General features: G+C 72.1%; 50 protein-coding genes, 1 other RNA gene and 3 pseudogenes (2 of these 54 running past the window's edge). 27 read left to right on the top strand and 27 right to left on the bottom strand.

All coding sequences use genetic code 11. The features are described 5' to 3' along the window. A protein-coding gene (locus ACFF45_RS07495; protein WP_381343599.1) for a sialidase family protein crosses the window boundary here: on the bottom strand, positions 1–228 show its beginning. 873 nt of this gene lie to the left of the window's left edge; the window shows 228 of its 1,101 coding nt (coding positions 1–228); it begins with the start codon at positions 226–228; the stop codon falls past the left edge of the window. Positions 229–371: 143 nt separating this feature from the next. Between ACFF45_RS07495 and ACFF45_RS07500 the strand changes: the two genes are divergently transcribed. Next, the gene (locus ACFF45_RS07500) at positions 372–974 is read left to right on the top strand and encodes a hypothetical protein (RefSeq protein WP_381343602.1); all 603 of its coding nucleotides are present in this window, start codon (positions 372–374) and stop codon (positions 972–974) included. A 147-nt stretch (positions 975–1,121) separates the two neighbouring features. Here ACFF45_RS07500 and ACFF45_RS07505 read toward each other — a convergent pair whose 3' ends face one another. Then, the gene (locus ACFF45_RS07505; protein WP_381343604.1) at positions 1,122–1,355 is read right to left on the bottom strand and encodes a hypothetical protein; all 234 of its coding nucleotides are present in this window, start codon (positions 1,353–1,355) and stop codon (positions 1,122–1,124) included. 59 nt (positions 1,356–1,414) lie between these two features. Here ACFF45_RS07505 and map point away from each other — a divergent pair, with 59 nt between their 5' ends. Further along, the gene (gene map / locus ACFF45_RS07510; RefSeq protein WP_381343607.1) at positions 1,415–2,272 is read left to right on the top strand and encodes a type I methionyl aminopeptidase; all 858 of its coding nucleotides are present in this window, start codon (positions 1,415–1,417) and stop codon (positions 2,270–2,272) included. A 161-nt stretch (positions 2,273–2,433) separates the two neighbouring features. Then, the gene (locus ACFF45_RS07515) at positions 2,434–3,081 is read left to right on the top strand and encodes a biliverdin-producing heme oxygenase (protein ID WP_381343610.1); all 648 of its coding nucleotides are present in this window, start codon (positions 2,434–2,436) and stop codon (positions 3,079–3,081) included. An 84-nt stretch (positions 3,082–3,165) separates the two neighbouring features. On the opposite strand, the gene ACFF45_RS07520 is transcribed toward ACFF45_RS07515, so the two are convergent. Further along, on the bottom strand, positions 3,166–3,372 hold the full coding sequence (locus tag ACFF45_RS07520) for a hypothetical protein (RefSeq protein WP_381343613.1): 207 nt from the start codon (positions 3,370–3,372) through the stop codon (positions 3,166–3,168). Positions 3,373–3,467: 95 nt separating this feature from the next. Beyond that, positions 3,468–4,136: a PhzF family protein gene (locus tag ACFF45_RS07525; RefSeq protein ID WP_381343616.1), complete on the bottom strand. Its 669-nt coding sequence runs from the start codon at positions 4,134–4,136 to the stop codon at positions 3,468–3,470. Positions 4,137–4,306: 170 nt separating this feature from the next. Between ACFF45_RS07525 and ACFF45_RS07530 the strand changes: the two are divergent. Together ACFF45_RS07530 and ACFF45_RS07535 are read left to right on the top strand one after the other, a co-directional pair. Then, positions 4,307–4,444: pseudogene (locus ACFF45_RS07530) on the top strand (iron transporter); the annotation flags it as partial. Continuing rightward, positions 4,407–5,408 carry an SCO2278 family lipoprotein gene (locus ACFF45_RS07535; protein WP_381343619.1) on the top strand — a complete coding sequence of 334 codons (1,002 nt, stop codon included), beginning with the start codon at positions 4,407–4,409 and terminating at the stop codon, positions 5,406–5,408. The pseudogene ACFF45_RS07530 and the gene ACFF45_RS07535, both read left to right, overlap by 38 nt. Positions 5,409–5,475: 67 nt before the next feature. Here ACFF45_RS07535 and ACFF45_RS07540 read toward each other — a convergent pair whose 3' ends face one another. Both ACFF45_RS07540 and ACFF45_RS07545 read right to left on the bottom strand, forming a co-directional pair. Continuing rightward, positions 5,476–6,213, bottom strand: coding sequence for a bifunctional DNA primase/polymerase (locus ACFF45_RS07540; protein ID WP_381343622.1), 738 nt, complete (start codon positions 6,211–6,213; stop codon positions 5,476–5,478). 149 nt (positions 6,214–6,362) lie between these two features. Beyond that, positions 6,363–6,995, bottom strand: a complete 633-nt coding sequence (locus ACFF45_RS07545; RefSeq protein ID WP_381343625.1) for a TetR/AcrR family transcriptional regulator — start codon at positions 6,993–6,995, stop codon at positions 6,363–6,365. A gap of 119 nt (positions 6,996–7,114) precedes the next feature. On the opposite strand from ACFF45_RS07545, the gene ACFF45_RS07550 reads away from it, so the two are divergent. Then, positions 7,115–7,321: a DUF6243 family protein gene (locus ACFF45_RS07550; protein WP_381343628.1), complete on the top strand. Its 207-nt coding sequence runs from the start codon at positions 7,115–7,117 to the stop codon at positions 7,319–7,321. A gap of 22 nt (positions 7,322–7,343) precedes the next feature. On the opposite strand, the gene ACFF45_RS07555 is transcribed toward ACFF45_RS07550, so the two are convergent. Genes ACFF45_RS07555 through ACFF45_RS07565 form a run of 3 tightly spaced genes read right to left on the bottom strand, consistent with a single transcriptional unit; the run spans position 7,344 to position 10,806 of the window. Then, complete coding sequence (locus tag ACFF45_RS07555; protein ID WP_381343630.1) at positions 7,344–8,324, bottom strand: small ribosomal subunit Rsm22 family protein; 981 nt, start codon at positions 8,322–8,324, stop codon at positions 7,344–7,346. A gap of 29 nt (positions 8,325–8,353) precedes the next feature. Further along, positions 8,354–9,469 (bottom strand): serine hydrolase domain-containing protein, encoded by a 1,116-nt coding sequence (locus tag ACFF45_RS07560; protein ID WP_381343774.1) that lies wholly within the window; start codon positions 9,467–9,469, stop codon positions 8,354–8,356. Positions 9,470–9,477: 8 nt separating this feature from the next. Further along, complete coding sequence (locus ACFF45_RS07565) at positions 9,478–10,806, bottom strand: multidrug effflux MFS transporter (RefSeq protein WP_381343632.1); 1,329 nt, start codon at positions 10,804–10,806, stop codon at positions 9,478–9,480. Positions 10,807–10,917: 111 nt separating this feature from the next. Between ACFF45_RS07565 and ACFF45_RS07570 the strand changes: the two genes are divergently transcribed. Then, entirely contained in the window at positions 10,918–11,955 is a 1,038-nt protein-coding gene (locus tag ACFF45_RS07570; protein WP_381343777.1) for a Gfo/Idh/MocA family protein, read from the top strand. Here the strand turns inward: ACFF45_RS07570 and ACFF45_RS07575 are convergent. Next, positions 11,942–13,582 carry an alkaline phosphatase D family protein gene (locus ACFF45_RS07575; RefSeq protein WP_381343634.1) on the bottom strand — a complete coding sequence of 547 codons (1,641 nt, stop codon included), beginning with the start codon at positions 13,580–13,582 and terminating at the stop codon, positions 11,942–11,944. The two genes, ACFF45_RS07570 and ACFF45_RS07575, sit on opposite strands and share 14 nt — an antisense overlap. Positions 13,583–13,747: 165 nt before the next feature. On the opposite strand from ACFF45_RS07575, the gene ACFF45_RS07580 reads away from it, so the two are divergent. Then, entirely contained in the window at positions 13,748–14,521 is a 774-nt protein-coding gene (locus ACFF45_RS07580; protein ID WP_381343636.1) for an SDR family oxidoreductase, read from the top strand. 9 nt (positions 14,522–14,530) lie between these two features. On the opposite strand, the pseudogene ACFF45_RS07585 reads toward ACFF45_RS07580, so the two are convergent. Further along, positions 14,531–14,710 (bottom strand): annotated as a pseudogene (locus ACFF45_RS07585) (nuclear transport factor 2 family protein); the annotation flags it as partial. Between the two features lie 117 nt (positions 14,711–14,827). Between ACFF45_RS07585 and ACFF45_RS07590 the strand changes: the two are divergent. Then, complete coding sequence (locus ACFF45_RS07590; protein WP_381343638.1) at positions 14,828–15,385, top strand: DoxX family membrane protein; 558 nt, start codon at positions 14,828–14,830, stop codon at positions 15,383–15,385. 401 nt (positions 15,386–15,786) lie between these two features. Next, entirely contained in the window at positions 15,787–16,209 is a 423-nt protein-coding gene (locus tag ACFF45_RS07595) for an Asp23/Gls24 family envelope stress response protein (protein WP_381343641.1), read from the top strand. Positions 16,210–16,273: 64 nt separating this feature from the next. Here the strand turns inward: ACFF45_RS07595 and ACFF45_RS07600 are convergent, their stop codons facing one another. Together ACFF45_RS07600 and ACFF45_RS07605 are read right to left on the bottom strand one after the other, a co-directional pair. Beyond that, positions 16,274–16,621: a hypothetical protein gene (locus ACFF45_RS07600; protein WP_381343644.1), complete on the bottom strand. Its 348-nt coding sequence runs from the start codon at positions 16,619–16,621 to the stop codon at positions 16,274–16,276. Positions 16,622–16,699: 78 nt separating this feature from the next. Next, entirely contained in the window at positions 16,700–18,391 is a 1,692-nt protein-coding gene (locus ACFF45_RS07605) for a RecQ family ATP-dependent DNA helicase (RefSeq protein WP_381343647.1), read from the bottom strand. A 318-nt stretch (positions 18,392–18,709) separates the two neighbouring features. On the opposite strand from ACFF45_RS07605, the gene ACFF45_RS07610 reads away from it, so the two are divergent. Then, entirely contained in the window at positions 18,710–19,750 is a 1,041-nt protein-coding gene (locus ACFF45_RS07610; protein WP_381343650.1) for a DNA topoisomerase IB, read from the top strand. 31 nt (positions 19,751–19,781) lie between these two features. Here the strand turns inward: ACFF45_RS07610 and ACFF45_RS07615 are convergent, their stop codons facing one another. The 4 genes from ACFF45_RS07615 to ACFF45_RS07630 all read right to left on the bottom strand — a co-directional run bounded on the left by ACFF45_RS07615 (position 19,782) and on the right by ACFF45_RS07630 (position 29,604). After that, complete coding sequence (locus ACFF45_RS07615; protein ID WP_381343652.1) at positions 19,782–20,090, bottom strand: hypothetical protein; 309 nt, start codon at positions 20,088–20,090, stop codon at positions 19,782–19,784. A 14-nt stretch (positions 20,091–20,104) separates the two neighbouring features. After that, a complete protein-coding gene (locus ACFF45_RS07620; protein ID WP_381343655.1) occupies positions 20,105–20,518 on the bottom strand; it encodes an SRPBCC family protein in 414 nt (137 codons plus the stop codon). Positions 20,519–20,684: 166 nt separating this feature from the next. Further along, a complete protein-coding gene (locus ACFF45_RS07625; RefSeq protein ID WP_381343658.1) occupies positions 20,685–20,966 on the bottom strand; it encodes a DUF6881 domain-containing protein in 282 nt (93 codons plus the stop codon). A gap of 433 nt (positions 20,967–21,399) precedes the next feature. Then, a complete protein-coding gene (locus tag ACFF45_RS07630; protein ID WP_381343780.1) occupies positions 21,400–29,604 on the bottom strand; it encodes an RHS repeat-associated core domain-containing protein in 8,205 nt (2,734 codons plus the stop codon). 815 nt (positions 29,605–30,419) lie between these two features. Between ACFF45_RS07630 and ACFF45_RS07635 the strand changes: the two genes are divergently transcribed. Continuing rightward, entirely contained in the window at positions 30,420–33,356 is a 2,937-nt protein-coding gene (locus tag ACFF45_RS07635; RefSeq protein ID WP_381343661.1) for a DNRLRE domain-containing protein, read from the top strand. Between the two features lie 506 nt (positions 33,357–33,862). Then, on the top strand, positions 33,863–34,243 hold the full coding sequence (locus ACFF45_RS07640) for a hypothetical protein (RefSeq protein WP_381343664.1): 381 nt from the start codon (positions 33,863–33,865) through the stop codon (positions 34,241–34,243). Positions 34,244–34,292: 49 nt separating this feature from the next. Here ACFF45_RS07640 and ACFF45_RS07645 read toward each other — a convergent pair whose 3' ends face one another. Both ACFF45_RS07645 and ACFF45_RS07650 read right to left on the bottom strand, forming a co-directional pair. Further along, positions 34,293–34,478: a DUF397 domain-containing protein gene (locus ACFF45_RS07645; protein ID WP_381343666.1), complete on the bottom strand. Its 186-nt coding sequence runs from the start codon at positions 34,476–34,478 to the stop codon at positions 34,293–34,295. Then, a complete protein-coding gene (locus ACFF45_RS07650) occupies positions 34,475–35,119 on the bottom strand; it encodes a DUF5753 domain-containing protein (RefSeq protein WP_381343668.1) in 645 nt (214 codons plus the stop codon). The genes ACFF45_RS07645 and ACFF45_RS07650 overlap by 4 nt, the downstream gene beginning before the upstream one ends. Before the next feature lie 1,728 nt (positions 35,120–36,847). Here ACFF45_RS07650 and ACFF45_RS07655 point away from each other — a divergent pair. Continuing rightward, a complete protein-coding gene (locus ACFF45_RS07655) occupies positions 36,848–38,164 on the top strand; it encodes an MFS transporter (protein WP_381343670.1) in 1,317 nt (438 codons plus the stop codon). Positions 38,165–38,599: 435 nt separating this feature from the next. Here the strand turns inward: ACFF45_RS07655 and ACFF45_RS07660 are convergent, their stop codons facing one another. Next, positions 38,600–38,791, bottom strand: a complete 192-nt coding sequence (locus ACFF45_RS07660) for a DUF397 domain-containing protein (RefSeq protein WP_381343672.1) — start codon at positions 38,789–38,791, stop codon at positions 38,600–38,602. Beyond that, the gene (locus ACFF45_RS07665; RefSeq protein ID WP_381343675.1) at positions 38,788–39,681 is read right to left on the bottom strand and encodes a helix-turn-helix domain-containing protein; all 894 of its coding nucleotides are present in this window, start codon (positions 39,679–39,681) and stop codon (positions 38,788–38,790) included. Before ACFF45_RS07665 ends, ACFF45_RS07660 begins: the two co-directional genes overlap by 4 nt. Before the next feature lie 214 nt (positions 39,682–39,895). Here ACFF45_RS07665 and ACFF45_RS07670 point away from each other — a divergent pair, with 214 nt between their 5' ends. From ACFF45_RS07670 to metX, 5 genes are all read left to right on the top strand, one after another. Further along, a complete protein-coding gene (locus ACFF45_RS07670; protein ID WP_381343783.1) occupies positions 39,896–40,117 on the top strand; it encodes a DUF397 domain-containing protein in 222 nt (73 codons plus the stop codon). A gap of 85 nt (positions 40,118–40,202) precedes the next feature. Then, the gene (locus ACFF45_RS07675; protein ID WP_381343677.1) at positions 40,203–40,670 is read left to right on the top strand and encodes a hypothetical protein; all 468 of its coding nucleotides are present in this window, start codon (positions 40,203–40,205) and stop codon (positions 40,668–40,670) included. 101 nt (positions 40,671–40,771) lie between these two features. Further along, positions 40,772–41,230, top strand: coding sequence for an ATP-binding protein (locus tag ACFF45_RS07680; RefSeq protein WP_381343680.1), 459 nt, complete (start codon positions 40,772–40,774; stop codon positions 41,228–41,230). Positions 41,231–41,630: 400 nt separating this feature from the next. Next, complete coding sequence (locus ACFF45_RS07685) at positions 41,631–42,992, top strand: bifunctional o-acetylhomoserine/o-acetylserine sulfhydrylase (protein WP_381343683.1); 1,362 nt, start codon at positions 41,631–41,633, stop codon at positions 42,990–42,992. A gap of 5 nt (positions 42,993–42,997) precedes the next feature. Further along, positions 42,998–44,140 (top strand): homoserine O-acetyltransferase MetX, encoded by a 1,143-nt coding sequence (gene metX / locus ACFF45_RS07690; protein ID WP_381343686.1) that lies wholly within the window; start codon positions 42,998–43,000, stop codon positions 44,138–44,140. Positions 44,141–44,351: 211 nt separating this feature from the next. On the opposite strand, the gene ACFF45_RS07695 is transcribed toward metX, so the two are convergent. Together ACFF45_RS07695 and ACFF45_RS07700 are read right to left on the bottom strand one after the other, a co-directional pair. Beyond that, positions 44,352–45,215, bottom strand: a complete 864-nt coding sequence (locus ACFF45_RS07695) for a glutathione S-transferase C-terminal domain-containing protein (RefSeq protein WP_381343689.1) — start codon at positions 45,213–45,215, stop codon at positions 44,352–44,354. Positions 45,216–45,343: 128 nt separating this feature from the next. After that, entirely contained in the window at positions 45,344–45,454 is a 111-nt protein-coding gene (locus ACFF45_RS07700; RefSeq protein ID WP_381343691.1) for a putative leader peptide, read from the bottom strand. Between the two features lie 148 nt (positions 45,455–45,602). Between ACFF45_RS07700 and ACFF45_RS07705 the strand changes: the two genes are divergently transcribed. The 6 genes from ACFF45_RS07705 to ACFF45_RS07730 all read left to right on the top strand — a co-directional run bounded on the left by ACFF45_RS07705 (position 45,603) and on the right by ACFF45_RS07730 (position 51,254). After that, a complete protein-coding gene (locus tag ACFF45_RS07705) occupies positions 45,603–45,968 on the top strand; it encodes an LLM class oxidoreductase (RefSeq protein ID WP_381343694.1) in 366 nt (121 codons plus the stop codon). A 91-nt stretch (positions 45,969–46,059) separates the two neighbouring features. Then, entirely contained in the window at positions 46,060–46,983 is a 924-nt protein-coding gene (locus tag ACFF45_RS07710) for an LLM class F420-dependent oxidoreductase (RefSeq protein ID WP_381343697.1), read from the top strand. Between the two features lie 71 nt (positions 46,984–47,054). Further along, a complete protein-coding gene (locus tag ACFF45_RS07715) occupies positions 47,055–47,879 on the top strand; it encodes a DUF1684 domain-containing protein (protein WP_381343700.1) in 825 nt (274 codons plus the stop codon). A 239-nt stretch (positions 47,880–48,118) separates the two neighbouring features. Continuing rightward, positions 48,119–48,241 carry a DUF6507 family protein gene (locus tag ACFF45_RS35725; RefSeq protein WP_465269406.1) on the top strand — a complete coding sequence of 41 codons (123 nt, stop codon included), beginning with the start codon at positions 48,119–48,121 and terminating at the stop codon, positions 48,239–48,241. After that, on the top strand, positions 48,238–50,883 hold the full coding sequence (locus ACFF45_RS07725; protein ID WP_381343703.1) for a hypothetical protein: 2,646 nt from the start codon (positions 48,238–48,240) through the stop codon (positions 50,881–50,883). Before ACFF45_RS35725 ends, ACFF45_RS07725 begins: the two co-directional genes overlap by 4 nt. Beyond that, the gene (locus tag ACFF45_RS07730; RefSeq protein ID WP_381343706.1) at positions 50,883–51,254 is read left to right on the top strand and encodes a toxin-antitoxin system YwqK family antitoxin; all 372 of its coding nucleotides are present in this window, start codon (positions 50,883–50,885) and stop codon (positions 51,252–51,254) included. The genes ACFF45_RS07725 and ACFF45_RS07730 overlap by 1 nt, the downstream gene beginning before the upstream one ends. Before the next feature lie 510 nt (positions 51,255–51,764). On the opposite strand, the gene ACFF45_RS07735 is transcribed toward ACFF45_RS07730, so the two are convergent. The 3 genes and pseudogenes from ACFF45_RS07735 to ACFF45_RS07745 all read right to left on the bottom strand — a co-directional run. Next, positions 51,765–51,968 carry a hypothetical protein gene (locus ACFF45_RS07735; protein WP_381343709.1) on the bottom strand — a complete coding sequence of 68 codons (204 nt, stop codon included), beginning with the start codon at positions 51,966–51,968 and terminating at the stop codon, positions 51,765–51,767. A gap of 470 nt (positions 51,969–52,438) precedes the next feature. Further along, positions 52,439–52,841: RNase P RNA component class A (rnpB, locus tag ACFF45_RS07740), an RNA gene on the bottom strand. 39 nt (positions 52,842–52,880) lie between these two features. Then, positions 52,881–53,105: pseudogene (locus tag ACFF45_RS07745) on the bottom strand (Uma2 family endonuclease); the annotation flags it as partial. A gap of 107 nt (positions 53,106–53,212) precedes the next feature. Between ACFF45_RS07745 and yaaA the strand changes: the two are divergent. Next, complete coding sequence (gene yaaA / locus ACFF45_RS07750) at positions 53,213–53,995, top strand: peroxide stress protein YaaA (protein ID WP_381343712.1); 783 nt, start codon at positions 53,213–53,215, stop codon at positions 53,993–53,995. A 90-nt stretch (positions 53,996–54,085) separates the two neighbouring features. Beyond that, positions 54,086–54,721: a bifunctional 4-hydroxy-2-oxoglutarate aldolase/2-dehydro-3-deoxy-phosphogluconate aldolase gene (eda, locus tag ACFF45_RS07755; protein WP_381343715.1), complete on the top strand. Its 636-nt coding sequence runs from the start codon at positions 54,086–54,088 to the stop codon at positions 54,719–54,721. Here eda and ACFF45_RS07760 read toward each other — a convergent pair. Beyond that, a protein-coding gene (locus tag ACFF45_RS07760) for a bifunctional RNase H/acid phosphatase (protein ID WP_381343718.1) crosses the window boundary here: on the bottom strand, positions 54,696–56,476 show its 3' portion. 67 nt of this gene lie beyond the right edge of the window; 1,781 of the gene's 1,848 nt are visible here — the last part of the coding sequence; its start codon lies beyond the right edge, outside the window — the gene reads right to left on this strand; the stop codon is at positions 54,696–54,698. The genes eda and ACFF45_RS07760 overlap by 26 nt on opposite strands.

Raw genomic sequence — 56,476 nt, forward strand, 5'->3', positions numbered from 1 at the left:
GGCCAGGCCGGCGCCGTGGCGGGCGGCGACCTGCAACGGGCCCCAGGTCCGGCCGCCGTCCGGGGAGCGCTTCAGCACGATGTCGATGCGGCCCCAGTCCTTCGCCGAGTCGGCCCTGCCCTCGCAGAAGGCGAGCAGGGTGCCGTCGTGGGCGCGCACGACGGCCGGGATCCGGTAACTGGCGTATCCCTCACGGCCGGCGCGGAAGGGGACGGTGGCTGCGGACATGGGCGGCTCCTTGTGCCTGGCCGGTGCGTTCGCCCCGCGTCGGTGGCCGGCCGGCCGGGGATCCGGCCGGCCCGTGCCCCTCCTGGGCGAATGTGCGGTGAACTCGGGGTCACGAGTGATTCGTTGCGGCAGGATGCGGGGGCATGGACGCCGTACGGGTCGCGTTGCTGCGCGAAGTGCTCGCCGGGACGGAGTGGTTGGGGGCCACACGGAGGTTCGCCGGGACGCTGCGCGGGTCGGTGGTGGCGCACGGCGGGGGGCTGCTGCTGGTCGGCACGCCGGAGTACGAGCCGTGGCACCTGGCGGCGCACCTGGTGGACGAGGCGGCCTGGTCCGGTACGCCGGAGCTGGCACCGACCCTGGTGCGCCACGGCGCGCGCCCCTCGGACCCGGCCCACCTGGCGGTCGGGCTGGGGCGGATCGAGGCGGCGCGGCGGGGCGAGACGCTGCTGGTGGTGTCGCCGCAGGGGCCCGGCGACACGCTGCTGGAGCGGGTGCACGACGCGCGGCGGGCCGGGGCGACGGTGCTGGCGCTGGGCGCCGCCGAGGGGGACCTCACGACGATGGCGCACGACGCGCTGGCCGTCGGGGCGGAGTCGGAGCTGGACCTGGACACCGTGCAGCACCTGGTGAGCGCGGCGGCCGGCGAGAACCCGCTGCCGTCGCCACGGGGCCGGCGGCGCCTGCGGGACCGCCTCTCCCGCCTCGCGGACCGGCTGACGGCCCCGCCGCCGCCGCGCTGGTAGCCGCCGGGGCGGGCACGGCGGCGCGGCCGAGGCGGAGGCCGCGGGCCCCGGCCGCCGTGGCGGCCCCGGTCCGGGGCTCGGGGTGCGGCACTGCGGCGTCACGGCGTCACGGCTCGCGGTGCGTGGGCGTCCGGTTCCGGCGTGGCCTCAGTCCTCCTCGCGCTCCCCCCGCCCCACCCTGTCGTGCCACCGGGGGTCGTTCTCCCACTCCAGGTTGCGCTCGCGGGCCGTCTCCATCGCGTGCTCGGCCTCGGCCCGGCTCGCGTACGGGCCGAAGCGGTCCTTGGCCGGGCACTCCGGGCCCTCCTCGACCTTCCTGTGCTCCAGGCAGTAGTACCACTCGCCCGGCTTCCCGACCGCGCGCTTCTTGAACAGGGCCATGACCGGCTCCTTTCGCCAGGGGACATGGTCTCGTATGCCCGCTGGTTAGACTCGCTGACATGTCTGGCCAGTCACTGCTCGTACCAGGGGAGCTGTCTCCCACCCGTTCCGTGCCCGGAAACATCCGCCGGCCCGAGTACGTCGGCAGGCCCGCGCCGGCTCCGTACACCGGCCCCGAGGTGCAGACCCCGGAGACGGTCGAGGCGATGCGGGTCGCGGGGCGGATCGCCGCGCAGGCGATGGCGGAGGCCGCGCGGGCCATCGCGCCGGGCGTGACCACGGACGAGCTGGACCGGATCGCCCACGAGTTCCTGTGCGACCACGGCGCCTACCCCTCCACGCTCGGCTACCGGGGCTTCCCGAAGTCCCTGTGCACCTCGGTCAACGAGGTCATCTGCCACGGCATCCCCGACTCGACGGTCCTGCGGGACGGCGACATCGTCAACCTGGACGTGACGGCGTACATCGGCGGGGTGCACGGCGACAACAACGCCACGTACCTGGTGGGGGACGTCGACGAGGAGAGCCGGCTGCTGGTGGAGCGCACGCGGGAGTCGCTCAACCGGGCGATCAAGGCGGTCCGGCCGGGCCGGCAGATCAACGTCATCGGGCGGGTCATCGAGTCGTACGCCAAGCGCTTCGGCTACGGCGTGGTCCGCGACTTCACCGGCCACGGCATCAACGCGTCGTTCCACTCGGGCCTGATCGTCCCGCACTACGACGCCCCGCACGCGACCACCGTGATGCAGCCCGGCATGACCTTCACCATCGAGCCGATGCTGACGCTGGGGACGTACGAGTACGACATGTGGGACGACGGCTGGACGGTCGTCACCAAGGACCGCAGGCGGACGGCGCAGTTCGAGCACACGCTGGTGGTGACGGACACCGGCGCGGAGATCCTGACCCTGCCGTGACCGCCCGCACCCGCACCGCACAGCGAAAGGCCCGCCCTCGGAGGGCGGGCCTTTCGCTGTGCGGTGCGGGTGCGGCGCGGGGGAAAGGAGGGTACACAGATACCGACAGGACGTCGGAAACCTGTTGACTTAGGTGAGCCTAACCATAGAAAACTGAGCCCATGGACTCCTTCTCGACCCTCATCCGCACGGCCACCCACGAGCAGCACGTGGAGGCGGAGACCTCGACCTTCATGAGCGGTCTGCTCGGCGGCCGGCTGGGGGTGGACGCGTACGCGCGCTACACCGAGCAGCTGTGGTTCGTGTACGAGGCCCTGGAGGCCGGCGCGGACCGGCTGGCGCCGGACCCGGTGGCGGGCCCCTTCGTCCGGCCGGAGCTGTTCCGGCTGCCCGCGCTGGAGCGGGACCTGGCGCACCTGCGCGGCCCGGACTGGCGGGCGACCCTCACCGCGCTGCCCGCCACCCGGGCGTACGCGGACCGGATCGCGGAGTGCGCCCGCGACTGGCCGGCCGGCTATGTGGCCCACCACTACACCCGCTACCTCGGCGACCTGTCCGGCGGCTGGCTCATCCGCGACCGGGCCGAGCGGACGTGGGGCTTCGCACGCAAGGGCGACGGCGTCCGGTTCTACGTCTTCGAGGAGATCGGCAACCCGGCGGCGTTCAAGCGGGGGTACCGCGAGCTGCTGGACGCGATCGAGGCGGACGAGCTGGAACGGCAGCGGGTCGTGGCGGAGTGCAAGAAGGCGTTCGCGCTGAACACCGCGGTGTTCCGGGCGCTGGGGAAGGAGTTCCCGCTCTCGGCGTGAGCGGCGCACCGACGGGACGGGTCCCTCTCGCGTCGGGTGAGCGGGACCCCGGCCGGCCCGGGCCGTGTGCCCGGCGTGTCCTGCTCAGGAGTCGAAGACGCCCCGGTGGCAGAGCTCGCCCGCCCGGGCGAGGTCGGCGGTCTCGGTGTCGACCTCGCCCGCGTACGGGCTGCACGGGACGGGGCCGGCGGAGCCGTCCCGGTGGTCGCCGAAGGCCGTCGCCGCAGCGGCACCGGTGGCGGTCAGGGCGGCGGCCAGGGCGGTCGCGGCCAGGGCGGATCGGACGCGCATGGGGCTCCTCTCGCGCTGCTGAGCGGTCACGCCCATCGGTCCCCCGTCCCCACGGCACGCACACGGGACTCCCCCGGACGGACGCGCACCGGTGGTCAGCGCTCCAGCCCGACCCGGCCCCCGATCTCCACCCACCCTTCCGGCTGCGGCGCGGTCAGCAGCTGCGAACCGGCGCCCTGCGTGATGTTCAGGGCGCGGTCCAGCCGGGCCGTGAGCAGCAGCGCGGCGGCGCCGGTCGCCTCGTCCTCGTCCGCGCCGGCGCCCCGGCCGGGGAACCCGCGGGCCCGCACCCGCCCCGCCGCCTCGTCCTCCCACGCCCAGGCGTACACCCGGCCCGGCGGCGCGCCGGGCGTCTCCGCGTCCGGGGGCGGCACGGTCAGGTCGTCCACCTCGGCGGCACCGGCGTACTGGCGCAGCGCGCACGGCCGCGGCCACTCCGGACGCACCTCGATCCAGCTGAACTCCCCGTCCTGCCGGGCGCCCACCACCCCGGCGGGCGTGACCAGTTCGGGCACGTCGAGCAGCCAGGCCGTGCCGACGCAGGGGTGGCAGGCGAACGGCAGGCGCGCGTCGGGCGTGTAGAGGTCGATGACGCCGCGCTCGGGATCGTCCACGAACACGATCTCGCCGAACCCGAGTTTCGCCGCGAGCGCCTGCCGCTCCCGCGGTTCCGGGACGACCGAGCCGTCACGGACGACGGCCAGTTCGTTCCCATAGCCCCCGTTCGCCGCGCAGAAGACGCGCAGCACGTCGTAATCAGTCACCCGGGCATTCAAACATCACTGGCCGGTGAGGCAGGGGGGTACCGGATGACGGCGCCCCGGGAGAAGGCCGCCGCCGGGCGGCCGCGCGGTCCGCGACCGGCCCGCCGGGGTGCTTCCGCACCCGCGCACCGGGGCGGTCCTGGTGTGGTCCTCCCGTCGGGACCGGTGAACTCCAGGTCACGGTGCGGTCGCTGTACCCGGTCCGGCCGTCCGCGCCGTGGGGCGCCCCGGTAGGGTTCGCCTCCGGGAAGGGGAAGGGGAAAGGACCCGATGAGCTGGGATCGCGGCCCTCGCAGGCTTCGCAGGCTGGACCGGAGTGCGCTCATGGCCGCTTCGCTGACCGCTCTGTCGCTGACGGCGAGCGGATGCGTGGTGGTGCACGGGGAGCGGGAGGTGCTGCCGGGCGCGACCGAGGCCGAGGCGGCCGAGGCGCTGGCGGACTTCACGAGCGCGTACAACAAGGCGGACAAGTCGTACGACAGCTCCCTGGACGCCGGCCACGTCACCGGGCCGCTGGCCGACATCGACGAGGCCCGGCTGAAGGCGGGCCACGTCATCCACCCGGGCGGCAACCCCGACCACTCGCCGCTGGAGTTCAGCGACGTCGAGTACACCATCCCCAAGAAGGCGGGCTGGCCGCGCTGGTTCCTCGCCGACGCCAGGGCCGACCGGGGCGGTGACGCGCGCTGGCTGCTGGTGTTCACCCGGGACGGGCTGACCGACCAGTGGGAGGTGTCGTACCTCACCCTGGTGGCGCCGGAGAAGATGCCCGAGTTCAAGAAGGACCAGGACGGCTGGGCGGAGGCCCTGCCCGTCGACTCGGCCGAATTCGCCGTGAACCCGGCCGAGCTGGGCACGAGGTACGTCTCGTATCTGCAACGGGGCGGGGACGGCTTCGCGGCCGGCACGCACACCGACGTGTGGCGCGGGGAGCGGGAGAAGGACAAGGAACGGCCCGGTCTGGTCACCCAGTACATCGACGAGCCGCTGAGCGAGGGCGACTACGCGCCGGTCGCGCTGCGCACCGCGGACGGCGGGGCGCTGGTGTTCTTCACCACCCACCACTACGAGAAGCAGACCGCCGCGGCGGGTACCTCGGTGCCGGCGCCCGGCGCGGACGTCGAGGCGCTGACCAGCGGCGAGATCAAGCAGTCGCTGACGATGGAGTTCGTCTCCAACCAGGTGGCCCTGGACCCGAAGAAGGGGGCCGGCGCGCAGGAGGTGACGGTGCTGGGCCGGATCCAGGGGCTGACGTCGGCGAAGGGCGAGTAGCGCCAGGACCTGTCCGCCGCTTCCCGTCGTCCGCCGAAGCGCGGCGGCGGGAAGGGCCGGACAGGCCCTACTGGCGCAGCGGCCAGGCCGAGCCCGCGTGGTCGGGCTCGGCGCGCGCGTGCCGCGCGCAGGCGTCGGTGAGCGCCTCCAGCAGGGTCAGCGGGTCGGGCAGCGGATGCTCGGGGCCGCGCACCCAGTGCACGCTCTGCTCGTCGCCGGGGAGCCGGGCCGGGGGGACGAGGACGTAGGAGCCGCGGCAGTGCCAGCGCAGGCCCGGGTGCTCGTCCATCGTCTCGGGGTGACAGTCGAGTTCGCACGGCCACCACTCGTCCTCCTCCTCGGGGGTGCCGCGGGTGAGGGTGAAGAAGAGCATGCGGCCGTCGTCGCCGGCGGCGACCGGGCCGACCTCGATGTCCGAGGCGAGCAGCCGGTCCAGGGCCTCCCGGCCGGCCCGCAGCGGCACGTCCAGGACGTCGTGCACCATGCCGGTGGCGGTGATGAAGTTGGCCTGCGGCTGGTGGCGGGCCCAACGCTCGATCTGCGCGCGGTCGGTGGTGGACTGCGTCTGCCAGGCGAACGACACCGGGTGCCGGGCGGGGGTCGGACAGCCGACGCGGTCGCAGGAACAGCGGTAGCCGGGCGCCGGGTGCGCGGCGGGCGCCAGCGGCAGCCCCGCGGCGGCGGCGGCCAGCAGCAGGGCCTCCCGGCCGTCGTCGCCGGCGGCGGCCTCCTTCGGACGGCGTCCGCGCAGCCACTGGGAGAGTTTGCCCTGCCGGCCGGAGCGGCCGCCGAACTCCGCGCTCATCTATCCCCTCGCCTCGCCTGTTGGACGGACAGCATGCCTCATGGTCCCACCATCCTGCGCCTCAGGGGGCCGCAGTCCCCAACCGGGGCGGGGGCGGGAGACATGCCCCACACGGGAGATGACGGACGGCCACCGCGGGTCACGCGCGGTCAGCGCGGTGCGATGCCGTGCAGCGCGTAGTCGACGAGGGTGTCGGCGTAGGCGTGGGTGATCGGCGCCGTGCGCTGCAACCAGCGCTGGGCGAGCGGGGAGACGAAGAGTTCCAGGGCGATGCGGGGGTCGACGTCGGCGCGGACGTGGCCGGCGTCCTGGGCCGAGCGCAGCCGCTGGACGTAGAGCTGGAGCTGGGGTTCGAGGAGCTTGGTGACGAACTCGCGGCCCAGTTGCTCGTTGACGACGCCCTCGGCGGCCAAGGCGCGGGCCGGGACCTCGAACTGGGGGTCGAGGAGTTCGTCGACGGTGGCGCGCAGGACGGACTTCAGGTCGGCGGCGAGGTCGCCGGTGTCCGGGACGGCGTACTCGGCGCCGGGCCGGGCGTCCTGGCCGGCGGCCTGTTCGGCCGCCTGCGCGCCGAGGTCGAGGAAGGCCTCCATGAGGACGTCCGCCTTCGACGACCACCACCGGTAGATCGTCTGCTTGCCGACGCCGGCGCGGGCGGCGACGCCCTCGATGGTGGTCCGGGCGTAGCCGACCTCCCCGACCAGCGCGAGGGCGGCGGCGTAGATCGCGCGGCGGGACTTCTCGCTGCGGCGGGTGGAGTCGGAGGTGGGCTTCCTGGCCATGCGGCGAATCTATCAGGTTGACAAGACGGTGCGTCTCGCCGGATGCTCGGAGCATAAGCGAGACGATACGTCTCGTATCCCAGAAGAGCGACGGAAGCACGACCACCAGGGAGGCACCCATGACCCGAGGCGGAGCCGGAAACATGCTGGGCGTCGGCGGCACGCGCCGGAACCTGGGCCGCAAGGCCCTGCGCGGCGACGGCCGCGGCGGCCGGCCGGCCGTCCTCGACGCCCGGGCCCAGAAGCGCGAACTGCTGCGCAGGTTGCAGGAGAGGAACGCCAAGAGGGCGGACGCACCCGCCGAAGAGGCGCAGGCACGGGAGTGAGCCCCCGCGCCGGGCGGCCGTGTCACACGGGCCAGGCGTCGCCCCAGTCGGCGTCACGGGCGGCCTTGTAGAGGTCGCCGTGGCGCTTGGTGACGGTCGCCCGGCGCAGCAGGGGCTCGCTCTCGCAGAGGTCGAGCAGGACCTGGCCCTTGCGGATCTGCGGTCGGCGCACCACGCGGGAGGCGGCCGGGGCGGGCGCGAAGCGGGTCGCGGCGACGTAGCTGAACTTCTCGTCCTCGTAGGCGAGGGAGCCGCCCTTGACCTGGCGGTGCAGCGAGGAACGGCTGACCCGCGCCGAGAAGTGGCACCAGTCCGTGCCGGGGGCGATCGGGCAGGCGGCGCTGTGCGGGCAGGGGGCGGCGACGTGGAAACCGGCGCCGGTCAGGCGGTCGCGGGCCTCGATGACGCGGGCGTAGCCGTCGGGGGTGCCGGGTTCGACGATCACGACGGCCCGGGCGGCGGTGGCGGCGGCGTCGACGAGGGCGGCGCGGTCGGGGGCGGTGAGCTCGTTGAGGACGTAGGAGACGGTGACGAGGTCGGTGCTGCCGATGCTGAGCGCCGCCCCGATCCGGGAGCGCTGCCAGCGGACGTCCCGCAGCGCCGGGTGGGCGGCGGCGATCTCCCGGCCCAGCGCGAGGGCGGGCTCCGCCCAGTCGAGCACGGTGACCGGGCGCGTTCCCTCCCAGGTGGCGCTCGCGGCCCAGGTCGCGGCGCCCGTGCCGCCCCCGACGTCCACCTGGCCGGCGGGCGCCCAGCCCGGCGCGGCGTCCGCGAGCGCGCCCAGCGCCGCCGAGACCGCCTCGAAGGTGGCCGGCATCCGGTACGCGGCGTACGCCACCACGTCCGCCCGGTCCCGCAGGATCGGCGCGTCGGTCGGCGTGGCCCCCCGGTAGTTCGCGATCAGCCGCTCCACGGCCTGCGCGGCCTGCCGGGGCGGCAGGCCGTCGAGGAGGCCGGCCAGGGCGGTGCGGAGGGTCTCGGAGGGGGACAGCGGGGCGTTCACCGTGCGATTCTCTCAGGTCGCCGGCGTGGTCACACGCCCCGTACCGCCCAGGCCATTCGGGACCCGGCGCCCGCCCGCGGCCTGCTGTCCGGGGCCCGGCGCCGCGGGTGGACCGTGTTGGCCAGCAGGACCAGGAAGGTGTCCGTCGCCCGGTCCACGACCAGGGACGTGCCCGTGAACCCGGTGTGGCCCGCCGCCCCCTTGCCCGCCAGCTCCCCCATGAACCAGCGCTGGTCCAGCGCGAAGCCCAGCCCGGGCGGCGTCAGCATCAGGTCCACGAAGTCCGGGCCCAGGATGCGCGCCGGGCCGTACGAACCGCCCGCCAGCAGCGCGCGGCAGAACACCGCCAGGTCCCGGGCCGTGGAGAACAGCCCCGCGTGGCCGGCCACCCCGCCCAGCGCCCAGGCGTTCTCGTCGTGGACCTCGCCGCGCAGCATCCCGCGGTCGGCCTTGGCCCACGGGCGGCGCTGGTCCTCCGTCGCCGCGGCGTCCGGGCACGGGCCGAAGCGGGTCGACGTCATGCCCAGCGGGCGGGTGATGCCGTCGCGGACCAGCACGTCCAGGGGGCGGCCGGTGACGCGCTCCAGGACGTACTGGAGCAGGAGCAGGTTCAGGTCGGAGTAACGGTGGACGCCCGGCGGGCCGGCCGGGGCCTCCGCGCGGAGCAGGGCCAGGCGTTCGTCGGCCGTCGGGCAGTCGTACAGCGGCAGGTCGGGACGCAGGCCCGAGGTGTGGGTGAGCAGCCCGCGGACCGTGACGCCGTGCCGGGCGGCGGCCCGGAACTCGGGGAGGTACGCGCCGACCGGCCCGTCGATGGCGAGCGTGCCGCGTTCGATCTGCTGCACCGCGGCGACGGCCGTGAAGAGTTTGGTGAGCGAGGCCAGGTCGAAGGGCGTGCCGACGGTCATCGGCACGCGCTCGGCGGCCGGCAGTTCCACGCCCGCGTCGGCCGCCGCGTCGTACGCCGCGTACCGCACCGCGTACCCCGCCGCCTCGTGCACCGCGAGCACCGGGCCCCGTCCGGCGGCCACGACGACGCCCGGCGCCCACGGGTGGTCCCCGGCCGTCAGCTGCCGGACCTCGCGGACCAGCCGGCACAGTTCGCCGGGGTCGAGACCGGCCCGCTCCGGGGCACCGGCGCGCAGTCTGGCGCTCAGTTCTCCTCCCCCGCGCTCTCGGCCGCGCCCCGACGGGCGGCGCCGACGCCCTCCGCGCCCGCCCGGGTCTGCCAGGGGCGGCACATTCCCGCGAAACAGGCGGTGGCCGCCAGTGCGGCGGCCAGCTGGACGACGGCCATCGGCACCGCCGTGTGCTCGCCGGCGACGCCGACCAGCGGGGAGGCGACCGCGCCGACGAGGAAGGACGACGTGCCGAGCAGGGCGGAGGCGGACCCGGCGGCGCGCCGGACCCGCGTCAGGGCCAGCGCCTGGGTGTTGGGCAGCGTGATGCCCATCGCGCTCATCAGCACGAACAGCGCGCCGGCCACGGGGACGAGCCCCACCTCGCCGAAGACGCCCAGCGACATCAGCAGCAGGGCGGTGGCGGCCAGGACGACGATGCCCAGGCCGGTGGCGAGCACCCGTTCCAGGCGGACCCGCCCGGCCAGCACCTTGCCGTTGAGCTGCCCGGCGGCGACGAGGCCCAGCGAGTTCAGGCCGAACAGCAGGCTGAACGTCTGCGGGGAGGCGCCGTAGATCTCCTGGACGACGAACGGGGACGCCGAGATGTAGGCGAACAGCGCGGCGAAGGCGAAGCCGCCGGCGAGCATGTAGCCGGTGAAGGGCGGGTCCGCGAGCAGGCGGCGCATGGCGCCCAGCGCCTCGCCGACCCCGCCGCCGTGCCGTCCGGACGCGGGCAGGGTCTCCGGCAGCCGGAGCCACACGACCGCGGCGAGCAGCAGCCCCACCGCGGTGAGCAGGACGAACACGCCCCGCCAGTCCGTCACCCGCATGAGCTGCCCGCCGATCAGCGGCGCCACGATCGGCGCGACACCGGAGATCAGCATCAGGGTGGAGAAGAACCGGGCCATCGCCGTGCCGTCGTACAGGTCCCGGACGACGGCCCGGGCGATGACGATCCCGGCGGCGCCCGCGAGCCCCTGGAGCAGCCGGAAGGCGACCAGCGTCTCGACGGTGGGCGCGAGCGCGCACAGCGCGGTGGCGACGACGTACACGGCGAGTCCGGCCAGCAGCGGGCGGCGGCGGCCCCAGCGGTCGCTCATCGGGCCGACCACCAGCTGGCCCAGCGCCATGCCGGCCAGGCAGGCGGTGAGGGTCAGCTGCACGGTCGCGGCGGGCGCGTGCAGCGACCGGGTGACCTCCGGCAGGGCCGGCAGGTACATGTCCAGGGCGAGCGGCGGGGTGGCGGTCAGCCCGCCGAGCACCAGCGTGACCAGCAGGCCGGTGCGGCGCGGCGCACGCACGGGCGGCCGCGCCGGTGCCGCGGCCGCCGGCAGGTCCGGTATCGGTGCCCCCTCGGGCATGTACCCCTCCCTCTTCGAGCAGTCCGGTCCCTATGCTCTCAGTCCGAACATGACGACCGGTGTCGTCGAATGGAACGAACGGGACCCGACGAGAACGAGGGTGGGGCGCGCATGGGCGCGGACAGCGTGCGGTGGGGGATCCTGGCGACGGGCGGGATCGCGGCGGCGTTCACGGCGGATCTGGTGGATCTGCCGGACGCCGAGGTGGTGGCGGTGGCCTCGCGGAGCGCGGAGTCGGCGGAGGCGTTCGCGGAGCGGTTCGGGATCGCCCGGGCGTACGGCGGCTGGGACGCGCTGGCGCGGGACGAGGACGTGGACGTGGTGTACGTCGCGACCCCGCACGCGGCGCACCGGGCGGCCGCCGGGCTGTGCCTGGCGGCGGGGCGGAACGTGCTGCTGGAGAAGCCGTTCACGCTGAACGCGCGGGAGGCGGCGGGGCTGGTGGCGCTGGCGCGCGAGCGCGGGCGCTTCCTGATGGAGGCCATGTGGATGTACTGCAGTCCGCTGGTGCGCCGGCTGAAGGCGCTGGTCGACGACGGGGCGGTCGGTGAGGTGCGCAGCGTGCACGCCGACTTCGGGCTGTCGGGGCCGTTCCCGCCGTCGCACCGGCTGCGGGACCCGCAGCAGGGCGGGGGCGCGCTGCTGGACCTCGGGGTGTACCCGGTGTCGTTCGCGCAGCTGCTGCTCGGGGAGCCGTCGGACGTCGCGGCGCGGGCGGTGCTCTCGGACGAGGGCGTCGACCTCCAGACGGGGGCGCTGCTCACCTGGGAGAGCGGCGCGCTGGCCTCGCTGCACTGCTCGCTCGTGGGCGGTACGCCGGTGACGGCCTCCGTCACCGGCAGCCGCGGCCGCATCGACGTCCCGCACGGCTTCTTCAGCCCCGGCCGCTTCGTGCTGCACCGCGACGGCCGCGAGCCCGAGGAGTTCGTCCACGACCCGGCCGCCGGCGCCGCGCACGACAGCCTCAAGCACGAGGCCCGCGAGGTGATGCGCGCCCTGCGGGCCGGCGAGACCGAGTCGCCGCTGGTCCCGCTCGACGGCACCCTCGCCGTGATGCGGACGCTCGACACGATCCGGGACCGCGTCGGCGTCCGTTATCCGGGCGAGGCCCCCGAGGCGGACCCCACGGCGGAACTCACACCTGCCTGAGCCCCTGCTCGCCCACCTGGGTGACGAAGGACGCGGCCGTCGTGACCGGTGCCCCGGGCACGGTCACGTACGGCACCGTCCGGAAGTCGGCCCGGGCCTGCTCCTGCCCCAGCGCGACGGTCACGTAGCCGCGCCGCCCGTTGTAGAACTTCATGTGCGGGTTGGCGGTCGTGTACGTGGTCCAGTTGGCGGGCCGGTCCGAGCCGTCCCGGCCGCTGGCGATCGACGTGGCGACGATCTCGGTGCCCAGCGTGCGCGACGCCGGGTCGTCGAAGTCGTCCTTGATGTCGAAGGCGTAGCCGACGTGCACGTCACCGGTGAGCACCATCAGGTTCTCGACGCCGGCCGCCTTCGCGCCGTCCAGCACCCGGCGGCGCGAGGCGCGGTAGCCGTCCCAGGCGTCCATGGACACCCGGGAGGGCTCCGTCAGGTCGAACTTGCGCTGGGAGAAGGTGACCTGCTGCGGGACGACGTTCCACAGCGCCCGCGACCGCTGCCAGCCGTCGAGCAGCCAGCGCTCCTGCGTCGCGCCGGTCATGGTGCGGGCCGGGTCGTCGGCCTCCGGGCCGGGCACGTCGGAGCCGTCGCCGTAGGCCTGGTCGGAGCGGTACTGCCGGGTGTCGAGCACGTCGAACTGGGCGAGCCCGCCCCACTCCAGCCGGCGGTAGAGCCGCATGTCCGGGCCCTCGGGCAGCTGCGGGCGGCGCAGCGGCTGGTTCTCCCAGTAGGCGCGGTAGGCGGAGGCGCGGCGCAGCAGGAACTCCTCCGGCGGGACGGAGTTCTCGGGCATGTCGTCCGCGTAGTTGTTCTCGGTCTCGTGGTCGTCCCAGGTGACGACGAAGGGGTGCGCGGCGTGCGCGGCGCGCAGGTCCGGGTCGGACTTGTACAGGGCGTACCGCAGCCGGTAGTCCTCCAGCGTCACGGTCTCGCGGTTGAACAGGCCGGGCAGGGTGCGGTCGGTGTAGTTGCGCTGGCCGCCCACCGCGTTGACGGCGTACTCGTAGAGGTAGTCGCCGAGGTGGAAGACCACGTCGACGTCCTCCTGGGCGAGGTGGCCGTACGCCGTGAAGTAGCCGTCGTGGTACGCCTGGCAGGAGACGGCGGCCAGGGTGAGGCCGGAGACCCGGTCGAAGGGGGCGGGCGCGGTGCGGGTACGGCCGGCCGGGCTGATCCAGCGGCCGGCGCGGAAGCGGTAGTAGTAGACGCGGCCCGGCTCCAGGTGGCCGGCCTCGACGTGCACGGTGTGGTGGAACTCGGGGTGCGCGGTGGCGGTGCCGCGCCGGACCGGGCGGCGGAAGTGCTCGTCGCGGGCGAGTTCCCAGTGCACGGTGACCCGCTCGGCCGGCAGGCCGCTGTCGGGCTGGTAGGGGGCGGGGGCGAGGCGGGTCCACAGCAGCACCGAGGTGGGCTGCGGGTCGCCGGAGGCGACGCCGAGGGTGAAGGGGTCGTCGGTGAGCCGGGCGGCGTCGAGTTCGGCGGCGCCGGCGACGCCCGCGGTGGGCAGGTTGACCGCGAAGGCGAGCGCGGCGGCGGCGCCGGTGGCGGTGAGGAAGCGGCGGCGGCCGATGTGCCGGGCGGCGGCGCGCAGTTCGGGGGCGTGCTGGGGCTGACGGGCTGCGGGTGTCATCCGGTTCTCCCCTGGCGATCCGGTGGACCGCTCTGTCGGTGCGGAGCGGAAAGGTGCAGGTGGCATTCGAATCGCCGGGGACGACGAGAGCTTGGCACGTACACAACACCCGCATGTCGGACTCGTGAGTTCCGGATGGCGGGCCGTCTCCTACGCTGCCGGGCTATGAATGCGAAGCAAACCGCCGGGCGGCAGTCGAGGATCGCGGTCGTGACGGGTGCGGGCTCGGGGATCGGGCGCGCGGTCGCCGTGGAACTGCTGGGCGCGGGCTGGTCGGTGGCGCTGGCGGGCCGCCGGGCGGCCCCGCTGGAGGAGACGGGGGCCATGGCGCCCCGGGGCGGCTGGCTGGCCGTCCCCACGGACGTGGCGCGGGAGCCGGACGTGGACGCGCTGTTCGCGGCGGCCGTCGAGCGGTTCGGCCGGGTGGACCTGCTGTTCAACAACGCGGGGACGTTCGGGCCGGGCGGGGTGCCGGTGGAGGACCTGTCCTACGACGCCTGGCGGCACGTGGTGGACACCAACCTCAACGGGGCGTTCCTGTGCGCGCGGGCGGCGTACCGGCGGATGAAGGAGCAGGACCCGCAGGGCGGCCGGATCATCAACAACGGGTCGGTCTCGGCGCACGCGCCCCGCCCGCACTCCGCCGCCTACACGGCCACCAAGCACGCGCTGACCGGCCTGACCAAGTCCCTGGCGCTGGACGGGCGGGCGTACCGGATCGCGGTCGGGCAGATCGACGTCGGCAACGCGGCGACCGACATGACCGCGGCGATGCGGACGGGCGCGCTGCAGGCGAACGGCGAGGTGGTGCCGGAGCCGGTGATGGACGTGGCGGACGTGGCGCGCACGGTGCGGCACATGGCGGAGCTGCCGCTGGAGGCCAACGTGCAGTTCGCGACGGTGCTGGCGACGACGATGCCGTACGTCGGGCGCGGCTGAGCCGGAACGGCCGTGCGAGGAAAGGATCTCCCGGTCGATCCCGTCGGCCAGGTCGCGGCCGGTGCCGTCGTCGGCCATGGTGGCGCCGGGCGCGAGGAGGGTCGGGAAGCCCTACCGGTCACGGGAGTCGCCGGCGGTGACGAAGGCGCGGACCGCCGGGTCACTCAGCCTGGCCGTCCGCGTCGTCATGCCGGTCACCCTCACACCGCGCCCGGCGCCCCGCCACTCGAACGGCCGCCCGGAGGGGCCGGGCGGGTGGCGCACTGCGACGGTGGGGTGGAGTCCACTTCTGCTCCGGGAGACAACGTGACGTGCTACGACCGACGTGATCTGGGTCTGCTGCTGCTCCGGCTGGGCACCGGCGGGGTGCTCGCCGCACACGGCGCGCAGAAGCTGTTCGGCTGGTTCGGCGGGGGCGGGATCGAGGGGACGGGCCAGTTCATGGAGTCCGTCGGGTACCGGCCGGGCAAGGCGAGCGCCACGGCGTCGGGGCTCGCGGAGTGGGGCGGCGGGATCCTGCTGGCGCTGGGGCTGGCCACCCCGGCGGCGGGCGCGGCGGCGGCCGGCGCGATGACGGGCGCGGCCGCGGTGCACGCCCCGAACGGCTTCTTCGCCCAGGAGGGCGGCTACGAGTACGCCGCCACTCTCGGCCTGGCCGCGACCGGCATCGCCGTCTCCGGCCCCGGCCGCCTCTCCGTCGACCACGCCATCGGGCACGTGCTGGACCGCGGCTGGATGGTCCCGGCCGCCCTCGGCGTGGCGGCGGCCGGGACGGCTCTCGTCGTGGGGACGCGCAACCGACGGGTGCGGCGGGCGGCGCAGGACGCGGGGGGCGGCGGGCAAGAAGCGCTGTTCGAGGAGTGAGGCGTGAGGCTCGCGCCCTGGGACGGGCCCGCCCCACCGCACCCTTGGGCAGACCCGCCCCACCTCACCCCTGGGGCAGACCCGCCCCGCCGCACCCCTGGGCGACCCACCCCACCGCACCCCTAGGCAGGCCCGCCCCACCGCACCCCTGGGCAGGCCCGCCCCGCGGCGCCCGTCGGCGGCGCGAACGCGGCCGGTCCGTCCGCCCGTTGTCCGGCGGGGTCCGGCCCGGCGCGGGCAGCGGTGGCGGGTGCGGGACGGGCGAGGCACGCTGGAGGGGTGGCACTCGTGATCGTGGCAGCGTGCCTCCGCACCTGCCTGCCGGTGTCGATGACCGAGCCGTGCACGTCGATCAGCCGGGGCCCTTTGGCGCCCGGCCGGGACGGAGGAGGCGGGTGGACATGACGGAGACGACCACGACGGCGACCGCGCCAGGAGCCAGGGGCCGTACGACGATCGCGGACGAGGTGGTGGCGAAGATCGCCGGGATGGCCGCGCGCGAGGTGCCCGGCGTGCACGCCCTGGGCAGCGGCCTGGCCCGCACCATGGGCGCGGTGCGCGAACGGGTCCCCGGGGGCCGGGCCGGCGTCACCCGCGGCGTCAAGGTCGAGGTCGGCGAGCGCCAGAGCGCCGTGGACCTCCAGATCGTCGTGGAGTACGGGGTGGCCATCACCGACCTCGCGGCCGACGTGCGCGAGAGCGTCATCGCGGCGGTCGAGCGGATGACCGGGCTGGAGGTCGTCGAGGTCAACATCGCGGTCGACGACGTCCATCTCCCGGACGAGCAGGAGGCGGAGGAGGCCCCGGCGGGCCGGGTGCAGTGATCCCCGGCGGGACGCTGTGGCGGCGGGGCTCGGCGGGGCGGTGGTGCCCGCTCGGGCGAGCCGCTCAGACGAGTTGGCCGCGCAGCCCGCAGATCCAGGCCAGGGCGCCGTACACCCCCTGGAAGTAGTCGCGGTGGCCCGCCGGAGCGGTGGGGTCCTCCAGCCGTACGACGGTGGCGTCGACCTCGGCCGTCAGCAGTTGCAGGTCCGGTACGTCGTCGGCGCCCACGCCGGTGACCGGCGCGCGGGGGACGCGCCCCAGCGCCCACTCCAGGGCCACCGCCTCCCCCGCGGAGAACTGCGGGCTGCCCGGGTGCCGCGCCACCAGACCGCTCAGCGCCGAGTCGACCTCCCCGTACGTCCGGACGCCGATCCGCTGCTCCGGCCGCATCCTCCCGGCCACCTGGCTCATGGCATCCTCCTTCCTCTCGACCCGGTCCGTCCTTGTGCGTGTTCCCGGTCTCCCGCGGGCCGAACGGGGCGGGGCGGCTCAGCCGGTGGTTTCCGGACGCCGCGTGAGCAGGCCCCGGCGGGTGACGGCGGCCAGGGACAGGGTGCGGTACCCCATGGAGTCGAACAGGACGGTGATCCGGTCGCCCTCCTCGCTCATCACGGTGCCGTCGCCCCACTCGCCGTGCCGCACCGGCGTGCCCGCCGGGAACGAGGCGGCGGCCGGGTGCGGCGCCGGCGCGTCGCCCGTGTCCCCCGCCCCCTCGACGACCGTGCCCGCGCCGCTGTCCGCGGCGGGTGCGCAGACGTCGCAGGCGCCGCAGGGGGGCTCGTAGGGCTCGCCGAAGTAGCCGAGCAGGAAGCGGCGCTGGCAGCCCGTCGTCTCCGCGTACGCCAGCACCCGCTCCAGGCGCGAGCGCTCCAGCCGCCGGCTGGCCTCCGCCTCCCGCGCCGCCCGCGCGGCGGCGTCCTCGGCCGTCGTGCCGGGCACCGCCCGCACCTCCCCGTCGGCGTCGGTGCGCACCGCCCCGGCCTGCTCCAGGAGGTTGGCCGCGGCCGTCACGCGCCGGTGGGACAGGTTCGTCCGCTCGCCGACGTCGTCCAGCCCGACCGGGCCGGGGTGCTCGTGGATCTCCTGCGCGACCTCGCCGAGGGTCTCCTCGCCGGGTGCGCGCGCGGCGAACAGCCGTTGCAGGCCGCTGTCCTGCGGCCGGTAGTGCAGGACCGCGACCGCGGGGGCCCCGTCCCGGCCCGCCCGGCCGATCTCCTGGTAGTAGGCGTCGAGGGAACCGGGCACGGAGGCGTGCAGCACGAACCGTACGTCCTCCTTGTCGATGCCCATGCCGAAGGCCGAGGTGGCGACCACCACGTCGGCCCCGCCGGCCAGGAAGGCGTCGTGCACCCGGGAGCGCTCGCCCGCGGCGAGCCCGGCGTGGTAGGCCGCCGCCGACAGGCCCAGCCCGGCCAGCTCGGCCGCGTACTCCTCGGCGTCCCGGCGGGTGGCGGTGTAGACGATGCCGGGCCCGGACTCCGTCGCGGCCCGCTCCACCACCGCCCGGCGCTTGTCCGCGTCGTCCCGGAAGCGGCGTACCTCCAGCGCGATGTTCGGCCGGTCGAAGCCGGCCACGACCAGCTCGGGGTCGGCCATGCCCAGCCGCCGCACGATCTCCTCGCGCACCGGTGGGGCGGCCGTCGCCGTCAGCGCCAGCACCGTGGGCCCGCCGGCCCGCCGCACCGCCTGGGCCAGGCGCAGGTAGTCGGGGCGGAAGTCGTGGCCCCAGGCGGCCACGCACTGCGCCTCGTCCACGACGAACAGCGACGGCCCGGCGCGGGCGAGGCGCTCGACCACCTCGTCCTTGGCCAGTTGCTCGGGCGAGAGGAACAGGTACTCGGCGTCGCCGTGCTGCACCGCGTCCCAGGCCGCCTCCGTCCGCCCGGCCGGCTGCGCGGAGTTCACCGCGACCGCGTCGGGGGCGTCGTGGCCGAGCAGGCCGGCGATCTGGTCGCGTTGCAGGGCGATCAGCGGGGAGACCACGACCGTGGGCCCGGGCAGCAGCAGCCCCGCCACCTGGTACACGGCCGACTTGCCCGCCCCGGTCGGCATCACCGCCAGCGTGTCGCGGCCCGCCATGACCGCTTCCATCGCGGTCAGCTGTCCCGGGCGCAGCTCGCGCCAGCCGAACACCTCGGCGGCGGTACGCCGCAGCCGGTCCGCGACACGGGGTTCACTCATGCGGCCCGACTACCCCTTTCGGCGGGGTGGGCACGGGGGGGGGGGGGGCCGCCGGGGCGCGGAGGGGACGGCCGGAGGGGACCCGCCGAGGGCGGCGGCCGGAGGGGCCCGCCAGGGGGCGGCGAGGCCCCGGGCGGGGCCGGCCGGAGGGGACCCGCCGAGGGCGGCGGCCGGCCGCCGGGCAGAGGGAGGGCCGGGGCGGCCGTCCTCCCCCCACCCCCTCACCCCCCGCCCGGGGCCCGCGCCGTGTGGACGATGATCCGGCGGGTACGCGGCAGGATGCCCGCCGGGCGGAGCGCGACGGAGACAGGAGGCCGGGTGCGTCTTCACCACTGCAGCACCACCGATCCCGGTTACCGCCGCCTGCGTCACGGCCGCGGCTTCCGCTACCTCGACGACCAGGGCGAGCCGCTGCGCGACCCGGCGGAGCTGGAACGCGTCCGGGGGCTGGTCATCCCGCCCGCCTGGCGGGACGTGTGGATCTGCACCCGGGCCAACGGCCATCTCCAGGCCGTCGGCACCGACGACGCCGGACGCCGGCAGTACCTGTACCACCCGCAGTTCCGGGCCGAGCAGGAGCAGGCCAAGCACGAGCACGTCCTCGACGCCGCCGAGGCCCTGCCCGCGCTGCGGGAGGCCGTGGAGGGGCACCTGCACGACCGCGGGCTGACCCGGCGGCGGGTCCTCGCCACCGCCGTACGCCTGCTGGACCTGGGCTTCTTCCGGATCGGCAGTGACCGCTACACCGAGCTGAACAACAGCTTCGGCCTCACCACGCTGCAACGCGAGCACTCCCGCTGCCGGGCCGGCGCCGTCCTGTTCAGCTACACCGGCAAGCACGGCAGAGAGATCGTCCAGACCGTCGCCGACCCGGCCGCCTGCCGCAGCCTGACCGCGCTGCTGCGGCGCCGGGGCGGCGGCGACCGGCTGCTGGCGTACTGGGAGCAGCGCGCCTGGCACGACGTGAACGGCGAGGACGTCAACGCGTACCTCAAGGAGCTGGCCGGTCTGGAGATCACCGCCAAGGACTTCCGCACCTGGCACGCCACGGTCATGGCCGCCGTCGCGCTGGCGGTCTCCGAGCCCGTCGCGGCGCACAGCGAGACCGCCCGCCGCCGGGCCGTCGCCCGCGCGGTGCGCGAGGTGGCCGGGTACCTCGGCAACACGCCCGCCGTCTGCCGCTCCTCCTACATCAACCCGCGGGTGATCGAGCTGTACGAGGAGGGCGTGACGGTCGCCGCCGCGCTCCCGCGCCTCGGCGACGAGGGCGCCTACGGCATCCCCGCGACCCAGGGGCCCGCCGAACGGGAGGTCCTGCGCATGCTCCGCGACGGCCGCGGCCCCGGCCCCGCCGGGTGAGGCCACCCCCGGAGGCCCTGGGAGGACGCCTTCACGGCCGGGGGTCGACCCTGCGCCACCGGGGGCGGGCGTCGGTGCCGCGGCGGCCGGCGGCCGAGGCGCAGCGCGGGCACCGCCGGCGCACCTCGTCGGCGGCGCCGCCGGACTCCGGGAAGGTGTCGGGCCAGGAGACGTGCGGGAAGCGGACCAGCCGGGAGCGGCTCAGGGACAGCCCGCACACGGTCTCGTTCCGGCCCGGCTGCCAGGCGTGCACCTCACCGGCGGGCAGCCGGCGGCGGCCCTCCTCCTCGTCGGTCCACTCCCCGGAGGCGGCGACGGCGTAGGACCTGGCGCGCGCCACGGCGTACCCGCCGGTCAGCCGGCCGGGTGCTCGACGCGCAGCCGGACCTGCTCCTCCAGCCGCCGCAGGCTGTCGTCCAGGGCGTCGCCCACGGCCGCCTCGCCCGGATCGTGGCTGTCGTCGAAGAACGACAGGTGCACCGTCACCTCACTGGCTCCGGCCCCGATCCCGGCGACCTGGAGCCAGCCCGCGTAGCTGCCCCGCTCGCGGGTGCCCCACTCCAGCCGCATCTGGTCGCGCTGGGCGCGCAGCAGGGCGGCGGTGTCCTCGTCCGTACGGTCCTCGTGCACCGTGACGGCGGGCAGGTCCACGGCCCGCACGTGCAAGTCCCCCGGCATCCAGGTCTCCAGCCGGCCGACGTCGGCGGCCTCGTCGAAGACCTGCTCGGGCTGGGCCGGCATGGTGCGGGAACGTTCGTACTCGGTCATGACGGTTCTGTCCTCGGCTCGGTGTCACCGGTGCGTGGTCCTGCCGGGTACCCGGCGGCGGGAGCCGCGAATCGGTGGGTGCGGGACGGCCGGCCGGGCAGCCGTACCCCATGACGCCTCAAGCCCGGTGCACGCCGGCCGCCACCACCCTCGACGCAGCGGCGCGTCAAAAGTCCGTGTGCGCCTCGTTCCATGCGCGCTCGAACTCTTCCGGAGTAATCACCTGGGCAGTGAACTCCGGTTGACTGGCAATTTCGCCCAGTAGCGGGAAAGGGATTCCCGAGGGGCCGATAGTTGCAGTTTCGAAACTCTCGTCCGCCCATTCGGATCGACCGTCCCAATAGAACTGCACCTTCCGAGTCTCATATCCGTCGTCGCCGAGTTCGCTGAGATACACCATGGGATCGTCGACAGAGTCGTGAATCCAGACGACCTTGACATACCTCACGAAGTTGATCCGCCGCCAGGGGACTTAACTCCCAGACAGGCAATAACGGTATTCAGCTCGGGATCCATAAAGAGCTGGAAGTAGTATCCGCCCCGGCTTCGATCATCGATGAACCCTATGGATAGATCAGTGCCGCCGTATGAGCGGAGAGCATCAAGGGCATCACTGAATCCGATGGAAGATTGTCCGGAGCGTCGGGTGCCACGCTGCCTCCTCTCGTACACGGCGAGTAGGCGCGGAGTCGCAACAGCTTCAGGCCAGACCTCGTACGGAGCGCCGGAGCTTGCAGCTGATCGCGAAAGAAGACGTACTTCACCCTCTCCCGCTAGGAGTTGAATGAGACGACTTCTTTCCACGATGCCCTCCACTGAATCCGTAGACTTTCCTGCCTACGAGCCGACGCCCTCGCAATACCCTGGCCCCGCGCCGCCCGTCAGCCACCGGGCCTGCGCCACGGCCCCCTATCTATACTGATCTCCGCACCCTCAATCACGCCACGCAATGCGTGCTCGGATTCCTCGTACACCTCATGCGCAGTTCCGTGAATCTGCACGTCCCTCCCAGCCGGGACACTTGAATGCGGAATTCGCATCACGATCCCTCCGGGGCCAAGCTCGTCGGCAGCATCAAGAGCCACGTCTTCATAGTCGTGAGTCCAGGAAGTGAATTCACTATCCGTATTGCCGCCTGCGTGACGTCCCGGATCGCTATGCCCACCGTGCGGGACAGCACGCCCCTCCAATGCATCGTCATACTTCGGATGCCCGTTCGGAACTCCGCGATAAAGGTACCCATCCCCTTCACCACAGTTATGCACGAGTACCGGCGTTGCCCCCGCCAGCACATAGTACGTATGCAGGTCACTGATCGTGAGGTTGTGGACCGTGGCCTGGGGGGCGGTCCAGGGCTGGACGGCCGTGACCTGGACGTACGTCCCCGTGCCCGTCCTCAGCCACTGTCCGGCCCGCAGGTCGCCGGCGTCGACCCAGTCGCTCAGCTCGGGCACCCAGAACGGGTGGCCGTCCGTGGCCGTGACCGACGAGGTCGGCCCGCCCGCCTCGCCGTCGGGGTCGACCGTCACGCGGACCAGGTGCTTGACGCCCTCGCCCTTGATCTCCGCGGTGACCGTCTCCACCGACGTCTCGCCCGTCTCCGGGTCCGTCGACAGAACCTTGTCGCCGTTCTTCACGTCCTTGATCACCTTGGCCGTGCCGTCGGCCATCAGGATCTTCGTGTCCGGCGTGAAGCTGTTGGCGACCGAGCAGCTCTCGCCGCCGCCCGAGTCCTCCTTGCCCGATCCGCCGCCTGAGTCCTCCTTGCCCGAACCGCTGCGCGAACCGCCCGACTTCGACTCCGCCCTGCCGCCGCCCTGTGAGCCCTTCTGCTGGGACGTCTTGCGGGCCTGGACCTGGACGGGGTTGCCCCGGGCGCCCTTCGAGCCGGTGTGGGCCTTCTTCTTCGCGGCGGCCGCCGCCGCCTTCGCCGCGGCTCTCGCCTTGCGTTTGGCTTCGGCGGCCGCCGCCTGCGCGGCCTTCTTCGCCCTGATCAGCGCCGCCTTCGCGGCCTTCGCCGCCCGCAGCCCGCTCTCGGCGGCCGCCCGCGCCACGCGCCACGCCTTCACGGCGCTCATCGTGGAGTTGAAGGCCCGCCACATCTTCTTGCCCTTGGAGAAGACGCTGGTCCACGGAATGGCGTCCATCAGCAGACTGCCGCAGGCCCACATATCGCCCTGGGAGAAGCAGCCCATCACGTCGTTCCAGCCGACGAACTCCTGGAACACCGCCCAGCCCGTGGACAGGATGACGTCGCCCAGCGTGCGGGACAGGGTCCGCTGGTACTCGGCGATCTTCGTCTCCAGCGCCGCGATCGACGCGTCGAAGCTGGACGCCGTGGAGGTCAGACCCGAGGGGTCGGCATGTGTGACCGGGTTGTTGTTGGCGTACGAGTAGCCGTTCGCCTGGAGCGGGTCGCTCTGGTCGAGGACCGGGTCCGCCGAGATGAACCGGCCCGTGCCCGGGTCGTACTCGCGGGCACCCAGATGCACCAGGCCCGTGCCGGCGTCGTCGTCGCCGGTGTGGAAGCCGGTGTGCGAGCGTGTCTTCGGGTTCGCGGCGCGGTCGACGCCCCACGCGTCCTTCTTCGTCAGCCGGACCGTCATCCCGCCGTCGAGGCGGACCTCGGCGATCGGGGTGCCGTTGATATCGGCCGCCTGCGCGAACTGCTGCTCGGTCGTGGCACCCGTGGAGGACACCTCGCGGTAGCGCGTCACCGTCGGGGCACCGGCCCCGCCGTAGGTGCGCTCCACGAAACGGACACTTCCGGCCGTGTTCAGGGACAGCTTGGTGTCGGGCAGGTTCAGTACCGCGCCCGCGCTGGTGCGCTCCAGCAGGCGGTTGCCCATGGCGTCGTAGACGTAGGTCGTCCTCGACGCCGGCTTCCACAGCTGGGTGGCCAGCGCCTGGTTGCAGGTCGCCACGGTCAGGTCGGTGCCCGAGGTGGTGTTCGGCGCGGCCAGGCACAGCCCGGTGTCGACGTGCTGGAGCTGACCGGTGGCCAGGGTCTTCCAGCGCTGGGCAGTGGTCGCCTTGGCGCAGGCCTGGATGAGGACGGCCGACCCGGACGCGGTGCCGTTCGGCTGGGCGCAGCGCCCGGCGACGACGAACTGTCCGAGCGCGGTGTTCTCCACCGAGCCGTTGTCGTCGGCGTCCAGGGCGCGGATCCGGAGGTTCTGCGCCTTGGAGCTGTTGCACGGCCAGATCTGCAGGGCCGTACCGGCGGCCGTCTCGGCTCCTGCCAGGTCGACGCACTTGCCGTCGGCGCCCACCCACGGGCCGGAGCCGTCCGGGCCGAAGCCGGTGACGGTCTCCACCTGGCCGTCCCACGTCCAGGTCAGGCCCTGGGCGGTGTCGCCGCCGGTGGTGCGGCTCGCCAGGTTGCCGGCGTTGTCGTAGCTCTGGTCGGAGCGGGTGGTGACGGTGGGCGCGCTCGCCGAGGCCTTCGACTTCGTCGTGTACGACGTCAGCGTGTGCGGCTGGTCGTTGAGCTGGGTGTCGCTCTTGCCGTACTGGTAGTCGGTGACGGTGTCGAGCGAGGTGTCGACCGTGGTGCCGGTGAGGATCGGGTCGGCCTTGTGCTCGGTCTTCTTCGTGCGGTTGCCGAGGACGTCGTACTCGTACGACTGCCAGTAACCGGACTCGTTGGACGAGACGTTGACCGTGCCGTCGGAGTACACCGGCTCGGCGGTGGACTTGCCGGGGGCGGCGCAGGCGCGGCCGCCGGGCGTGGTCCACGCCTTGCGGAGCTGGCCGAGGGTGTCGTAGGTGAAGCACTGCCGGTCGGTGACGCCGCTGCCGTACGCGTCGGCGACGGTCAGGACGTTGCCGGAGGCGTCGTAGCTGTAGGAGCGGGTGTTGACACTGGTGCCGGGGACGACGGTCTGGTCGGTCGCGACCTCACGCTTGAGCTTGGTGGTGAGCAGCTCGCCGGTGGACTCGTCGAAGATGTTCTCCTGCCACACCCGGTGCCCCTGCTCGCCGACGGTGGAGCGCAGCACCTGGCCGTAGGGCGAGTAGGCGGTCTCGGAGGTGTACCAGTCCTTGCCGGAGACGGTGACCGGCAGGCCGGCCTCGTTGTACCGGGTGACCACGGCCTCGGCGGTCAGACCGCCCGCGGCCGGGGCGGTGTACGACTCCATCTGACCGTCGGAGTTGTACTTGTAGGTGTAGGGGTACTGGGTGGCGAAGCCGTCGGCGGTCTGGCCGGGGGTCGAGCCCGGCGGCAGCGCCACCGTCATCGATGTGGGCTGGTAGTCGGCCGTGTAGCCGCCGATGGTGGTGGTGTACGGCTGGTTGTCGGTGTAGCGGGTGGCCGAGGAGAGCTGTCCCTTGCCGCCGGTCGCGCTGTCGTAGGCGTACGACTGGACGAGCGTGGCGGTGGTGGAGTTCGGCGGGGTGGCCTTGACCTGCTCCACCCGGTTGAAGCGCTCGTAGGTGTAGGCGAGCGTGGTGCCGCGGCCGTCGCGCGCCGACAGGACCCGGCCGTGGTCGTCGTACTCGGTGTGCGTGTCGCCGGAGTCCGGGTCGGTGGTGCCGGTGACCCGGCCGAGGGCGTCGTACGTCCAGGTGCGGGTGTGGCCCTTCTCGTCGGTGCTGGTCACCATGTCGCCACGCTGGTCGTAGTCGTACGTGGTGGTGATCGCGCCGGCCTCGCTGAGGGCGGAGTCGCTGAAGGTGTCCTGGCGCACGGTGCGGCCGAGCGCGTCCGTCCACACCTGGGAGGCGGGGGTGCCCTGGGGCTGGCGGACGATCGTGTTGTCGAGGCCGTACTCGTAGCGGGTGCGGCGGTCGGTGCTGCGGTGGGCGACCGTCCCGTCGGACTTGTAGTACGTCGCGCCCGTCTGCGCGAAGGAGGAGTGGACGGGCGTGACCGTGAGGACGCGGCCGAGGCCGTCGTAGGTGTACGTGGTGGCGTTGGGCACCTGGGAGTCGGAGACCGGGACGACGATGTCGGTGTCGGGCTCGCCCTCCGTGTAGTACGCGTTGCGGGTGAAGCGCACCTGGCCGGACGCGTTGTGGAAGGTGTCCGTGACCAGGCGTCCGCCGCCGACCGCGGGGGTCTGGGACTGGCGCTCGCGGCCGAGGCCGTCGTAGATGGTGGTCGACCGGTCGTAGACCGCCTTGACGCCGTCGTCGGCGGGGGTCGGGTTGTCCTGGAGCGACTCCGTGACCACCGACACCGGCTTCTTCAGGTCGGTGTTGTAGTTGTACTTGACGGTCGGGTCGTCGCTGCCGGACTGGGTGGCGTCCCAGGCGGCCGAGGTGCGGCCGAGCGGGTCGTAGGTGTAGCGGGTGACGCGGTCGTTGGCGTCCTTCGTGGTGAGGGTCGCACCGCGGCCGGGTTCCACCGTGACGGTGCTGGTGAGGCCGGTCTCGGCGTTGTTCACCACCTTATGGCCCTGGATCGTCCTGATCGTGTAGACCTGGCCCTCGGCGGGCTCGAACTCGGTGACGTTCTCCAGGCCGGTCGAGTCGAGGACACTGGTGACCCGGCCGTACTGGTCGTAGGTGGTCCGCGACTCGGGGTTGGCGGTCTGCCAGGCCGTGCCGGTGCCGGTGGGCTGGACCGTCTTGGTCACCAGGCCCTTGGTGGGCGTGGCCTGGTGGTCGGTGTGGCCGTCGTAGAAGACGCGGGAGGCCGAGAGCAGCGTGTTCTGGGTCGCGGCGGACAGTTCGGTGGCACAGGTCGCGGTGCCGGTGGTGCTGACCGTCTGGGCGACCAGGCCGACGAGGTAGTTGTCCCCCGCCGTGTTCTTCAGGTACGAGGTGCGAGTGCAGGAGTCGTCGGCCGGGTCGGCGATGTCGCCGTACTCGCGGACGGTGACCGGCAGACCGTCGGTGTCGTAGTCGGTGTCCGTGCGCAGGGTGCGCAGGGTCGAGCCGTCCGGGCCCTGGCCCGACGCCTTGGTGATGGTCTCGGTCCTGCCCAGCGTGACCCGCTCGGCGACCACGTCGGGGCCGTCCTTGTCGGGGCGTTTGCGGGTGGCCAGACGCACCGGGTCGTCGGGGACGTTGCGGGTGCGCGATATCCAGCCGGTGGTGGTGTCGGCGCCGGAGTCCGGGTACGTCAGCGACTCGGCGACCATGCCGGCGTACGCCTTGCGGTCCTCCTTGAGGACGGCGCCCGTGACGTCGGTCATCGAGTACGAGCGCTTGGGGTTGTCGGACTCGTCGTTCGGGGTGTCGTCGTCGAGGACGTCGTCGCTCATGCCGCGGAAGTAGCGGGTGACCGACTTGGACGCCTTGCTGCCGACGGTGGCGTCGGTGGTGCCCGTCTCGGTGGTGACGACCGGATAACCGCGCCACTGGTCCCAGGTACGGGTCCTCTTGCGGGAGAACTCGGCGGTGTTCTTCGCCCACAGGGCGCCGTCGACGTCGTCCGGGAAGGGCGCGTAGGTGAACCTCGTGGTGAGGGTCTCGCCGTCGATCAGCTGTGGGTACTCGGTGATCCGGTTGACGACGTACTTGTGGAACCAGGAGACGCGTTTGTCGGTGAGTTCGTCGTCGGCGTGCCAGTGGGCCGGATAGCACAAACCCTTGTTCTTGTCCGCCTCGGGGAGGCCGGTGCCGGTGAGGCACGGTCCGCTGGGAGTGGAGTACTCGACCTCGGTGCGGCCGCCGTACTCGGAGATCACGTTCTGGATGCGCAGCCGGGCGAAGAGCGGCGAGGTGTCCGCGGATCCCTGCCTGACCCGGTTGGGCAGCGGGTCGGAGCTGCCGAAGGAGACGGGGTTGAGCGTCTCGGTGGTGCCGTCGACCGCGTACCCCGTGCGGGTGATGGACTCCAGCCAGAGCGCCGTGTACTCGCCCGTCAGGTTCCAGGGGAAGGACTGCTCCAGGGCCCAGGCGTCCACCTTCGACAGCAGGGTCGTGGTGTCGCCGTCGTCCTTGACACCGCAGGCGTTGCGGGCGCCGGAGTCGTCCGCTTCGTCGTACTCGGTCAGCCGCACGCCCTGCTGGCGCTGGGCGCACGCGGTGACCGTGGCCAGGCGCTTGCGGGACCAGAAGGTCGGGGCGTACGTCGAGCACTTGCCGCCGGTGGCGCAGGCGAGGTCGGCCGGGGTGTCGAACCAGGGCCGGGTGAGATGGGACTGCTTGGAGTCGAAGTTGGCGCCCGTGCAGGGCACCTTGAGGACGTTGTCCCAGAAGCAGCGCTCCTGCGCGGTGAACGCGACGCGGCCGAGGGGCTCGTCCAGGTAGACACGCCCTGCGCGCTGGCCGTAGTCGATGCGCTGGAGCCAGCCGGCCCGGTCGTAGCCGACGGCCGGCTTCTCCTTCATGTTGCGCGCGTAGGCGTTCCTCTCCTTCTCCCACCACAGCGACATGGCGTTGCCGCTGGTGTCGACGACGTAGTCGAGCTGGAAGCGCCAGCCCTGGTCGCAGAAGGAGTCCTCGAACTTGGTCGCGTGGCAGGGGTCGGTGCTGTGGTTGCCGGCGACCGGCACGTTGAGCACCGACTTCGTCTCCGGCTTGCCCGTGGTCCAGCCCGGCAGGCGGTTGAGGCCGAAGTAGTACCGCATGCCGTCGCTGGTGGTGACCCGCCAGAACTCGCCGTCGTTGTCGCCGTTGTTGGAGGCGGTGATCCCGGTGACGGCCTCGTAGTCGTGCTCGTCGAGCAGCTCGATGCGCAGGTTGTCGCCGAGTTCGCTCGTCCACTGCCCGGACGTGTCGTCGCGCACCAGTTCGGTGGTGGTGCCGTTCAGCGACAGCACGGCGTTGTCGGTGCCCCAGCACTGGTCGCCGGTGAAGTGCTTGTCGTTGTTGGCGTTCACGGTGTCCGCGGCGCAGCCGACGAACGTACGGGTGATGGAGCCGGGGTTGTAGTCCCAGCCCTCGCCGATCCAGGAGACCTGGTTGTTCGTGGCGGACGTACGGCCGTCGGAGGACTGCGAGTTGTAGCCGAGGGTGACGTTCGGGGTCGGGCCGGACGGGACCTCGGGGGCGGCCATCGTGTACGCGTACGTGAAGGCGCCCGTGGAGCCGCCCTGGGACCAGGAGCCGGCGGAGACCAGCGGGGAGGCGGCGAAGTCGCCGCCGGATCCGGCGCCGTGGGACGTACCCACGAGGAGACCGCCGCCGGTGCCCGCGGCGGTCTGCTGGACCGACGACGTGGCCTCGCCCCGCCAGACGGCCGAGTCGACCGTGCCGTTGTCGGTGCTCGCGGCGGGCGGGGTGGTCAGGGGGGTGCCCGCCGCGGCGGCCGCGTCGAGGTCGGCGGTGTCCACGGTCAGGTTGAGCAAGGTCTCGGGGACCTGCTCGGTGGTGGCGGTAGGGCCGTTGGGCTCGTCGGGGGCGGGGTCCTCGCCGGGGTCCGGGTCGGAGCCCGTGGTGTCGCCCGCATCGATGGGCACGGTCACGGTGTTGCCGGTGCGCTCGACCTCGGTGGTCACCGGCAGGCCCGTGGAGCACTCCTCCAACTCGGGGGTGTCCGCGTAGCAGGCGGGCATGAGCGTGAAGGAGAGCCGGTCCAGCCACTGGGCGCTGTACGCCTCGGCGAAGCGGGTGGCGTCGATGGAGACGACCGCCTCACCGGTGGCGGTGTCGGGCGCGTCCACGGCGAGCATCAGACCCTGCGCACCGGCCGACACGGCCTGGCTCTCCGGAGCGACCGTGACGCTCCAGGTGCCTTCGAGGGCGTCCGCCTGTGCGGACGTCGCACCGTCGGGAGCGCCGACGGCGACGCTCAGCGTGCCGTCGGTGGAGGCCGCGACCTGGGTGGTGGTGCCCGGGGCGAGATTGTCGACCGGCTTGCTGCCGGTGGCCGGCGGGACCTCGGCGACGGCCGCGGGCTGGTACTCCCTCTCCGGCTCGGTGAAGATCTGACCGGACAGCTCGCCCATCTGCCCGGTCAGCGCCTCGTCGAGCGGGACGGCGTCGGTCTTCTGCAGCTCGTCCAGCTCGACGCTCGTGCGCGCGTCGTCATCGTCGGGACCGAACGCCGTCGCGCTGGGCAGCAGCGCGACGTTGAGCGCGAGGACGAGTCCGGCGACGACGCCGACCCGGGTCCTGCGCCGGATCAGCCGCTCACGCGGCGATCTCCCTAACAGCGAACCTCTGCCACACCACGACAGCACCCCACGCACGGCCAATCGACCCTTCCCGAGTCACTGACCATCACAAGACGCCCTGCCTGAGGGAGGCACAGGAACGCTCGGAAAGATGGCACATGAATGATCACCGACAGGCATGAAGGTGCGGCTTCGTGAAAGTTCGCGTCAAGCTTTGAAGATTCTGTGTCGTCCACGTCACATTCCAAACAGTCGCAAAGGGCTGCAAAAAAGTGCGCCGCGGACCCGGAGGGAGGCTCCATCCACTTCCACGTATTCCATGGCGGTTGATCTCAACCGCCAGGCTTGCCCATACTCCAACCGCCCGATCCGGCGCGTCGCGCGCTCGCACGGCTTGTCTTCGTGCAGACCCGCGGGCACCCCCGACGAGAGAAGGGCCCGCCCCTGTGAGCGAGATCGACACAGACGCAACTCCACGCGGAAGCAGACGAGTTCGAGGCGCGATCGCAGCCGCGGTGGCGTTAGCGGTGCTGGTCGGCGCCGGCGCCGTACTGGCCCTGCGGGACGGCTCCCCCGACGAGGCACCCGAAGTCCGCGACCAGGCCACGCGCCTCATAGGCGAGGACGAGGCCCAGCGTCAAGCGCGAAGGGTTGGCAAGAGGACCGAAGTCACCGCGCTGTCCGATGAGTTCTCCACAACCTTCGCCAATCCAAATGGATCGTTCACCTACATTTCATCTGTCGATCCCGTGCGCGCCAAGAACGCCAAGGGGGAATGGGCGGCTGTCGACACGACTCTGCAGAAGGGGACGAAGGGCTGGAGGACCGTCAACAGTCCTTTCCCGGTGACCTTCTCGGCAGGGCAGGCGGATACCACGGTGAACAGGGCCGTGTACCGCAGCAGTCGCAGCGGGGTCCGCCGGGTGGCCGACGAAGCGGACACCTGGACCCCGCTGCTGACGATGACCGCCGACGGGCACGAGATCCAGGTCGCCTGGCCCGGCCCGCTGCCCGAGCCGGTGGTGCAGGACAACCGGGCGCTGTACGAGGGGGTCCTGCCCGACGTCGACCTGCTGCTGACCGCCCGCAACACCGGATACACACACGTCCTCGTGGTCCACACACCCGAGGCCGCGGCCCGGCTGGCCGAGAAGCCGCCGGCGTACCGCTTCACCTCCCACACGCTCTCCTTCGTCCTCGACCCCGTCACCAAGGTCCTCACGGGCAAGGACAGTGCGAACATGGAGGTCGTCGTCGCCCCGACGCCGTTCCTGTGGGACTCGGCGGGCACACACGACGAGACGGCGCCGGACCCGGACCTCGAGGCCGGGACGGGCACGAACGAGGACCCGGAGCAGATCGAGCCGGCGCCCTCGCGGCCGGAGCAGCCGGCCACGGACCCCCCCTCGGACGACGACGGCGGCGGCATCGAGCCCGCGGCCCACCGCGCGGCGGGCACGGCCGAGTCCGCCCTCGCCCTGCCCGCCCTGCACGGCCCCGGCGAAGGCGCCCACGCCGCCACCGCCGGCGCTTCCTTCAGCGAAGACGTTCTGACGATCACGCCCCCGGCGACATATCTCCAGGGCACGGCGGGCCTGACGTACCCCTTGTTCCTCGACCCGTCCACGACGGCCATCCGCGCCAACTGGACGACGGTCTACAAGAAGTACCCGAGCTCGAGCTTCTACGACGGTGCCAACTACAACGAGGACACCAAGGAGGCCCGCGTCGGCTACGAGCGGGACACCTGGGGCACCGCCCGCTCCTTCTTCAAGATGGCGCTGCGCAACAACATCAAGGGCGCGGACGTCTCCAGCGCCACACTGAAGGTGCTGGAGACGCACTCGTGGTCGTGCAGCAAGCGCACCATGCAGATCTGGCGCACCGACCCGTTCGGCACCAGCACCACGTGGAACCGCCAGCCGGCCTGGAAGCGGAAGATCACCTCCAAGTCCTTCGCCTACGGCTGGAAGTCGTCCAGCTCCTGCCCGGACGCGTTCGTCAACTTCACGGTCACCTCGCTGGCCCAGGAGGCCGCCGACAACGGGTGGAGCTCGTTCAACATCGGCATGGTCGCCTCCACGTCCACCTCGGCGCCGACGACGTCCTCGTCCGCGCTGGAGACGGACACGTACTCCTGGAAGATGTTCCGCGCCGAGGGCGGCGGATCGCCGGAGATCTCCATCACCTACAACCGCAGGCCCAACACCCCGAGCTCCGTGACTTTGACCCCGGGCTACTGCGACACCAGCTCCAGCCCGTACATCAAGATCGGCAAGACGAGCGAGCTGTACATGTCGGCCAAGGGCACGGACCCGGACGGCACTCTCAGCAAGCTCGAGTTCGAGATCGGCAGGGACAACGACTACACCAACACCAAGCAGTCGTACAACGTCAGCATCACCAACGGCGAGACGGGCTCGGTCAAGGTGCCCTCGCCGGTCAACGGCGTCACCTACCGCTGGCGTGTGCGTGCCTGGGACTCCAAGGTGAGCGGTGACTGGGCGCCCAGCACCAGCACCTACTGCCGCTTCGTCTACGACTCGGACCTGCCCGACTCCCCGGGCCAGGTCGTCTCCCCGCAGTTCCCAGGTGACACCGGCGACGCCAGCACGAGTGACGTCTGGTCCACCGTGCCCTTCGGCACCGGCGGGGACTTCACCTTCAAGGTCGCCTCCACCGAGACCGACATCGTGAAGTTCGTCTACTCCATCAACGCGACGACGTACGACGCCTACGTCTGCGCGAACGGCAAGCAGGGCTCGACCGGCGGCGGCACCGTCTCGTGCACCACACCCGTCAAGACGGCCACCGCCACGGGCGTCAAGCCGCCCGCGGCCGGGCCCAACACCCTGTACGTCAAGGCGGTGGACACGGCGGGCAACGTCTCGCCCAACGCCACCAAGCACTTCTTCTACGTCAAGCCGCGCGAGCTGCCGGACGGACCCGGTGACCTGAACGGCGACGGGAAGGCCGACCTCGCGCATGTCACCGCGGCCGGCAACCTCTGGATCGACAACGTCTCCCAGGACGGGAAGTGGCTCTCCAGCACCTGGGGCACCCACGACAACGGCACCCTGCTGAGGGACGGCGCCACGGCGCCCCACATCTGGAACGGTACCGACACCTACGCCCTGGTCACCCACAGCGGCGACTTCGCCCCCGCGGACGGCGTAGCGGACTGGGTGATCCGCACCCCGGACAACCGGCTGTTCCTCTACCCCGGTGACGGGTACGGCGCCATCGATGTGAACCGGCGCGTGGAGATACGCCTCCCCGCCAACGCGCCCTCCCCCTCGACCTTCTCGGAGATCAAGTCGGCCGGTGACATCACGGGTGACGGCCAGCCGGAACTCTTCGTGGCCGGCGGCGCGCTGGGCGCCGAGCTGTGGGTGTTCAGCGGCTACAGCGGCGGCACCTTCGAGACGGCGACGCAGATGACGACGACGTCCTGGGCGGACCGGGACTTCGTGGCGATCGCCGACTACAACGCCGACGGCGCCGCCGACATGACGTTCCGCATGGCCTCGGGCAGCATCCAGCTCCGCAAGGGCAAGCCCGACCCGTCGGGCGCCGGTACGGAGCTGAAGAGCCTCGGGCAGTCCGGCTGGAGCATGGACGGCGACGACGTATACGCCTCCGGCATGACCCTCGCCGCCTACCCGCAGCTCTACGGCACCGCGGACACCACCGGCAACGGCACCCCCGACGTCTGGGCGACCAACAGCGCCGGAGCGCTGCTCCTGTTCGAGGGCGGTGCGGCCTCGCTCGGCACTCCGACGACGGTGAGGTCGAGCGGCTTCAGCACGATCAGGCAACTGGGCTGAGCCGGACCGGACACCTCACGGCCGGCCTCGTCGCACGACGCGACGGGGCCGGCCGCTCCGGTGCGCGGGCCCCGCCCGCCTCGTTCGCCAGGACGCCTGCCGACGCGTCCCGAAGAGCCGCGCCGAGCCGGACGCTCCCTTCTTCCACCTCTACGGGATCGGCCTCGACGACACCGCCTATGGCCGCCGCTGGCCTGACCCTGGAGACCCCGCTCACCGAGGGCGAGTCCGGTACCTACCGCTCCGCCCTCACCCCCCCCCGGCCAGGGTCCCCGACACGACCGACCTACCCCCGGGGTGGCCCCGCCTGGCGGCCACCCCAGGACATGCCCCACCGCTCAACCAAGGAACAGCGCACGTGGTACGTCGAAGCCAGAGCAGCAGTCCTCGTTCGGTCGTCGTCCTGACCTCGGGTACGGACTGGGGTTACCCGTGCCGCCGGGCAGCGGCGGAGCAGCGGGGCCGAGTCACCCATACCCAAGCGGCAGCCCGCGAAGATCAAGGCCTTGCAGCAGACCATCAGGGTGGCCCGCCTGGCGATCGACACAAAGCGCTGGAACGAGGCGCGTTACGCACTCAGCCGGGCTCGGGCCATCGCCAACGCCCTCCCCGCCAACGTGGCCCCGCAAGAGCGCGAGCAACTCGCAGCGCTCCGGAAGAAGTACGCGGCGCGCAACACGCCGGCCGCGAAGAACGCCAAGCAGGCGAAGGCGACCCCGGCCAAGCGCACGGGCGGCAAGCCGCCTGCCTCGAAGAAGTCCGCGGCGAAGAGCGCCGCCCAGCACTCGAAGCCCGCCCCTGTGAACGACCTCGGTGACCGCTTCATCAACCGTGCGGCCCTCGGCTACGGCCCGACGAAGGAGACCAGGCGCTCCCGAACGCGGTGAGGGCGTGCCGTCCGGTACTCCTCCAGCCGACGGCACGCCCTCAAGTCGCTCAGCGCTCCGCCGCGAACCGCACGAACCGCCCCCAGCCCTCACGGCCGACGGCGAAGGCCGGGCGGGTCACGTCCTTGGAGTCCCTTACGTGGACGGCCTGCTCGGCGACGGCGACTTCCACGCAGTCGTCCCCCGAGCTACCGCTATAGCTTGACTTGAACCAGGCGAGCTCCGTCGTGCTCATGTCTCTCCTCGCAGTCGCTCCAGCAGGGCCCGGGAATCTTTGGGGTGCAGGGCCTGCGACCGCAGTGTGTCATAGCGCTGCTGAAGAACTCTCACCTCCTTCGAGTCGCCAATCAGCCGCCCGCTCTCCTGGCCCTCCGAGTATGCGAGTCGACGCCCTTCTGGGGTCTCCAGTAGGCGCAGAGGCCCATCCATGCACGAGTGGTACTCGGCTTCTAGCGGCATGATCTGCAATGCCACATTGCGAGGCGATGTGTGCTCCAGAACGTGGTTCAGCTGCTCGCGCCGCACCTCGGCACCGCCCAGTCTCCGTCGCAGGACCGCTTCCTCAACGATGAAGTGGAACGGAACTGTCGCACGCTCGTAGAGCATCCGCTGCCGCTCCATCCTCGCCTCGACCTGAGCCTCCAACTGCTCGTCCGTCAGCAGCGGAATGCGGTTCTCGAAGAGTGCCCGCGCATACCCCTCCGACTGCAACAACCCCGGCACCAACCGGCACTCATACGTACACAGGCTCACCGTCCCGAACGTCCGCAGGCTGTCCGACGGATGCGGCTCCCGCTCCCCCTCCCCCACCACGACCGCCCGCGCACCGGCGCCCTCGGCCCCGGCCGCCTCCCCCTCGACCCCGGTCACGTCCATCCGCCGCCCCTTTCCTCTTCTCCGGACCACACCGCGACGGCTCCTCACGCCGCCCGCAATCGCCTCCAGCCTGACGGGAAAGCAGACGTACCGTCCACTCTTCGTGTCCGTACGCTGACTCAACGTACGGGATGCCACCCTCGCCCCCACCCCGTCCGACCGCCACCCGGAGGAGTCAGGGACACGGCGAAGGAGAACGCGAGTCAGCGCCCGAAGATCTCCGGACAGCGCGGGACCAGGCTGGGGACGGCTCTTGGCAGACGCCGTAACCGGCCCGGCCACAGGGTGCGACTCTCCTTGGCTCCGCGCGAGGCCCAGTGGTCCGCTCCGGGCCGCTCGGGCCGTCGACTACGTTGCCGCCGTCCGCGTCGCACCACCGGCCGCCGCGCAGCGTGCGACGCCCTGTTCGGGTTAATCGACGTCTCCTCCGGTGGAATGCGTCAGCCGCGTGAGCCCACCCCGCATTCGCGCGCCGGCAGCGCCGGCCCATTGCCTGTTGCCGCCCCCTTGACGCCACGTGGCATCCGGTCCTACCTTCCAAGCACTCTGTATCGATCGATACAGACACACTTCCCAGCGCGGGATGCTCCCCGGCCATAAGCACGGGCGGGCGACAGCGCATCGCACCATCTCCAGCCAGCAAGGGAACCTTATTCACGTGTCTTCCACACTCACATTCGAACCCGAGGCCAATGCCAGCCCGGCGATCGTTTGTCTCACTGTGAGCGGGGCTTCTGTCGTGACACGTTGTCGTGCGCCACTCCGATCTCTTCGGCCGCCTCAGCCTTGTCACCCACGGCTTGGCCGGCGATGTCGATAACGTCGGTGACCGCCGTATCCCCGCGGAAACCCAGGCCGTCTACGGGTGGGGCAACAATTCCGCGACTGTGCGGACAACGCCCACCTGCCCCAAGGCGGCGCCTGCGGCTGTGCCGACCTCGGCTCACCGGTTTCCCGCCGCCGCCAGGTCATCACCGCCGACCGAACGACCGCGACCATGTGAACTCCGGGGACGACTCGCTCGCCGCCAAGCCGTCGATGCTCGCCGGGTGATCCCTCGGCGTCGCCGGCCGCCCACGATGAGGCTCCGCCCAGTAGCCGCGAACGGACGGTCGAACTCGTCGTCGCCATCGGTACCCGCCCACGCCGATCGGGGCTGAGCACAAGCGGACCGACGCCTTCGCGTCTTCCCATCGGAGCAGCCCCAGACTGCATTCGGTGCAGCCTTGGCAAGTCCTTTCCGGGAAACTCCCCGGCGCGACCCCCGGCTCATCAGCCTCGTTGAGTGACGAACCCGACGACCTGAAACCGCCTCGCTGAATCGCAGCTTGCGACGAGCTCGTGAGCGCCATCAAAACGACTCCCACACGCGCCGCTCCCACTGACCAAGTGCCGGTCCCCGTGAACCATCGGGGGAAAGCCCGGCCAGATCGCGTACCGCGACGAACGCGATGCTCAAACAGTCGATGCTCGAGTTCGATCCGAACGCTCGCGAAGAGCGCCACACGGCGGGATGCCGAAAACTCATCGACTCGAAACGCCACCACTATGTCCCCGCTTCGCCCACCGCGAGGCGGCCGTTTGATCGCATCCATCCATGAGCGGCTGCGGCCGGCACTTTCGGCATGGGTCCCCAGGCGTCGGCCGAACTGCACTCTCCTGCCGTCCCGGCATGGTCCTACTTGACGAGGAGTACAGATGACACCAATCCAACGTCGTAACCCCTGGATGGTCGTGGTGGGTTCCGGCCTCGCGCAGACCGTCGGTCACGGACCGCTCGTACTGAGCACCTTCGGCCTCTTCCTGCTCCAGATCACCGACGAGACCGGGTGGGACCGATCCACCGTCTCGGTCGCCTTCACGGTTTCCGCAGTCAGCTTCGCGGTCGGTACACCACTGGCCGGCCGACTCCTCGACCGTTACACGTTGCACGCCGTGCTGATTCCCTCCTACCTCCTCTACACCGCCTCAGTCGCCTCCATCTCCCTCGTGCCACCCAGCCTGCCCGTCTTCTACCTGCCGTTCCTGCTGGCCGGCTTCTTCGCCGGCGGCACCTTCCTGCCGTTCTCCAAAGCGGTTGTCAGCTGGTTCGACAACAAGCGGGGAACGGCCATCGGAGTGACGGCCGCGATCGCCGCGTTGGGGGCTTCGCTCACCCCGATCCTCGCCCGCACCCTTATCGACGCGGTCGGCTGGCGGCAGGCGTACGTCTGGATGGCCCTCGTGGCCGCGCTCATCTCCCTGACGGCGACCACCGCGTTGGTGCGGGTCCGGGGCGAGCGCAGCAAGCGCGGCCGACTGCTCGAAAACACTGCCGGCGGGGACCGTGAGGCCCACGTCGTGCTCCCCGGTCTCACCGTGCCGGAGGCGCTGGCCGGCCGGCACCTGTGGATGATCGGCGCTGTACTGTGCTTGAGCAGTCTCGCGATCAGCGGCATACAGGTGAACGTGGTCCCGATGATGACGGACGACGGCCTGCCGCCAGGCGAGGTCGCGTCTCTGCTCAGCATCTACGCACTGGCGTCGCTGGCCGGCCGCATCATCAGCGGCGTACTGCTCGACCGGATCCCCGCCCGGCTGGTCGCCGCAGTCGTGTTGCTCTGCCCGGTGGTCGGGCTGTTCCTGCTCCGACCGCCCTTCGTCAGTGCGGCGGTCGGCATCGCCCTGGTCGGGCTGGCCTTCGGTACGGAGATCGACCTGCTCTCCTTCCTCGTCAGCCGCTACCTGGGGCTACGACGGGTCGGGACGCTGCTGGGAATGCTCCACAGCGCGATTCTCCTGTTCAGCGCACTCGGTCCTCTACTGACCGAGCTCGGCCGCCACGCAGCCGGGGACTATCGCGCGCTGTTTCCCTACATCGCCGCTGCGCTGGTGCTCTCTTCGCTCATCGCGCTGTGTCTCGGCCCTTACCGGTACCCCGCTGTCCGCGGCTTCGACCAAGCGGTCGCGCAGATGGAGGCCACTTCCGTGGCGCCACTCACCGAGCCGGCCGGCGCGGTGAGCCCTTCCGGCTCCGGCCGCGTGCCGGACTCCGACCTTCGGTAGCGCCGTGCTCGTCGTGAAGGGGGAGTTCACGCGTGCACCTCCGACGGCTTGTCGCTGGCTGCCGGACTGGACCGAGGCCCGCGTCTGGCCACGCCGCGAGCGTTCCGGCTGGACGAATCGCGCCAGACCGGCCCGCTGGACCGCGAAGACTGCCGGTGTGCGGGTCGTCGTCCGCATGCTCAGTGGGGACTGATTCGCCCCGTCGCACGCCGTTCCCCCGGCTCCAAGCACGCGCCGGCCAGTGGCGCGTAGGGGCCGGGGGAACACTGAACGGGCGCGGAAAGGGGCACAAGCACGGCGCGCGGCCCGAGCAGCCCTCCCCAGGAGCAGCGACGGCCCTCGGCTACGGCCCGACGAAGGAGACCAGGCGCTCCCGAACGCGGTGAGGGCGTGCCGTCCGGTACTCCTCCAGCCGACGGCACGCCCTCAAGTCGCTCAGCGCTCCGCCGCGAACCGCACGAACCGCCCCCAGCCCTCACGGCCGACGGCGAAGGCCGGGCGGGTCACGTCCTTTGAGTCCCTTACGTGGACGGCCTGTTCGGCGATCGCTACCTCCACGCAGTCGTCGCCCTGGCTGCCGCTGTAGCTGGACTTGAACCAGGCGAGATCGGTCGTACCGCTGTTCATAGCTCTCCTCGCAGTCGCTCCAGCAGGGCCCGGGATCCCTTGGGGCTCAGGGCCTGCGAGCGCAGTGTTTCATAGCGCTGGCAGATCAGGCTCACCTCTTTCCGGTCGGCAATCAACCGCCCGTTCTCCTGCCCCTCGGAGTAACCGAGGCGCTGCCCTCCGGGGGTCTCCAAGATCCGCATCGGCCCGTCCAGACACGCGTGCAACCCAGCCGCCAACGGCACCACCTGAAGCGTCACATTGCGCGGGGTGGTGAGCTCAAGAACGTGGTTCACCAGCCCACGCATTGCCTCTGCTTCCCCGAACCTCCGCCGGAACACATGCTCCTCGACGATGAAGCTGAACGGCACCGTCGGCCGCTCCCGCATCACCGCCTGCCGCTCCATCCGTACGGCGAGCTGCACCTCCAGCTCCTCATCCGTCCGCAGCGGAATCGTGCCCTCGAACACCGCCCGCGCATACCCCTCCGACTGCAACAACCCCGGCACCAACCGGCACTCATACGTACACAGGCTCACCGCCTCCCGCTCCAGCCGAGCCCACCGCCGGAACCACGCCGCCAGCCCCGCCTCCCCCCGCGTCAGATGCCGCGCGGCCTTCCGCAGCGCACCTGTGTTGCCCAGGGCCTCCTCCGCCCGCTCCACGAACGCCTCGTCCGGCATCCGCCGCCCCAACTCGACCGACTCCACCGTGTGCTTGGAGTACTGGACCCGGGCACCGAGGTCGACCCGGCTGAGCCCCGCGTGCTCACGCAACGCCTGGACGACGGCCCCGAACGTCCGCAGGCTGTCCGACGGATGCGGCTCCCGCTCCCCCTCCGTCACCACGACCGCCCGCGCACCGGCGCCCTCGGCCCCGGCCGCCTCCCCCTCGACCCCGGTCACGTCCATCCGCCGCCCCTTTCCTCTTCTCCGGACCACACCGCGACGGCTCCTCACGCCGCCCGCAATCGCCTCCAGCCTGACGGGAAAACAGACGTACCGTCCACTCTTCGTGTCCGTACGCTGACTCAGCGTACGGGGTGCCACCCTCGTCCCCGCCCCGTCCGACCGCCACCCTGAGGTCACGGAGAGCGAGGAGAAACCGTCCGCGTCCACCGCTCACCTGCGGAAAAACCCGGGCGGCCACCTCCCCTCCCGTGCACTCCCGCCCGCCACGGGCGGCGGCGGCCCCTGCACCGAGGGGTGCGTGACCCTGGCCCGGATCGGCGAGGACGCCTGGGCGCTGGGCGACAGCAAGCGGCCGGACGCGCAGCCGCTGCGGTTCACCACCGAGGAACTGGACGCGGCCGGTATCGACCCGGCGCGCTTCGGCCCCGGCGCCTGACCCTCCCCTCCCCCTCTCTTCCCCACCGCCGGCCGGACCGGACCCTCCCGCGTCCGGCCGGCGCTACTCGAAGCGGGAACAGCCCATGCACCACCACGCCTACCTCTGGACCGGCCCGAGGGAACGCTTCGACGACGAGGCCCTGCGGCGGCCCCCGCACCCCGACCCGCCCCCGCCCGGAGGCAGGCCGGAACTGATCGAGCGCTACCGCCAGGTGGCCGCGGAGTTCCGGACGTCGGACCTCCCGCCCCTGGAGACGGCGTACTGGCTCGTCAAGTCCCGCTCACTGGTGCGGGGCACCTGGGACGAGGCGAAGGAGGCGGCGGCCTGGCTCGGCGAGCGGCTGGCCGAGTACACCCCGCGGTTCGCGGCGGAGGGCGACCGGGACACCGCGCGCCTGGTCCGGCTGGTGGACGCCGCCGCCGAACGCCTGCGCGCGGGCGCCGACGTGTCGTACGGCTGCTACCTCGAACGCCCCTCGTACCTCTCCCTGGCCGTGGCCACGTGCTCCCCGAACCGCGCGGTCCCCGAACTGGCCTGCCCGTGCGGGTAGAGAACCCGGCGCGCACCGCCTCCTCCCCGCCTCCGTACGCTCACTCCGCGTACGGGGCGCGGCACTCGACCCCGCCCGTCCCCTCCCGCCACTCTGACGCCATGAACCACGCAACACCCCACGTCGGCCGGCCCGTCAGCACCGTCACGCACCTGCTGTCGTCCACGCGGCGCGGCGCCCGTCTCGCCCGGCTCCTCGCGGTGACCGAACTGCGCTCCCGGGGCGCTTCCCAGGACCTCACCGAGCGTGCCGAACTCGTCGTGGCGGAACTCGCCGCCAACGCCGTCCTGCACGGCCGCGTGCCCGGCCGCTGCTTCCGGCTCACCCTTGTCCTCGACGTCCTCGACCCGGCGGCCGGCCGCCTCCGCGTCGAGGTCAGCGACGCCCGCGGAGACCTCCACCCGGTCCCCCGCCCCGCGGACGCCGCACCCGACCCGCTCCCCACCGGCGGACGCGGCCTGACCCTCGTCACCGCCCTCGCCGACCACTGGGACTGCGTCCCCCACCCACCCGGCGGCAAGACCGTCCGGGCGGTGCTGACGACCTCGGTCGACGCGTGACGGCGTCGGCCGAGGAGAGCCGAAGCTCGCGCGTGCCGTGAACGGGCAGCCCGGTCCGTCGCGTTGACCGGGTCACAGCACACTCGGGACGGCGCATCCATCATGCGTTCCAGCCGGTGAGACGGGTGCGTTGCGCTGGTGCGCGGCTGCCCCCATGTGGTTACCTGGCCTCATGACCGTGCTCGTGACCCGCCGCCACGTTGACTACGGGCGTGTCACCACCACGCGTTGTTCTGCCGTGAGCTGAGTCCGCGCTCCGGTCTCCGACCAGTCTTTTCCCACCGCACAGGGCTGACCGCCACCCGCGTTCCGGACGCGGCTGTCCGCCCTGTGGTTCCTTCGCGCCTTCCCGTCTGCCGCACCGCGGGCATCTCCGCCTTCCGCACAAGGGAGCACCATCATGAGCCAGCCCATCGACTCCGTCACCGCCGGCCACACCCCTGAGGAACCGTCCGCCGGGCCCGACACGTCGGCCTGGTCGTTCGAGACCAAGCAGATCCACGCCGGGGCCGCCCCTGACCCGACCACCGGCGCCCGGGCGACGCCCATCTACCAGACGACGTCGTTCGTGTTCCGGGACACCCAGCACGCCGCCGACCTGTTCTCGCTCGCCGAGCCCGGCAACATCTACACCCGCATCCACAACCCCACCCAGGACGTCTTCGAGCAGCGTATCGCCGCCCTGGAGGGCGGGGCCGCGGCAGTGGCGCTGTCGTCGGGGCAGGCCGCCGAGACCCTGGCTATCCTGACGCTCGCGAGCTCCGGCGACCACATCGTCTCCAGTACGTCGCTGTACGGCGGCACGTACAACCTGTTCCGGCACACGCTGCCCAAGCTGGGCGTCGAGGTGTCGTTCGTGGACGACCCGGACGACTTCGAGGCCTGGCGGGCGGCGATCCGGCCGAACACCAAGGCGCTGTTCGCGGAGACGCTGGGCAATCCGCGCGGCAACGTGCTCGACGTACGGGCGGTCGCGGACGTCGCTCACGAGGCGGGCGTGCCACTGATCGTGGACAACACGGTCCCCACTCCCTATCTCCTGCGGCCCATCGAGCACGGTGCGGACATCGTCGTCCACTCGGCGACCAAGTTCCTGGGAGGGCACGGCACGGCCATCGCGGGTGTGGTCGTCGACGGCGGCACCTTCGACTTCGGGGCTCATGCCGAGCGGTTCCCGGACTTCACGGAGCCCGACCCCAGCTACCACGGGCTGCGGTACTGGCCGGCGCTCGGCCCGGGTGCCTTCGCCGTCAAGCTGCGGGTGCAGCTGCTGCGCGACCTCGGACCGGCCCTCTCCCCGCACTCCGCGTTCCTGCTGCTGCAAGGCGTGGAGACACTCAGTCTGCGCATCGAACGGCATTCGGCCAACGCCCAGGCCCTGGCCGAATGGCTGGAACAGCGGGACGAGGTCGCCGCCGTCCACTACCCGGGCCTGGAGTCCAGCACGTGGTACGAGGCGGGGCGGAAGTACCTGCCGCGCGGTGCCGGTGCCGTGATCTCCTTCGAGCTGCGGGACGGTGTGGAGGCGGGTAAGCGGTTCGTGGACGCCGTGGAGCTCTTCAGTCACCTGGCCAACATCGGTGATGTGCGCAGCCTCATCATCCACCCGGCGTCCACCACGCACAGTCAGCTCGACGAGGACCAGCTGGCGGCCACCGGCACCTCCCCCGGCCTGGTGCGCCTGTCGGTCGGCATCGAGAACCTCGCCGACCTCAAGGCCGACCTGGCGGCGGGGTTCCGCGCGGTGAAGGGCGCATCCTGAACACCGTGCTGACGCCGTCCGAGGTCCCCCTTCCGCCTGCCTCCGGGGCCTGGCGGGAGGGGGACCCGCCCGGGCGTCGCCAGTGGTACGAGCGGGACAGACCGCTTCCCCTGGAGGCGGGCGGTGAACTTCCGGGCGTGCGGCTCGCGTTCGAGACGTGGGGGCGGCTCGCTGCCGACCGTTCCAACGCGGTGCTGGTGCTGCACGCCCTGACCGGGGACAGCCACGTCGTCGGCCCCGCCGAACCCGGGCACCCCACCCCCGGCTGGTGGGAGGGGCTCATCGGACCCGGGCGCGCGCTCGACACGGACCGCTGGTTCGTCGTGGCTCCGAACGTGCTCGGCGGCTGCCAGGGCAGCACCGGACCGTCGTCGTTCACACCGGGTGGGCGCCGCTGGGGTGGCACCTTCCCCTTCCTGACCCAGCGTGACCAGGTGACCGCCGAAGCGGACTTGGCCGACGCGCTGGGCATCGAGCGCTGGGCCCTGGTCGTCGGCGGGTCGATGGGCGGGATGCGGGCGCTGGAATGGGCCGTGTCGCGTCCGGAACGGACTCGGACGCTCCTGTTGCTCGCCACGGCGGCCGCGGCAAGCTCGGAGCAGATCGCCTGGGCGAACATCCAGCTCCATGCCATCCGCAGCGACCCGCACTGGCGCGGCGGCGACTACCACGACGCCGCCCCCGGGCTCGGCCCGCATGCGGGACTCGGCCTGGCCCGTCGCCTCGCCCATGTCACCTACCGCAGCGAACCGGAGCTCCAGGTTCGCTTCGGCCGTGCGCCGCAGGGCACGGAGGATCCCTGGAACGGCGGCCGGTACCAGGTCGAGTCCTACCTCGACCACCACGCCGCCAAGCTCGTCCGCCGCTTCGACGCGGGCAGCTACGTGACCTTGGCAGAGGCCATGAACAGTCACGAGATCGGTCGCGGCCGGGGCGGTACGCGCGCCGCCCTGAGCCGTGTGAGGGCCAGGACCCTCGTCGCGGGCGTCGACTCGGACCGTCTCTATCCGCTGCCCCAGCAAGCGGAGTTGGCGGCCGGGATCCCCACAGCGGATCGCGTCCGGGTAGTCGAATCCCCCTACGGTCACGACGGCTTCCTCATCGAAGGGGAACAAGTCGCGGCACTCATAGGCGAACTCGTCGGCTAGTGCCGCGGCAGGCTACGACGGGGCGAACGTAGCCTGCCGCGGCACTAGACCGCGCGGGAGTGGCCGTGGCCTCGCCCTCCGGACCTCGCCGTCGGCGCGCTGACGCTGCGCGGCGAAGCGGTGGTCCTGGGCGTGGTCACGCATCTCCTCGCGTCCGGGACCGGCCAGCCGGCCCGAACGAATGTCGACGCCGGTCCACCAGGTGGAACGGCTAAGGGGCTGCGTGTGCCGCCCAGTCCAGGATCTGGACGGCTGCTCCGGCGGCCTCCAGGCCATGGCAGCGGGCGTGGTGACGGCGTTCGACGCCCCCGAGGTCGAGGTGGCCGCCGAAGGCCGGGTGGGCGGCGAGCCGGCGGGCGTAGGCCCACAGGGCGGGGTGGTCGGCGATGCGCTGGACGGCGGAGGCGTCAAGGTGGTGGCGGTGCACGGTGTCGAGCTGGACCAGCGCGACCCACAGCTCGACGTCGGCGGCGGTGATGTCGTCGCGGATCAAGTACGAGCGTGCTGCGAGCCGGCGTTCCAGGGCGCCGAGCGTCTCCAGCAGCTTGGTCAGTGCCCTGTCACGTTCCACAGGCTCGCCACCGGCCGATCCGGCGCGCTGCGCGGCCTGGTCGATGCCCTGCGCGCACATCCGCTCGACCGCCTCGATCTCCGCCTCCGCACCACACGGGTAGAGCGAGAGACGGTCACCGCCGAACCGGCGGGCGAGGTCGCGGATGATGTCCGGGGCATGGGTGCTGACGATCCGTCCGGACCAGTCGTCGCTGAGCACCGGCGCGACGGCCGGACCGGTGTACCGGTGGGCGCTGGCCTCGTACAGCGGCCGCAGGACCGAGTGGCCGCCCTCGGGGCAGTCGGGAACAGCCGGCAGGAAGGTGGTCGGACAGACCGCGTCCAGGCCGAGCAGGCCGTGGGTGATGGCGATGCGCAGGCCGTCGGGACAGGCGGTCGACAGATGGAGACGGTAGCGGCCCGGAACGGCGTAGTGGCCGCTGCGCGCGTCCCGGCCGATCCGGCCCCGGAAGGCGGGCGCGGGTCGGTCTGAGGCGTGGGCGGCCAGCGGTGTGACGGTCATGACTCTCCCCGGGAGCGGGCGCGGACGCGCGGCGGAAGCGACCTCGGACAAGGGAACGGGGCTCACCCGTGCGCACCGGACGCGTGAGCCCCGCTCAAGGGGCGCCGCCGGCACGGGATGGACGCGGTTCAGCCCTGAGACCTGATCGCGCTGCATACACGCAGCAGATCGATGTGACGGCGGGAGGTCAGAAGAGGCGAACGGCGCACACGGACGGTGACCGGCTCCAGGCGCCTCATATTTCCCTACCTAAGATCTAGGATTCCCCCAGTGAGTGTCGATCCGGCCGACATCGGCGTCAAGAGGACCGTCCCGCATCGCGGACGCCCCGACGGACGGCGGCTCCGCTCGGCACGCCGGTCGTCACGGAGAACGACGGCTCCTTCGGTGCACGGCGCACCGCCGACCCGCCCGCCCTCGTGGCCGCATGGCGGGCGAAGGGCGGAGGCACACGGCTGGTCGCCGTGCGAGACCGTCCTCGCGCTCGGCCCGCGACGCGGGCACGTCGGCACTCCGTCCGGCCCGGCCGACACGTTCGCCCCCTTCGTACGGCACGGCGCGATCGACGGCTTCACCGTCACGCCGTACCTCATTCCCGACCGCCTCGACGGCCTCGACGGCCTGCTCGTCCCGGAACCGCAGGAACGCGGCATCCACCGCACCGAATGCACCGGCACCACCCTGCGCGAGAACCTCGCACCGCGCGCGCCCCTCACCCACCGGTCCGCACCGGACGGACGACAGGCGGGCTGAGCCCCCGGGCCAGCGCTGGTACACATGACTGACAAGAAGCTGTCACACGCGGACCGGAATGCGGTCTCGGTCGACGCCCGTTCTGACTGACATGACTGTTGGAGTAGCGCTCAACGCGTCCGACGCGCCGAACCAGGTCGACGCCACCGTTCAACTGGCCCAAGAGGCAGCAGAGTTCGGTCTCACGTCGGCCTGGTTCGGGCAGACCTTCGGCGCGGACTCACCCCAGCTCGCGGCGATCGTCGGGCGCGAAGTGCCCGGGTTGCAGGTCGGCACCTCCGCGATCCCCGTCTTCGGCCGCCACCCGCTGCTCGTCTCCAGCCAGGCCCAGACCGCCCAGGCCGCGACCCACGGCCGCTACCACCTCGGCTTGGCCCTCGGTACGAAACTGCTGACGGAGACGGGCTTCGGCCTGCCTTTCGAACGCCCCGTCGCCCGCCTGCGTGAGTTCCTCACCGCGCTACGGCAACTGACACAGACCGGCACCGCCGACTTCCACGGCGAGTTGCTCACCGCCACCACCCCGATCCCGGCGCGCGTACCGGGCGCCGAGAGCGGCGTCCCCGTACTGGTCGCCGCGATGGGGCCGCAGGCGCTGCGGGTCAGCGGTGAACTGGCCGACGGGATCCTGCCCTACCTGGCGGGACCGCGCGCCCTCGCGGACCACATCGTGCCCGCCCTGACCGCCGCGGCTGAGGCCACCGGCCGCCCCGCGCCCAGGATCGTGGCACTGGTGCCCGGCGTGGTCACGGACGACGTCGACGCGGTGCGGGCCAAGGCCACCGAGCACCTCGCGTTCTACGAACAGATCCCGTCCTACGCGCGGGTCATAGAGCTCTCCGGCGGCCGGCGGGCCGCCGACCTGGCCGTGATCGGCGACGAGAAGACGGTCGAGGCCGAGGTACGGCGTTACCGCGAAGCCGGCGCCACCGAGGTGGTGTTCTCGGGCACCGAGATCGCGGGAGAGGCCGGTCGCCGGCGCACCTGGCGACTCCTCGGCGAACTGGCCGGCTGAGTCCAGGCGTCGGCTCGGCAACCCCCTGCTTCCCCTGCCCGAAGGCACACCCGGCACGAAGGAGATTCCCCATGACCACCGAGGCCACCACCACGGACCTCCACGCCTTCACCGAGACCTGGCTGGAGTGGTACCGCGCCCAGGAGGCCCGGCTCGCCGCCCCGCACGGGTTCCTGGCGATCACCGGCCTGCACTGGCTCGACGACCGACCCCAGCGCTTCCCGGACGCGCCCGGCACGTGGCGCACCGGCCCCGAGGGGATCGTCGTGGACCTCGACGACGGCGAGGAACTGGTCGTGGACGGGACGCCGGTGCGCGGTGAGCACCGCTTCGGCGTGCTTCCCGAGCGCGGCGGCGTCGACGCCGTCTGGGGAGACGCCGTCATCGAGGCCGCGCGGCGCGGCGGCCGGGACATCGTGCGCCCCCGGCACCCGGACGCGCCGCTGCGCACGGCTTTCACCGGAACGCCCGCCTACGCCCCCGACCCGCGGTGGGCCGTGACGGGCCGCTACATCCCCTTCGACACGCCGCGGCCGACCACCGTGGGCGCTGCGGTCGAGGGCCTTGAGCATGTCTACGACGCACCGGGCAGGGTCGAGTTCGAGCTGGACGGGCGCCCGCTGTCACTGACCGCGTTTCCCGGCCCTGGTACGGGCCGGCTGATGGTGCTGTTCACCGACGCGACCTCCGGCGTCACCACCTACGCCGCCAACCGGTCCCTGGCCCTCGCGCCACCCGCCGCCGACGGCACGGTCGTCCTGGACTTCAACCGCGCCGCCAACCTGCCGTGCGCCTACACCGACCTGGCCACCTGCCCGCTGCCCCCGGCCGAGAACCGGCTGCCGGTGGCGATCGAGGCCGGCCAGAAGATCCCCCGCGAGCGCGGCGGCTCCTGAGCCGGACGGGTGTGCTGAAGAGGACGGGTGAGAGGGCGTCGAAGTCCGAGACGTACGGCAAGAGCTTCGGTGATCATCTGACGTCGGCGGCGCCCAGTGCGGGCACGAACTCCGCGGAGGGCGGCGGGGGTGAGGGCGGTGAGCAGGCGCAGGGTGGGCTGGTCGCGCTGGCTCTGTCATAGTATGCCGAGCGTGCTTCGAAGGATCTGCCATTCGTCGCGGCCCGGGCGGGCAAGTCGTTGCAGGGTGTGGTGGATGCGACGACGGCGTACCTGAACGGTGACCAGGAGATGGCGGCGGAGGCGCAGCGCAAGACGCTCGCCGCCCCGAAGATCGACATGCCGGGGAAGGGCAAGGCGTGATCCAGCCCGATCAGATTCCGCAGTTCACCGGTGACCTGGCGCAACTGGAGAAGGACTACGCCGGTCTGAAGAAGGATGCCGGGAACGTCCGTGACGCGGGTGCGGATGTCCACTCACAGTTCCAGGGCCTGTCCGCGTACTACCAGGCGCCGGAGGCGGAGAAGCTCTTCGCCACCACCAAGCCGGTGAAGGACCGGGCGGACGCTTTCGCGGACGACCTGGAGACGGTGTCCTCGGCCCTGTCGGAGTACGCCACGGAAGTCCGTCCGCTCAAGGAGAAGCTGGAGCGGCTGAAGACCGACGCGACGGCGTTCGTGAAGTCGGTGAAGGACGACGACGAGTGGGAGTACGACGGGGACAAGGTCGAGGAGCACAACCAGCTGCGGGACGACATCACGGCGACGGTGGCGGCGTTCTGGGCGGCGGAGCGGACCTGCCACAACAAGATCATTGCGTTGGTGCCCGGCGGGAAGAAGGTCGTCGTCGGCGATGGCTCGGACCGTGAGGGCCAGTACGGGTTCTCGGCCGAGGACATGAAGAATGCGAGGCTTCCCTGGGGTGACCCGGTGGAGGAGAAGCATGAGTGGTACGAGGTCGGCCACTGGGTGAAGTCGTTCGTGTGGGACGGCCTGATCGTGGACGGTATCTGGGGCACCATCAAGGGCCTGGGCACGCTGGTCGGCTTCGGCGGCTGGGAGGCGATGGGGCAGGCCTGGAAGGGCCTGGCGCAGCTGGCCACCGGCCTGGCGCTGTCCTCGATCCCCGGGGTGGGGACGATGTTCTGGTCGCTGCCCGAGGAGAAGCTGCCCGGCTGGATCCGTGACTCGCGTACCGCGATGAAGGAGACGGGCAAGGCGCTGGTGGCGTGGGACCAGTGGGGCAAGAACCCCGCCCGCGCGGCCGGTGCGGTCACCTTCAACGTGCTCACGACCGTGTTCACCGGTGGTGCGGGGGGTGCGGCGTCGGGTGCGGGCAAGGCCGGTGCGGTCGCCAAAGCGCTGGGCACGACGGCGAAGGTCATCGACCCGATGACGTACATCGCCAAGGGCGCCGGCGCCGGCCTGTCGAAGATCGGCGACATCAGCGCAGCGCTCAAGGGGATCGGCAGCATCGACATCCCCGCCCTGCCGGAGGGCGCGATCACCCTCCCGGAGGGTGCGGTCAGGCTCCCGGACGGCACGGTGAACCTGCCGGAAGGCGCGGCGCTGCCGGAGGGGGCGACGCGGCTGCCGGACGGGAACGTGAAGCTGCCCGACGACGCCACCGTCCTGCCGCCGGGCACGGTCAGACTCCCCACCGAGGACGGCGTCCCGGCCCAGTACATGGACCCGGACGGTAACCTCCTCGACTCCCGGGGCAACACCGTGCAGCAGGCGGCCGACGGCCCCGGCGACATTGTCGACCAGGCCGGCAGCCCACCCCCGGCACCGGGCGCGGACACCCCGCGGGTGGACTCCCCGGTCCGGGAACCGGCCCTGGTCGGCGCAGGCACGCACACCGCCGACAACGCGGCACAGCACGTCCGCTTGGGCGACGACGGCCTCACCGACGCGGGCCGCCTGAGCGACGACCCGAACGCACTGGGCGGACGGGGCGAGGGCCCGGGCGGCACCGCCGACAACCTGCCCGGCGGCACCGCGGGCAACGAGCTCCCCGGCGGCACAGCCGGAAATGGGCTGCCCGGTGGCCCGACCCACGAGCACGGGCCAGGCCCGTCGGCGAGCCATGAGCCGCCGAGCGGTCCACGAGACCCATCGCCGTCGCACGATAGTGACAGTCCGACACCGCACAGCCGTGCAAACGATGGTGCCTACAGCGACATCGCAGGTGGTCCCGAAAGCGGGACCGGCCACGGTGACGGCCACCATGGTCACGGAGAACACGCTGACAGCCGTACCGGTGACAAAGGCGCACCCCATGATCGCGCGGATGACGGTGAGCAGTACCCCGACCGGGATGTGCGTGAGCCCCGGGGCTCACTGGCGGACGATGCGGCCCGGCGTGCTGCGGATCCCCTCCACATCGGGGACCAGCCTCTGCCGACACCCGCGAGGGGCGAGAATGTGCTCGGTCAGTTGCCGGAGCACCGGGTCACCCGCGATGCGGATGGGTTGATCACGCACGTCGACGGCCGGAATTTCGAGCACTTCCTGAAAGACTTGTCATATCAGCGTGGTGCCGCGTTCAGGGAGGCCAAGGAACTCGGCACGCTCTCACGGCGGCAGGTCGGGGCTTGTGCTGGTCAGGTCATGGACCTGCGAACCGGGACGATCATTGAGGGAATCAATGGCAAGTTCGACAACATCCTTGCACCGGACCAAGTCCATCCAACACTTGCAGCCAACTACAACGCACTTCCTGATCCGCCTCCTGCCCCCGACCACCCGCTGGGACACGCCGAAGTGAAGGCTGTAAATGCTCTGCTCTGGGAAAGGACGAAGCTGGGACTTCCAGACGGCGAAGCTGCACTAGCCGAGTTGCGTGCAGCCGTTGAATTCCCCTACACGCCGCACATGCAGACTCAGCTGTCGGGGCGCCCCGCTCCATTCTGTGCGAACTGCAACCTTATGCTGGACGGTGTGGACAGCTTGCATGGTAGGTTCACAGGAAATCCGCCGACAGATGCCACTTGGATTCCCTGATGACTGAACAGATTCGCATCGACATTGACGACCCCGAGGTCGATATCGACCACTCGCAGCGGTTGCTGTACCGGGGAGCACCATTCACCGGAGAGGTCGTGGAGCACCTAGGTGGAGCCCTGATCAGCCTTGAGTGCTACGAGGACGGTTTGCGGCACGGGCCGAGCCGAGAGTGGTACAAGGACGGCTCTCTCCGGTCCGAAGCGACGGCACGCAGAGGCCGCCCGGTGGGCGTCTCACGTGAATGGCACGCCAACGGCACACTCGCAGTCGAGCGGGTTTTCGCCGAGGACGGATTGACCATGCTGTCTGACAGCAATTGGGACGAGAATGGGCGTCCGACACGGGCTTGGCGTAAGGAGGACGCCTGAGTCAGCGCAGTAACGGAGCGGGATACCGTGTTCGCGCGGCGCCCCAGCGATTGCAGGAGTTGAAGCACCGAGGCTGCACCTGAACTTTAGGAAGCGACGCCCTCGAGGAGTTCACTGAGGTTGAACTCGTGATGTCGTAACGGGCTGACCGTGTCCTGCTCCGTGCGGTATCACCATGGGATGCGGTATCCACAAGGGGGCGAGCTGACCGCCGAACCCAGGGGAGTTTCAGGAACGGTTACGGCTGGAGGCGGCCGAGCGATTCGAGCGCAGTGAGACGAACACGATGATCGCCAAAGAGCTGCGGGTCTGCGCCAGGGCGCGAGCGCTCTCGGTGATGAGACGTCAGGGTTGTGCCGGAGCAGGCGCGTTGTCGGTCTCGTGGCGTTGGTGAAACGAGACGCGACCTCGGATGATCAAGGTGTCTGAAGCCGTTGATCACAACCGAAGTGCCGGATGGACGACGAAGCAGGCCGTGCACTGGCGCTCGGACACCTTGCGGTCGCAGCCTCAGCGGCCGCAGTCGGGGCACGGGACGGACTCACAGCGGGCGCAGGCGCGGGCGTAGGAGGTGAAGTCCTCCCCGCAGTGTGCGCAGGTGTAGTCGGCGGGCTCGAAGCCGTTGTATCGAACGGAGGGCGCGAAGGTCGTCCAGGGCGCGAGGCCGGTGACCGCGACGACCAGGACGTAGCCGTTCATGGCCGCGGTCTGCACATACAGCTCCTCACCGGCGACGGCGCCGTCACGGTAGGTGAGCCGGCCACGTCCCTCGGCATGCCCCTGGCCCGACAGGGCCGTGCGCAGGACCGGGATCTGGCTCTGGTCGCTGCCGCGCCGCAGTGAGGGCAGGCCGTGGGAAGCGCCGAAGGCCAGGATGCCGTCACGGTCGGGAAGCAGGATGTGACCGGGGGCTGGGAGACGTTCGCTCGTATGGCGGCGTGCGTGTCCGCGCCAAGGCGCGCGGCGAAGCGCCGCCGCATCGTCCCCCGCTCGGTAAGTTCGGCCTCGTCGATCAGGAAATTCCGGATCGACGTGAAGAACATCTTCTCCAGGGAAGCGTCGTCGACTGTCTTCAGAAGCAGGTCAGGAGAAAGTTCTCGCCCTTCCTGCTGAGCCCCCCGAAAGACCAGAAGGTCTCCGACGCAGGTCAGAGGTCCTTTCGCAGGTAAAGCCGCAGGTAGCGGCAGACGAGTCGGGCTGTACGCCGGGTTCTGTGCTCCGGGGCCTCGCGGCCCGTGGAGTGACGGCCATCCATCTAGGACCGGCGTTGCCGCCGGTCTCGTGCGGTCTACCCGCGGACTCGGGCGGGCAGCCCTCGAACGTCCGCGCAGAGCGCGTTTCACCGCGCTCCTTTTGACCTTGCTCCGGGTGGGGTTTACCTAGCTGCCCAGGTCACCCTGGGCACTGGTGGTCTCTTACACCACCGTTTCACCCTTACCGGGGGCCGAGGCCCCCGGCGGTCTGCTTTCTGTGGCACTGTCCCGCGGGTCACCCCGGGTGGCCGTTAGCCACCACCCTGCCCTGTGGAGCCCGGACGTTCCTCGGGGAGATTCACGAGAACCTCCACGCGGCCGTCCGCCCGGCTCGTCTGCCGTGCTGACCATGGTACCGGGCGGCCGGTCGGAGGAAGTCCGCGGTCTCCAGGTCGAACGCGAAGGGCCCGGGGAAGGGGAGCGGTCTGCCGAGGGGGCGGGTGAGGTGCTCGCGGTGGTCGTCCCTCTCGGGGTCACTGAACAGCGCGATCGAGGAGGCCCCGCGGTCCGCGAGCAGGTGGAGGGGGATGCCGCCGCGGGCGCAGCGGCGGCGCTCGGCCTCGCGATCGGCCCGCGGCCCGGTGGAGGTCACCCCGACGGCGCGCGGGCGCGCGGTGCGGCGCCGCCGTGAGGTGCCGCGGACGCCGGACCGGGTGCCCGGCGGCACGCCGTACGCTGGCGCGGAGGTCTATCGAAGGAGTAATTGTGCTGGTCCTGCTGCCGCCCTCGGAGGGCAAGGCGTCCTCCGGCCGGGGCGCACCGCTGACGCTGGAGTCGCTCGCGCTGCCGGAGCTGAACGAGGCCCGGGAGGCCGTCCTCGGCGAACTGGTCGAGCTGTGCGCCGGCGACGAGGACAAGGCGCGTGAGGTGCTGGGGCTGAGCGAGGGGCTGAGCGGCGAGGTCGCCAAGAACGCCGCCCTGCGCGCCGCCGGAACCCGGCCCGCCGGGGAGATCTACACGGGCGTGCTGTACGACGCCCTGGACCTGGCCTCGCTGGACGCGGCCGCCAAGCGGCGGGCCGCGCGTTCCCTGCTGGTCTTCTCGGGGTTGTGGGGCGCGGTCCGGGTGACGGACCGGATCCCGTCGTACCGCTGCTCGATGGGGGTCAGGCTGCCCGGGCTGGGGGCGCTGGGCGCGCACTGGCGGACGGCGATGGCCCCGGTGCTGCCCGAGGCGGCCGGCAAGGGCCTGGTGCTGGACCTGCGGTCGGCGGCGTACGCGGCGGCGTGGAAACCGAAGGGCGGGGTCGCGGGGCGGACGGCGACGGTACGGGTGCTGCACGCGCCGACACGGAAGGTGGTCAGCCACTTCAACAAGGCGACGAAAGGGCGGATCGTACGGGCCCTGCTCACGTCGGCGGCGGCGCCGCAGGGACCGGCGGAGCTGGTGGAGGTGCTGCGGGAGCTCGGGTACGCGGTGGAGGCCGAGGCGCCCGCGGGGGCGGGGCGGTCCTGGTCGCTGGACGTGCTGGTGGACGAGGTCCACTGAGCCCGTACCGGCTGCCGGTGGCCTCCGGGTGCGTTGCATGGCACGCAACGCTCCATGCGTATGGTGCGTGTGCCGGGCACGATGTGGCGCATGAGCGACTCCGTGCTTGATCTCGCCCCCGTCGTCCCCGTGGTCGTCGTCCCGGACGCCGCCGACGCCGTCCCGCTCGCCCGGGCGCTGGTCGCCGGCGGGCTGCCGGCGATCGAGGTGACGCTGCGGACGCCCGCCGCGCTCGACGCGATCCGGGCGATCGGCGCGGCGGTGCCGGACGCGGTGGTCGGGGCCGGGACGGTCATCACGCCGGGGCACGTCGAGGACGCGGTCGCGGCGGGGGCGCGCTTCCTGGTGAGCCCGGGCTGGACGGACGTGCTGCTGGACGCGATGCGGCGGTCCGGGGTGCCGTACCTGCCGGGCGTGTCGACGACGTCCGAGGTGGTGGCGCTGCTGGAGCGCGGGGTGCGGGAGATGAAGTTCTTCCCGGCGGCCGCGGCGGGCGGCACGGCCTACCTGAAGTCGCTGGCCGGGCCGTTGCCGCAGGCGCGGTTCTGCCCGACGGGCGGGATCGGGCCCGCCTCGGCTCCGGAGTACCTGGCGCTGCCCAACGTCGGCTGCGTGGGCGGCAGCTGGATGGTCCCGGCGGACGCGGTGGCCGCCCGGGACTGGGCGCGGATCGAGCGGCTGGCCCGCGAGGCGGCCGCGCTCAGCGCAGGTGGGAGGTGTCGTTGAGGAGGCGGACGCTGGCGTTGCCGTCGGCGTAGTACGCCACGGCCGACAGGGAGGCCGCCGAGAGTTCCATCCGGAACAGGGACTCGGGCGGGGCGCCGAGGGCGAGACGGACCAGGGTCTTGATCGGGGTGACGTGGGTGACGAGCAGGACGGTCCGGCCGGCGTACGCCGCGACCAGCTTGTCGCGGGTGGCGGCGATGCGGGCGGCGGTCGCCGCGAAACTCTCGCCGCCGCCGGTGGGTTCGGCGTCCGGCGAGGCCAGCCAGGCGCTGAGGTCGTCGGGGTGACGCTGGTGCACCTCGGCGAAGGTCAGGCCCTCCCAGGCGCCGAAGTCGGTCTCGCGCAGGCCGTCGTCGACACCGACCTCCAGCCCGAGGCGGGCGGCGACGATTCCGGCGGTCTCGCGGGCGCGCGCCAGCGGGGAGGCCACGACGGCCTGGATCGTCCCGCGCCTCGCCAGCGCCGCGGCCACCCGCTCCGCCTGCTCACGCCCCACGTCGGACAGGGAGGGGTCGCCGCCCCCGCTGCCCGAGAAGCGCTTCTCCGGCGTGAGGGGTGTCTCGCCGTGCCGCAGCAGCACGAAGGTGGCGGGCGCTCCCAGGTCGGGCGCCCCCCACCCCACGCGAGGCGTGGCGACGTTCCGCGCGGCGTTCACCTCGGCACCGGCCCCGGCCGGGGAGGCGACGGGACCGGAGCCACCGGACGACGCGGGGGCGGAGCCGGCGCGCCCCGCCGTGGAGGAAGCTCCGGGCGGAACGGGAGCGGAGCCGACGCCTCCCGGCACGGCGGAACCAGCGGACGAAACAGGGCCGGAGCCGACTGCCCCCGAAACAGCGGCGGAACCAGCGGACGAAACGGAGCCCGAGCCAACGCCTCCCGGCACGGCGAAACCAGCGGACGAAACAGGGCCGGAGCCGACTGCCCCCGAAACAGCGGCGGAACCAGCGAGCGAAACGGAGCCCGAGCCAACGCCTCCCGGCACGGCGAAACCAGCGGACGAAACGGAGGCGAAGCCGGCGGACCCGGACACGGGGGAAACGGGGCCGGAGCCGGCGCGCCCCGCAACGGCGGAGCCATCGGACCCCGGCGCGACAGAGCCGGCGCGCCCCACGGCCGCGAAGTCAGCGGACCCCGGCACGGCGGAGTCGACGGACCCCGGCGCGGCCGAGTCAGCGCGCCCGGTGACGGCGGAGCCGTCGGCCCCCGGGGCCGTCGCGGAGGCGGTCGTCGCTGAGCGTCCCGCCAGTGCCGCGCGGACCCGTGCCGCGCCCGCCGTCGCGTCCCCGGGTGGCCCCGCGGGCTCCGGGACCGCCGGTGCCCCGGCCGCCGGGGAGGGCGTCCAGGCCTCCCCGCGGGCCCCGGCGTCCATCGCCTCGTTGGCCAGCCGGTCGGCCCGCCGGTTGCGCTCCCGCGGGATCCACTCGTACGTCACCTGCCCGGCGGGGAAGACCCGTCCCGCCTCCCTGGCCAGGGGTTTCATGTCGGGGTGCTTGATCTTCCAGCGGCCGGACATCTGTTCCACGACCAGCTTGGAGTCCATCCGCACCCGCACGGACGCGGCGGGGTCGAGGGCGTGGGCCGCGCGCAGGCCGGCCAGCAGCCCCCGGTACTCGGCGACGTTGTTCGTGACGACGCCCAGGTACTCGGCCGTCTCCGCCAGCGCCTCGCCGGTCGCCGCGTCGAGCACCACGGCGCCGTACCCCGCGGGCCCCGGGTTGCCCCGGGAACCGCCGTCGGCCTCGACGATGAACTCCC

The organism is Streptomyces cinereospinus (assembly GCF_042430725.1).
GTDB classification, from domain to species: domain Bacteria; phylum Actinomycetota; class Actinomycetes; order Streptomycetales; family Streptomycetaceae; genus Streptomyces; species Streptomyces cinereospinus.

Bases quoted from the DNA above. Each gene is read 5' to 3' on its own strand.
- ACFF45_RS07500 (WP_381343602.1), top strand. From the start codon at position 372: ATGGACGCCGTACGGGTCGCGTTGCTGCGCGAAGTGCTCGCCGGGACG.
- ACFF45_RS07505 (WP_381343604.1), bottom strand. From the start codon at position 1,355: ATGGCCCTGTTCAAGAAGCGCGCGGTCGGGAAGCCGGGCGAGTGGTAC.
- map (WP_381343607.1), top strand. From the start codon at position 1,415: ATGTCTGGCCAGTCACTGCTCGTACCAGGGGAGCTGTCTCCCACCCGT.
- ACFF45_RS07515 (WP_381343610.1), top strand. From the start codon at position 2,434: ATGGACTCCTTCTCGACCCTCATCCGCACGGCCACCCACGAGCAGCAC.
- ACFF45_RS07520 (WP_381343613.1), bottom strand. From the start codon at position 3,372: ATGCGCGTCCGATCCGCCCTGGCCGCGACCGCCCTGGCCGCCGCCCTG.
- ACFF45_RS07535 (WP_381343619.1), top strand. From the start codon at position 4,407: ATGAGCTGGGATCGCGGCCCTCGCAGGCTTCGCAGGCTGGACCGGAGT.
- ACFF45_RS07540 (WP_381343622.1), bottom strand. From the start codon at position 6,213: ATGAGCGCGGAGTTCGGCGGCCGCTCCGGCCGGCAGGGCAAACTCTCC.
- ACFF45_RS07545 (WP_381343625.1), bottom strand. From the start codon at position 6,995: ATGGCCAGGAAGCCCACCTCCGACTCCACCCGCCGCAGCGAGAAGTCC.
- ACFF45_RS07550 (WP_381343628.1), top strand. From the start codon at position 7,115: ATGACCCGAGGCGGAGCCGGAAACATGCTGGGCGTCGGCGGCACGCGC.
- ACFF45_RS07565 (WP_381343632.1), bottom strand. From the start codon at position 10,806: ATGCCCGAGGGGGCACCGATACCGGACCTGCCGGCGGCCGCGGCACCG.
- ACFF45_RS07570 (WP_381343777.1), top strand. From the start codon at position 10,918: ATGGGCGCGGACAGCGTGCGGTGGGGGATCCTGGCGACGGGCGGGATC.
- ACFF45_RS07575 (WP_381343634.1), bottom strand. From the start codon at position 13,582: ATGACACCCGCAGCCCGTCAGCCCCAGCACGCCCCCGAACTGCGCGCC.
- ACFF45_RS07580 (WP_381343636.1), top strand. From the start codon at position 13,748: ATGAATGCGAAGCAAACCGCCGGGCGGCAGTCGAGGATCGCGGTCGTG.
- ACFF45_RS07595 (WP_381343641.1), top strand. From the start codon at position 15,787: ATGACGGAGACGACCACGACGGCGACCGCGCCAGGAGCCAGGGGCCGT.
- ACFF45_RS07600 (WP_381343644.1), bottom strand. From the start codon at position 16,621: ATGAGCCAGGTGGCCGGGAGGATGCGGCCGGAGCAGCGGATCGGCGTC.
- ACFF45_RS07605 (WP_381343647.1), bottom strand. From the start codon at position 18,391: ATGAGTGAACCCCGTGTCGCGGACCGGCTGCGGCGTACCGCCGCCGAG.
- ACFF45_RS07620 (WP_381343655.1), bottom strand. From the start codon at position 20,518: ATGACCGAGTACGAACGTTCCCGCACCATGCCGGCCCAGCCCGAGCAG.
- ACFF45_RS07645 (WP_381343666.1), bottom strand. From the start codon at position 34,478: ATGAGCACGACGGAGCTCGCCTGGTTCAAGTCAAGCTATAGCGGTAGC.
- ACFF45_RS07650 (WP_381343668.1), bottom strand. From the start codon at position 35,119: ATGGACGTGACCGGGGTCGAGGGGGAGGCGGCCGGGGCCGAGGGCGCC.
- ACFF45_RS07655 (WP_381343670.1), top strand. From the start codon at position 36,848: ATGGTCGTGGTGGGTTCCGGCCTCGCGCAGACCGTCGGTCACGGACCG.
- ACFF45_RS07660 (WP_381343672.1), bottom strand. From the start codon at position 38,791: ATGAACAGCGGTACGACCGATCTCGCCTGGTTCAAGTCCAGCTACAGC.
- ACFF45_RS07665 (WP_381343675.1), bottom strand. From the start codon at position 39,681: ATGGACGTGACCGGGGTCGAGGGGGAGGCGGCCGGGGCCGAGGGCGCC.
- ACFF45_RS07675 (WP_381343677.1), top strand. From the start codon at position 40,203: ATGCACCACCACGCCTACCTCTGGACCGGCCCGAGGGAACGCTTCGAC.
- ACFF45_RS07680 (WP_381343680.1), top strand. From the start codon at position 40,772: ATGAACCACGCAACACCCCACGTCGGCCGGCCCGTCAGCACCGTCACG.
- ACFF45_RS07685 (WP_381343683.1), top strand. From the start codon at position 41,631: ATGAGCCAGCCCATCGACTCCGTCACCGCCGGCCACACCCCTGAGGAA.
- ACFF45_RS07695 (WP_381343689.1), bottom strand. From the start codon at position 45,215: ATGACCGTCACACCGCTGGCCGCCCACGCCTCAGACCGACCCGCGCCC.
- ACFF45_RS07700 (WP_381343691.1), bottom strand. From the start codon at position 45,454: ATGAGGCGCCTGGAGCCGGTCACCGTCCGTGTGCGCCGTTCGCCTCTT.
- ACFF45_RS07710 (WP_381343697.1), top strand. From the start codon at position 46,060: ATGACTGTTGGAGTAGCGCTCAACGCGTCCGACGCGCCGAACCAGGTC.
- ACFF45_RS07715 (WP_381343700.1), top strand. From the start codon at position 47,055: ATGACCACCGAGGCCACCACCACGGACCTCCACGCCTTCACCGAGACC.
- ACFF45_RS07730 (WP_381343706.1), top strand. From the start codon at position 50,883: ATGACTGAACAGATTCGCATCGACATTGACGACCCCGAGGTCGATATC.
- eda (WP_381343715.1), top strand. From the start codon at position 54,086: ATGAGCGACTCCGTGCTTGATCTCGCCCCCGTCGTCCCCGTGGTCGTC.